We start from the raw sequence: 57,671 nt of genomic DNA on the forward strand, positions 1-57,671 counted from the left end.
ATGACCATCTTTTGCAAGAGCTTCCCCTAAGTAACTATAAGCCTCTACTTCTACTTTAGCTCCTTGATAAAAAATAATCCCTACCTTAGCATCCTTCTGTCCAAATACTATATTATCTTCATCTTTTTTATCATCTACTAACGACAAAGCCTCTTTCGTTGGTTTGTAAGTAAATTGGGACCAAGTAAAAAAAGTAATGCTCCCCATAAGTAAAATACCTAATAAAGAGTACAAAATAATTTTCATCCATTTCTTCATATGTATGACCTCCCTAAGGTGTGTATATTTTATACTTTAAATGATTATTTATATAATTGTCGAATAATCTGTTAGTTTTATTGAAAAATGAAGGTTAGGACAAATAATAAAATCTCTACATGCATAAGCAACCTTTTCATTCTCCTTTAATATCTCTACAAAATAAAGTTAAGTTCATAAACAAGTAAAAAGAAAAGCAAGTGACCCTAATTATCAGATCACTTGCTTTTTCTTTCAATATAGACTTTCTAAACAACTCTATGAACTATTCTAATTATGCGCTTCACTTTCAAGTTTTTGAGTTTCCACTTTTTTAGGCATGAAACATGCAAAGATTAATGCTACGAAAGATAAGAATAACATAAATAGGTACGCATCACTTGAGCCGAAAATAGAAGATAATTTCGCTAGTTGCATAGCTGTAATGTTTCCTTTTTCCGAAGATAACTCAGAAGCATGTAAAGTTGCTTGAGTCGTATATACAGTAATAACAACTGCTGTTCCAATAGCACCTGCTAATTGACGAATCGTATTATTTACCGCTGAACCATGTGAACCTAATTCTTTAGGTAAAGCATTTAGTCCTGCTGTATTTAAAGGCATCGAAATGAAACTTAACCCAATTCGTAAAATAATAGTGCGCATCATTACATACATATACGTTGTGGATTCAGTTAAATCAATTACACCCCACATCGAAATAATGATAAATACTAAGCCAGTGATAAAGAGTGGTTTTGCTCCGTATTTATCATACATTCTACCTGTAATTGGTGATAAGAATGCATTAATGACAGCACCAGGTAATAGAAGTAAACCTGATTCAAATGCGGTAAAGCCTCTTCCGTTTTGTAAGTAAATCGGTAAAAGAATTAAATCAGCATACATAATCATCGTGATGAGTACGTTAATCACTGATGTAAGAGTAAAAATTTTATACTTGAATACGGATAAATTTAATAGTGGATCGTTACACTTTATTTGACGTAAGCAAAATAGCGTTGTGACAAGTATCCCGGTAATAATTATCGTAATAACAATCGGATGATCCCATCCCTTACTTCCTGCACTACTGAACCCAAATAAAACACAACCAAAACCAATCGTTGATAAAATGACACTTACAATATCCAATCTTGCTTTTGTCGTATCTGCAACGTTCATTAAATATTTCAGTGCAAGAATAGTGACGATGAATACAAATGGAGCTAATCCAATAAATAGCCATCTCCATGATACATATTCAATGATAAAACCAGATAACGTTGGAGCGATGGCTGGCGCAAAAATCACAGCGAATCCGATAGTTCCCATAACACTCCCGCGCTTTTCGCTAGGGTATAAATATAAAATAACTGTCATCATGAGCGGCATAATAATTCCTGCCCCAATTGCTTGAATCATTCTTCCTGTTAATAACATGCTAAAATTTATGGCACCGGCACATAGTAATGTTCCGATGAATAAAAAGAACATTGAGCTAGTAAATAATTGTCTCGTTGTAAAACGTTTCATTAAAAACGCCGTGATTGGCACTAATACACCGTTTACGAGCATAAAACCTGTTGATAACCATTGTACAGTTGCAGCTGTAACATCAAATACCTCCATTAAGTTACTCATCGCTACATTTAGTAGCGTCTGGTTTAATGTCGATAAAAAACAGCCAGCAATTAGTACAAGTAATAAAACTTTTTTATTTCTTTCTGTTATTCCCTTCTCCATTTGTAAACTCCCTTTTTCTATAGTTGCATTATCGACACAGTGTCGATAAAATTCATAGTAACAAAGATACATATTCCTGACCATGAACAATTTTGTTGAAAATGTTCATTAATCGACATTGAAAATATGCTATGTCGAGAAAGTCAAAGAAAAATCTATAAAGGAGTTTCAAAATGTCTACATCTAAAAAAGAGGATCCTCGTACACTTCGTTCAAGAGAAATGTTTAAAAATGCCGTCTATTCCCTTTTACAAGAGGAATCCACCATTTCAAATTTAACAGTCCAAAAAATCGCAAACAAAGCTGGGTTAAATCGGACAACATTTTACTTACACTATCAAGACATTCAGGATTTACTCATGCAACTCACTGATGAAATTTTAAACGAACTTTCTAATAAAATTACTGCTTTAATACACGTAAGCGATTTATCAGAAAAACAACAGCTAACACAATTGCTCGATTATTTATATATTCATCGAAATTATTTATCCATTTTATTTAATATGAATCATTTTGAAGAACAATTATTTCTATTAATAAAGCGATTAGTAGAAACGCGAAGGAATAATAGTGAGACAGAGCTACCGGCAGATTATGTCGCTATTGAAATTAAAACTGCCTCATTGGTAGGAATCATCATGTGGTGGATAAGAAATGGACTTCATTTTAGTTCAGATTATATTACAAACCAAATTTATTTCATGTACAGAGGACAATAAGGTTAGAGCATATAAATCCTATTTCGCTATGTAGAAAAATGCGAATTTCATACGATAAGAGAATTTGAATATAAAAAATACCCCGATTGTTAGAATGTGCTTAACAATCGGGGTACACTTCATGGAAATCGACTTTGTCTTAGTTATTGTTTTAGTAATAAAAACACTTTTTTAAGATAACTATGTTTATACTATAAACGTTGATCTTTCTGGAAGTTTAGACGAAAATGATCTTCATCATTATATACTCCAAATTCATACCCTTGCTCTTTATAAAATTTAATAATTTCAGGAAGAGCTTGTAATGTTTGCGCCTTTTCATGCATTAAAACAACTTCTACTTCTTCTGTTGTCTGTTTTTTTACATTTTCGATAATCTGAGCTGGATTATCTTTTAGTTTCCAATCATTTGAGTCTATTGTCCAATCCCAAACTTTTATTGCTGCTTCTACAATTTGATTCCGAATTTCCTCACTCTTTAATCCTGGTGCAGATCCATATGGTGGACGGACTAGTTTAGGAGTTGTACCCGTAATATTATGGATAAGAGCTAACGTTTCTTTCATCTCCGGTACAAATTGTCCCTTTTTGTATAACTTATCACTATTATGTGTCATACTATGTGCACCAATATAATGTCCTTCTTTTACCGCTCGTTTTACGTTTTCCTGAAAACCTGTATTTTGTAAATTGCTACCTTGCATAAAAAATGTCGAGGCAACATTTTGTTCTTTTAGTACATCTAAAAATTTCCCAGTTAATTCGCTAGGACCGTCATCGAATGTTAAATACACAACCTTTCCTACCGGTTTTCCATCAGGTCTTTTTTGTTTTGGCAGTGGTGTTTCCTGTTTCTTTTTTTGTTGTTGCGTATTAACTTGTTTACTACTTTCATTAGCTACTCCTTTCGCTGGGATAGAGTTCCACTTTCCAATTAAAAAGAATGTGAAAAAGGTCGTTGCTAAAACAACTCCTAGAGATATTATCACCTTAGTTAATCGACTTGTTTTTTTCTTACTTTGCGATTCTTTCATTATTTTTTGATCCTTTCCCTATTAATTTTCATATTCATTATTTATAAGGCTGAGCCTTTATTCGACTGAATCATTCGTTTCAACCGGTGTTTACAATAAATAGATTAATAGAGATGGATAAAGATAAAATGCAGATAATGTCGAAATTAGTTAAAGAATAGCGTATTGCATCCACTCTTCAGAAAAATATTTGTTTCTAATTTGAAAACTAGATATACACCCAAAATAAAAAATACTACTCTTCCTAATTAAAATTTAGAAAGAATGGTATTTTTCTATTTGCTTATTTTTAATGAATGTTTATAAAGATAAAATACAGAGATAGCCTTACTATTGAAATTCCATTATAATTTTGTAATTGGAATTCACATAAAGAACCAGAAGAAATAATATGATTTGGAGGTATCACGATGAGCCTTTTAATTAGAAAGTTAGAAACAAATGATTTAGACACTCACCCTGAGATTGATGACAGTTTTATAGTGAATGCGCGGTTAATTCTTTCACTTTCAAAAGCCAATAGACGCATAGAATATACAGTAGAAGACGTTCCGAGTTATGAAAAAAGTTATTTACAAAATGATAATGAAGAACTGGCGTACAATGAATATATAAATAAGCCCAATCAAGTAATCTACATAGCACTGTTACATAACCAAATCATCGGATTAATAGTATTAAAAAAGAATTGGAATCACTATGCTTACATAGAAGATATAACGGTGGATAAAAAACATCGTACACTCGGGGTTGGTAAAAGATTAGTTGATCAAGCAAAGCAATGGGCAAAAGAAGGCAACATGCCCGGGATCATGTTTGAAACGCAAAATAATAATGTCGCAGCATGTAAATTTTATGAAAAATGTGGATTTGTAATAGGTGGATTTGATTTTCTTATTTATAAAGGTATGGATATGACAAGTGATGAAGTTGCAATTTATTGGTATTTTCACTTCGAATGAAAATGTTCTTAACGTTAAACAAACTCAAAATAAACCCCAATCTCTCTACATTAAAATTGAGAAATTGGGGTTAAGTTATTTAACAATAGTTTTCATTTAAAACAAGTAGCTAATTAATAATCCTGCTGATAATAAGAAGCCGAAAATCGTATTTGTCATCGCTGTTGATTTCATTGCGATGCGCATATACCCGGGATTTTTTGCTCCTTTTTGGAAACTTTGAATAGCAGAGATTGGCTTTCTCAAACCTAGGAACATAACTAATGCCCAAGGGCTTATATAACCCATCAATACAATTACGGCGATCCATAAATAAGCAATGAAAAAGGCTACAGCTAGTGTTACTATTGCTTTTTCTCTCCCGAGGAGGATTACTAATGTCTTTCTTCCACCTTTAATATCTTCTTCGATATCTCGGATGTTATTAGACATGTTAATTGCACCGACTAAAATTCCAATTGGAATGGAAATCAATACACTTTCAATCGTTATCGTATTCGTTTGAATAAAGAAAGCAATGAGTACAAAACATGTCCCCATTAACAATCCCGAAACTAATTCTCCAAACGGAGTGTACGCAATTGGTAATGGACCACCTGTATATAAATAGCCAACCGCCATTCCAATTAAACCAATGACGACTAACCACCAGCTGCTATTCATACAAATATAAACTCCAATAATTGCTGCTACTACATACAATAAAAGCGCAACTGTTAACACATTTTTCGGTTTCAATCCGTGACGGACAATTCCACCACCGATACCAACAGAATCAGCGGTATCTAATCCACGTTTGAAATCATAGTACTCATTAAATAAGTTCGTTGCTATTTGCAACGCTAAACATGCAGCCATCATCGCAATAAATAAAAGCCAATGAATTTTTGCAACATAAAGTGATGCTACTGTTCCTAAAATCACAGGAGAAAACGTCGCCGTTAATGTATGCGGGCGCGTCATCTTCCATATTAATTTAGCGGAACTAATTTCTTTTTCATTCCCCATAACTCTGTTCAATCTCCCTACATTTTAAATATAAATGACTAGCAGTATCTTTCTATCTATTTTCTGCCACGCATCTATTATATCAAAAAAAGAATTGGCGATAGAACTTTAATGCTCTTGCTTACACTATAATTTTGCATCAAAATATCGTTTTTTCTAATATGGGGTGGTACCCCACATCCATCAACTTAAGAAAACAGATTCACCCCAAAACGAAAAAATGAGCTTAATTCTCAAATATAACTGTCGAGAGGTAAAATTTTTGTTTTGGTGGTGCTTCAAAATATTAGCTTGATAGCGATGGGACTGACCCACTAATACTATATTTTAATAATGACTCTTTTCATGAAACAAAACTCAGTTATTAGTCTAAACTATTTTTTAGATTTAACAATAACAAGTGTGCTTCTTTACCTTTCAGATAGTCTCTATTATTCTAATTTCTTCATTTCTTTCAGCCGTTCTATATCCTTTTCTGAAGCGTTTTCTATTTTATACAGTTCATAGCTACCCTTTATCTCATCTATCACTACAAATTCAACTTCATTCCGAACATAGCTTTTGGTTTTCCACTTTTTATAACCAATAACATTATCTAATATAGTTTTTCCACTATCTTTTTTATATAAATTATAGCTAACAGGTGGACGTCCAATTACATACTTATTATCAGAAAATCCGACTATATCATCCCTTCCTAATCCTGTCGAAACACTCCAGACAAAAATAATCCGAAATATAGAAAAAACAACAATACCACATATGAAAAAAAATAGGATTGATTTAAAAAATAGCTTTAAAGATATCCTGTTCAAAAACATCCCCTCCCATTTCACCTCGGGATAGCAAGAACAAAACGTGAATTTTGTACGCTAAGAAACCGAATTTTTTAGATTTTTGAAATCAGTCCCCCGTCAGTGGCATAAGAAAAAGAGTTACCGCAGTAACCCTATTGCTTATAATACACGTCACTAGGAAAAGCTATGGATGAATAAAGTCAATCTATGAAATTTCCCACAATCTTTTAACCTCCACCAATTCCTGTCCATTAAATTCCATTCTATATATATCTGGCTTTGATGTCTGTAGTAAAAAATTCAAATCATACTTACTGTCATAATACCCCATCATCAACGTCATAATAGCTCCATGAGTGCCTACTACTACTTTCTGTCCTCGATAGGTGTTTAATAATTCTTTTAAGACTTTTATAGCACGTTTCTGACAGTCGACATTAGACTCTCCTCCCGTTAAAGCAAAGTCGGGGTCTAAAAATGACTTTTCTATCAAAGGAAATAATTCTTTATCCGACATTCGTTCCTCTTCAGCAATAAAAATTCTCTCTTTTAAGTCTTCAAATACTAAAACTTCTTGTCCTATTTGCTTCGCTAACTGCTGAACAGTTAGAATTGAACGATTGTATGGACTCGAGATAACAACGTCGATCCCCTCACCTTGTAATATATCTGTTATTCGTTGAACATCTAATTTTCCTTTTTCGGTTAATCCTCTTGTTGCTTCTTTTCCAAACTTTGGTGAATCTCCGTGCCTAACCATATATATGAAAGTTTTCATAATTACCTCCAATTTTTTTATGTTTCTTTATTCCGTATATAGCTTATATTAATTAAAAAGGACTTTCCCAATGAGCATAACTAATAATTACTATAAATCCTTCTGCATGCGATATCTTAAACACATTTCTTTACAATTCCACAAACGTAAATGTATAAAAACAAAAGAACACGTAAAATGGAGAGCTAAAAAAGACGAGTTCTGTTCTAGCTCTTATTTCATTTTCTAATTAATAATTCGTTTGCATATTCACGAGCCCAACGATCGGCGTCTAATACTGTTTCCAAATCTGGATTTGCAGTGCTATGATGAGCTTCAAGAGTAGAATAAATTGTTTTTTCCATATCAAAAAACGAAATTTTATTTTGTAAATATAGCGCATTTGCAATTTCATTTGCTGCATTTAAGACAGCTGGTGTTGTACCACCAATTTTCCCTGATTCATACGCATAATGTAAGCAAGGGAATTTTTTGAAATTTGGTTTTTCAAAGTGTAGGCTAGCTATCTCTAGTAGGTTTAATTTTTTATAGTTTGATTGTAATCTAGTTGGATAATGGAATGCATATTGAATTGGCATTCTCATGTCAGGAGCACCGAGCTGTGCCATGATGGATCCGTCTATAAATTCAACTAAAGAATGAATAACACTTTCTTTATGAATTAAAACATCAATTTTCTCATACGGGATATCAAATAACCAACGTGCTTCCATAACTTCAAAGCCTTTGTTCATTAATGTAGCTGAATCAATGGTTAGTTTTGCTCCCATTAACCAGTTGGGATGCTTTAAGGCATCTTTAGCTTGTAAGATTTCCATTTCCTCACGTGTTTTATCTCGAAATGCACCTCCTGAAGCAGTAACAATAAGCCTCTCAATTTCTTGAGTATTTTCCCCATTTAAACATTGAAAAATGGCAGAGTGCTCACTATCTACTGGAATTAAGCGGCAGCCGTTTCGTTTCGCTAAATCTGTCACAATATGCCCTGCTGCAACTAATGTTTCTTTGTTCGCAATTGCTATATCTTTTTTCGCTTTTAATGCTTCAATTGTTGGAAGGAGACCAGAGACACCGACAACTGAAGATAATACAAGATTAGAATCAGGGTAAGTTGCAACTTCAATTAATCCATCTGTTCCATATGTGACTTTTGTGTCCGTAGAAATTCGCTTCCGAAGTGCATCTGCTAAATCTTTTGTGCTTACGCTTACAATTCGAGGGTGAAATGTATGTATTTGTTGTTCGAGAAGGTCAATATTGTGATTTGCTGTTAAACCAATAATTTTAAAATGTTCCGGATGAGAAGTGACTACATCTAATGCAGACGTACCAATTGAGCCAGTTGAACCAAGAATCGAAATATATTTTACCATGATAATTCCTCCAAATTTGTATACTCCCTCTTTACACACCTATCCTACGATTCTATAGAAAGAATAGTGTATATTTCATTTTAGGTACTATATTATATTGAAATTTTATTCAATCTTTCCTGTGATTGACTACTAGTTCTAACAAACAGACCGTCATATAGGAAGAATGCCCCTATTATTACAATCATACCAATATAAACAGACATCATCGTAGGAATTAAGAATGCACCGACGATAATAGTCATTCTTGCAATTAGGTCCGCCCCAATATCTGATAGACCCGCAAAGGCTGAATATGATCCTCTCTTGTCAGCTGGAATCATATTAGCTTGTTCTGCATTTCTGATTGGTGAGTAAACAAGTTCACCAACAGTAGCAATAAAGTTAAAAATAATTAGTACGTACCAAGTGTTTGAAGATGTTACTGCCACATAGCCTATCCCATAGAGCACAAGACCTAAAAGTAACGCCTTTTTCCCACTTATATGATCTGTAAATTTATTTATAATAAATGTTAAACATACTACTAAAAGCATATTTTGTATATTAAGAATACTTAGCATCCTCACTCCTACTATTTCAAAGTCCCCCATGCTTATTGGATTGAATGTTTCTGAAAGTCGTACACCAATATAACTGTTTAAAGAAAACTCTGCCGCAAATATGCAAGTAGACCCTATTACAACTCTTAAAAATGCTCTATCTTGAATAGCAATTTTATAATTTTGAATTAGATCAAGTACTATATTTTCCTGCCTTTTTTCTAAGCACTCTTTAACTTCTGTAACTAGCCAAATTTTATAAGCAATCGGTACTGTAGCAGAAACACAAGTCAGTAGTATAAACAACTCTTGTTGATGATTAATGTATAAAAAACCACCTAATGCTGCACCAATTGCCATAGAAAGATTCATAAGCCAATAGTCAATTGTATAGACAGCCTTTCGATTTTTCGGTGTAGTTGAGTCTATGATGATAGCTTGCATGGATGGACGCCCAAGACTGCTAGTTATTATAAAACCTACATAAGCGATTGCAAATAACCAAATCATCTTATCTGTCGGATATAAGCTTAAAGTCATGAATAAAAACATCAAAGTACTAGAAAAAGAAGTTAACAATAAGATTTTCTTTCGTTGAAATCGATCTGAAATGTAACCTCCAATTAAATTTGAAAAAAAACTTAACATAACCGTTAAGATTAAAAATAAACCAGCCCATACTTTATTTATTTCTTGAGCAAAAAACAATGCCATAAAAGGCATTACTGCTGATGTAACAGCACGATTAAAAAATGATGTAATTAAGCGTACTTTTATATTTTGTTCAAATTCTTTCCAATTCATCGTATCTCCTCCCCTTGTCTAATGTTATATTAAACTAGACTTATCAAATTAAAAATGGACACCTTCAGAAAAACATGTCCACTTATAAAAGGAGATAGGAAAATGGATAAAACTTTACTGAATCTATGGCAATCATTTTCTTCTGGAAATATAAAAATACAAGACCTAGCAGATTTTTTAAATTTAAGTACAAAGCAAACCGTACGTTACTTACATAAATGGATGGATGAAGGTTGGCTAACTTTCATTCCTGGAAAAGGTAGAGGAAACCCCTCATCTCTCCAATGGTTGAAAAATGTAGAACAAATCTATGAGTCACAAGTAATGGAAATTATGGACCAACAGCCTGTTGAAAAAAGTAGTAAATATTTACTATATAATTGGTCTCCAAACAGTAAACTACGCTTAATGACTAAGTTTCATTCAAAATTTGGCTATATACATAATTCAGATGACAAATTAATTATTCCTAGAAGGAAGCCCCTTTTAACAACACATCCGCTCGAGGCTGCCGATGTACATAGTGCACATATTGTTGCGAATGTTTTTAATCGACTTGTTTATATGGATGAAAAGGGGAACATATTCCCTGAAATAGCTCACAGTTGGGATTTAACTCCATCTACGCTTAGACTATATTTAAAAAAGTCTATAAAATTTCATGATGGCTCCATCTTAACAGCGTCTGATGTGAAATTATGTCTCTCAAAATTACGCAGTCATACATACTATAAAGACTTATGGGCACCCATAGAAAAAATAGAAGTTGTATCACCACTAATTCTTGATATACATTACCCAAAGGGGTGTAGTTATTGTTTACAAATGTTATGTATGATAAATACAAGTATTTATAAAGAAAATAACGGTCAAATCATAGGAAGCGGTGGTTTTTATATAGGAGAGAATAGCCTGGAGAAAACATCATTGATAGCATTTCATGATTATTTTCAAGAAAGACCTTTGCTAGATACAGTAGAATTCATTCAAGTCCCTCTGGAATTTGATACTATTTATCAATCTTCCAAACACCATAAATGTAATTCTACTTTTCAAGTAGAAAGGAATTCCGGTTTTGGCGTTATAATTATGAATGCTTGGCGCGATTCTTCCATTCAGCACATAGATGTTCGTAATTACTTACATTCTATTATCGCTAACAATATAAATCATATTCATGAATATGATTCTCAAAAAATCCCAAATATTAAAAGCTGTTTAAAAGACATAGATCATCAAATCAATATCCCAAAAAGAAAACGTCCTGAATTTAAAGAACCACTTATTATAAAAGCTACTCAGTATACAGAAGCAACCACAAAATGGTTAATGAATATCTTAGAAAAAGAAAATATACCTTTTCAAGTTAAATGGGTTCCATTTGAAAACTATCTTAGGGATGAAAAACTTAATGAACAAGTCGACCTTTTTATTCATGGTGAAGTATTCGAGATGAATCAAGAGATATCATTTTATTATTTTTTAACAGCTAGATATTCACCATTGGCTAAAGTTTTAAAAACAAATAAATCACTAAGAAACCAACTATCTAAATACAAACATACACATTTTGAAGAGTGGCCTTTATTAAATAAGAATCTTGAAAAAGAACTGATAGAATCCTCTATTATGATTCCCTTATACTATGAAACACGTCAAATTCCTTTTTCATCAGACTTAACGAATATTAAGATGAAATATTTTGGGTATGTGGATTTTTCTCAACTTTGGATAAGACCTTTAATATAAAATTCGCAAGAAACCTAATCCACTTATAATAATTATCACCCTATTTAATTTCCCTGATGCCAAAGGTGAATTTTTTAGGAGTACGGATACATCGCTATCAGGTCAATTAAACTGGTATCTTAGAGTCATCAACTTAAACAACAAATAACACCATCTCCATTTTTTCAATATTTTGAAGGACTCACAAAACAAAATTATTATCTCTCCACAGTTAACTATGAGAAGTTAGCTCGTTTTTTCGTTTTGGGGAACCATCGGTTTCAAAGCTTGATTACGATGTAGCGAGACTTCTTAATATAACATCAATTTATCAGTAGTCGTATCTAGAAACCTAAAAAAAGTCCATTTAGAAGATCTAAAGGGACTTTTCACTCATATAATCCTATCTATGGTTAAACAAATAAAATTGAATAAATTTAATTTTTCTTGTTTTATCTAATAAATTGTTTAGGCATTTCTTTAACGTGCTTATCATCATCACGCCAATCATAGGTTTCTTTCTGTGAAATATCTAAAGTTTGATCTCCAATTCTAACAATATTCTTATTTACCCATTGGATATATGGATCCGTATCTGGATAGTTCCAATATATATTTTTCTCTGAATCTGTATCAAGGTTAACTAATTCACCCCTAACAGCATCCGCACTTAATGATCCTGCATTATGAAAATAAGTCTTAATGAGATATTTTCCATCTGGAGATTTCACTGTTCGAATTAATTCACCTTTTGGAACACCTTGCAAACTAAAAAATTTCCAATATCCAAATCCAATTATAATTACTAACATAGTAAGTATAGTTATTAATACTTTTCTTTTTGTTTTTTTAATTTTACCTTTTGTATTTATAATACTCACTCATTCAACCCCAGTCCATAGAATATAAACCATATTATACCTTTAAAAAAATGGTTTATATATCCAAAAATGAAAATCCTAACTTAATAGTTTTTATAAAAGGGCATATTTCACATAATTCTCGATATCGGAAGTCAATCTCTATCCTAAGATATGATCTCTCTCTTTCCTAACTAAAATAAGATAATGACCATTATATTTATTTACGTTTGTAAAACCTAATTTTTCATAAAATGAGGTTTTATCTTCTGTTCCTAAAGCAATGGTACGAACCCTTTCTACTTTTGGGTGATTAATTAATTTTAGTATTAATTGTTTGCCAATGCCCTTACCTTGATACGAATCATCTACTACTACATCATAAATTTCTCCCCAGCGTACACAGTCTGTAAGCATACGGGCGAAACCAACAATTTTATCATTATCAAATGCTGCTACTAATAACGGAGTATTTCCTAGCATTTCTTCCCATTCCTTTATATCTGTTGGCATTTTCCAAGTAGCTACTCTGCGGAAAATTTCTTTAAGTTCTTTTAGTTCAATGTCATCCTTATTATGGCTATACGTGATATTCATGGATGTTCCCCCTTCAGCTAAATATATAAAGTATTAAATTCTAGGTAAGAAGAATCAATTCCTTTATGCATAGCTTATACATGATCGATTAACATAACGTATCATTATCGGTAGCAAGGAAAAAGGAGGAACCCTAATCTCACAAGGGAACCTCCTTTTTTTGTTCTATGGATCTATGCATTTTTTATACATTCCTATCCTAGCGCGGTTTTAGGGTTCTTGTTTGTTACTGGATTATCCGAAAATTCGTATAAAATCTTGCATACTCTTAGCGTGGTTTTTTTCCGAAATGCTGGCGGTCCCCCTTTTGCATCTTCAAAAAACTTCATAACACTCGCTAATATTTCTTGCTTATCTACTACTAACGATAACGACAATATCCCCTTTATATTCCAGCATAGTAAACTCTTGAAATATGGATTTTACGAATTTTTAAACGGTCGACTATTGGTTCGATATTTTCATTATTCAATCCCATAATTCTTACCAAGAATCCCAAGCTGTATCTCCCCCTACAAATATTTTGTGAACATACGATTTAAAAGTACCACCTGAAGTAGTGTTTCCTTCAAACGATAGATAACCATATGCACTACTACCGCTATCTTCTTTACCTTTCACTATTGTAGGTAATCCAATATTTTTACTAACTAAACCAGTAACACTCGGTCCATATACTTTACTAAGACTATCATAACCACCTTTTACAAGTGAATAATCAGCTTTAAAAGTAGAGCGTACCGATCCGCTTAAACGAGAAACTGACCGACCATAATAATTAACATAACCTGAACCAGTAGTAGAAGTACCACCTGAAATGACTTCTTGTTTATCTGTGGCTTTAACTTTTTCAACAGTACCACCTGTAATAGTTTCTAACGTAACAGACCCATCTAAATATGTTGTTTTCTTTTCTGTACAAAATACACCATTTTCATCTAAATATTCTTTAGATTGTGTAAGTCCAGTTCCTACTTTTTCAGGATTCTCAGCGTCTAATATTTCTCCTCTTTTAATCTTTTCAATCAACCTTATTTGAGTTTCTTCTGAAATCCCACCTATAGTGAAATTGTCTTTTATTTCTTTAATTAATTCTTCGCTAAGCATTTCTTTTTGTGGTGCTACAACAGGGTTTGCTTGCACTTCTGCACTACTAATAGTTGGCGATCCAGCTATTGTTAATCCTAATACTAAAGCCAGTCCTAATTGTTTTTTCATAAACAATCTCTCCTTGTAATGTTTTTGAATGTCTGGAAAAATAATACATTCAACACTATAAAGATAACACAACTTATTACAAATGATTTCAGAATCCAGTTTTTTCAATTAAAGTCATAATATTCTGAATATTTTTTCTCAAGTTTTAACGATTCCACTAAGTAATGTAAAAGTTGTATAATACTGGTAGTATTTGTTTTTTAAAAATTATGGGATAGGGAGGAAAAAATATGAAACTAGGGAGTAAGATTGCAGCAGGGATATTTACGTTGTCATTAGCTATTGGTTCATTTGCACCTTCATCTTTTGCAAGTACAACAGAGGTTAAAAAAGAAGAACAAATCAAATCTATTAAAGAAAGTTATGGCGATACCAAGGTTCAAAAATCTTTAATAGAAAAAGTAAACAATGGGGAAACTTTAGATAATGTTAATCCTGAAAAGAAATCGCTTGGAAAAAAAGAAAGAATAAGTGAAACAGCTACCTTAACAACTTTTCCAGATGGTTCAAAAGAAGAGACGGGAATTGATTATAGTGAAGCGAAGTTTTTTGATGAAAAAGGAAATGAAGTGCAACCTAGTAAAGTTCAACCGATAAAAGGCATAAAGGGACCTCAAGGTAGTATTACTGGCGGGACTTGGACAAGCGGTTCAGGTTATTCTTGTGTAAAAGGTGCAAAGGTATGGCGTCAATCATACGGAAACTTTAATGTTCAATATTATGTGGATTATTGTAATCACAATGGTGCATATGATAAATTAGATCGAGTTTGGGGACGTACTCTAAGTAATGTTCATGGTTCGTACTCTATAGAAAAAGAAGGTGTTTTTAGAACTTGGGAACAAAGTGGTGGTTATGCAGCCTATGGAGGCGTAAAATTTGCCTATACAGACGAAAACGGTAGATCAAGTACTCAATATTTATATGTTCATGTTGGAAATGATCGTGCTTGGGAAGATGCGAATTTTTAAATATATTTAATATGAATAACAGATAAAGGAACAGGGATATATTCCTGTTCCTTTATCTGTTATTCATATGTTTTTGAAAAATTATTTTTCTTTATGATTAATTGTATTTTTAATTTCATTAAGGAGCTTAATAACTTGTTTTTGATAGTCTGTTTGATTTTTTAAATATGTTATTAAGTTAAGAGTTAAAAATATCCCTAAAAAATATAAAGAAAATTTTATTAACGTGTCTATAATAACCAGGAATATCGAAGTATTTGGAAGAAACCAATAAAATGGCGCAACAATTAATAAACTTAAAATTAACGCAATCCATAAGTTGTTTTTATTCAAATTTATCACTTACCCTTCCTTTAAAATTAAAGTATTATTCTATAATCTTAACATATTCAATACATATATATGTTGAGAAAAGTATAAGTTAGAATCAAGAAATTTAGAGAAGATTTTAGGATACAATTCTGCAGATCTTAATCAAAGTATTATGTCGCAAATAGCGAATATCCCTATTATTACAAATCTAAGGACTCATTTTAATCCAGAGTCCTTAGATTTTTTTCAACACTTAATGGGGTACAGCCCATCGCCATCAAGTTAAGAAATACATTCTTCCCCAAAACGAAAAAATGAGTTGTTTTTGTTACGTTACCAGTTCTAACAAAGATTTGCTACGTTATTCCATTTTCCAATGTGTTTTTGATTTTTCAACTATATCTTCTTCAAATGATGAATGAAACAAATGTCAAGTAACCCTAAAATATAATACACTTACGATGTACTATATTTTAGGGCTACTTGACGTTTACTTTATATAATGGAATCTTCGACTATATACATTCTAAGTGATTCGTATCGTTGATAAAATGAATTACTTTTTCTTTATCCGTAAGTTCAATCATACTAATCCCTTACGGACAATTAATAAGTATCCTTCTTTGTTCCTCCACCATGTTTCAAATGCGCCAACTACTCCTCATCAAGAAGAAACGAGAATTAAGCGAATATAAAGCAACTTATATCATAAAAGATTATTTCTTACTTATTTATCAATCTTTGCAAAAAGACACCCAAGAATTAACAAAGATATTGTTTCGGCTGTTCAATCTTTTGCAGAAAAACGGACAAAAATCCCATAGGTATGAGAAGAAAACAGTCTTTGATATCTTAGACGTCGTCTACAACTTTTCCATGTCTCATAATCATGTAGCGTAATTCAAAAAATCGAAACCTAATAGGGTTTATTTGATATGCAATTCTATAAAAAACTTACACGGGATCTTTAGAAAAAAGAAGAAATCTCGCGTGAAATTAAACTAATATAAGCTTAGCTTGATGGGCATGGGGTGGTACCCCTAATACCCCATATTAGAAAAAGAAGAGTTTGAATCCTTTAACGTACAGGGCGTTCCATATATCATTGTAAAGGATCATGAAAATAACATTCAAAAATTAATTCTTAGATTCAGCACTCAATCATTAGAAAAGGCTATTTTATAATAATCATCAAAAAAAGAAACGAACAAAAATGTTCGTTTCTTTTTTTGGCGTTTAATGCTCAAGAAAACTTATAACCGCATAAGTATATAGAACGACTAGAGCAAAGGCACATATTCCCATAATTATAATCGCTAGTGCGCTTTTCTCTTGTCTAAACCCTATAATCCCAAGAATAAATGCACTCAACATTGTTACCTTAAGCATTGTAGAAAGGTTGGGAATAGAATATCCACTCAACCAGGTAGAGAAACTTACAATTACAGAAAAAGAGAACAACGTTAGAACAATAGATAATATATTAATGTGCTTTCCATACTTCAGTTGCATTTCGCTAGCCTCTTTTCATTAGTGAATAATAGGTAGGTGACTATTTTTATTCTATTCTAAATTTTCTTGAAAATCTACAACAAAAAGAAGAGGTTGTCCCAAAAAGTCGCTGAATAGTTACTTTTTTGCAACCTCTTTTCTTTATTTTTTACTTTCCTCTAGTTTAGAGATACTTGTTTCTTGTACAGGTAACGTATCAAGAAAATCCGTTGCTAAAATTCGAACAACGGACCTCCTTTATATGAACCAATGTAAAACATCCTCAGCAATCTCTTCTGGTCTATCCCAATGCATTAAATGCCCTGTATCTGTATAAAGCTTAGTTGTAATATCAATATGCTTCCTAAATTCCGCAATTTGCAATTCTCTTATTTCTAAATAATTATGTGGAAGATCACAATACAATAATAAAATATCATTTTTAATTTTATGAGATTTCAACGTTTTATACACCGAATATTGAAACTTAATTACACTTCTAGCAGTATCGCCAGTAGCATGCCATTTCACTTTATTATCTTCTTCTCGCATTAAATCATAAACCGCACGCTCTATTAATGGCGACCATCTAGTGTAAACCATTTTTTCTGATTGGATGAACGCTTCTTTACTGTCAAAAATATATTCATCAAAATCTTTCTCATAATGGGTAATTTCTTCTTCTAATGACCGCGGTGGACACTCTCCTTCTTTCGCATCTTTATATAGATTCGCAAAATAATCCGCGTTCATTTTACCATGATGATAACCACCATCTAACAATACCATTTTATTCACTTTTTCTGGACGTTCTGCTGCATAGTGAAGCGCAACGCTTGCTCCCCATGAATGTGCTACTATATGAAAGGTTTCTTTTCCTATTTGCTCAAGTAATGCTACTACCCAATTTGTTAAATGAGATGCATCGTAATCTTCATCCTTCCCAAAACTCGGTGTTTTCCCATGTCCAGGTAGATCAAACGATACAATATGATAGTTATCTTTTAAAAGCTGCGCTATTTCGATAAAACTTAATTTTGTACTTCCTAAACCATGAAAACAAATGATTTGAGGATTACTTTTATCTCCCCATTCACAAACACTTGCTTCATATTCGCCAAATTCTACAAAAAAGTGATTCATTTTAATCTCCTCTAATTATCAGATATAAATTAGTTTGAATGCGAAATTGTTTTTTCAGAATAAATGAATTCGACAAAATTATCCAAATCTCTTTTTCGTAAATGATTTTATAGAATACGAGAGTTAACTCTCGTTGAAAGCACGAAACGCTTTTCATTTCAGTTAATGGTTAGACTACATCTTCACGCCTATGAAATTAATATAGTTTAATAGTTGTAATATGCGTTTATCATATGTGTGATTTTTTAAAGTTCTATCCAGTCCATTTTTTGCAATTTGTTTTCTTTCTTGTACATGTTCCAAATAATACTCTGCTTTTTGTATAAAATCTGGTGCACTGTAAAAGGTTTCTATTTCAACACCTGGTATGTAATGCTTTGCTACATCTGGGCGTATATCAGTTAATTGAAAAGAACCTACAGCATTAATTTCAAACGTCCTATTGTTTACTGAATATGCTTGGATGTTTGCAGCATTACAATTCAATTCCTGATCATTTGGTGAACGGTGTAAATTTATATTGATTTTAGTTGATACGTAAAATTGTAATGCATCTTCATACTTTGCAAGTGGCAAGATTTGTATTTTATTCTTTAACCTTTCATAATTCTTTAACTTCTCCCAACCGAATCCCACAATTTTTATGTTTTTTTCTACTAAATACTCTGAAATAGAATCAACAAAGTTAATTCTATTTTCAAATGCTGTACCTATAAAACTAAGATCATACTTATATGTATCTTCTTTCTGAGAAGGCTTAAACACATCTTGATTTGCTGCTAACGGGAGATGAAACACATTATTACATCCTAACCCCCTATAAAACTTGATACAATTTAAATCTTGCGTAAATATGTAATCATAATACGGAACAAGATTTTGTGTTACATCCGTATAATACGGATCATCTGTCAACCAAAGTCCAGTAGTAAAACCTGCACTCTTTAGGACTGGCATGACACTAATACATCCCTCGTTTAAACCACTAAGTACCAAAATAAAATCCGGTTTCATTTTTAATGCAGTTTCTACCGCTCGTTCTGGGTTCACCATAATTGTATTACTGTTTACCTTTTGTAAACTATTCAAAATTGCTTCTTCGATCATTGGGTAATAAAAAGGAATTCCTGATTGGATAAATAAAATTTTTTTAGGCGTATTATCTTTCATGTCATCCCCCCTATTTCTACATAATCAAAGTGCGCAAAAATTAGCAGTCTTTATTCATTTTATGACATCTTACTTTACATGTATAAGCAACGTTTATGTCCATTATGTTGAACTCCTCTCATTTTGGAAGCTGGCACGAAGGGAATAAAACTAGGTCATATTCAGTCCAATTATTAATAAAACATGGTACATAAAAAAAGAGCCAATTCACATGAGTTGGCTCTTTCTTATCGTATAAAACTTCAATAGTTACACTAGCTAAGTTTTACTTTTGTAACCCTTTAATAATGGTATCTGTATTCCATTTCATCATTTTCAAGTAAGTATCTCCATCCTCACCTGATTTACCTAGTGAATCTGTAAAAATTGTACCTGCAATTGGTACGTTTGTTTCTTTTGAAACAGTTTCCATGCTACGTCGATCTACACTTGTTTCAACAAATAAAGCTGGCACTTTGTTTGTTTGAATTACACTTACAACATCTCTAATTTGATCTGGTGTACCTTGATTTTCTGAGTTGATTTCCCAAATGTATCCCGTCTTAATGCCATATGCTTTTCCAAAATATTTAAATGCACCTTCACTAGAAATTAAGAAACGTTTTTCTTCAGGGATTTGATGAATTCTGTTGACTGTCTCATCATGTAATTTTTGAAGTTCCGCTACATACTTGTCGGCATTTTTAGTATAGAACTCTTTATTTTTAGGATCTTCTTTAATTAATGCCTTCTTCACATTTTCAGCGTATACAATACCATTTTTAATATTCATCCAAGCATGTGGATCTGGTTCTTTTTCTAATCCTTTTGTTTCTAAATAAATAGCTTCTACACCTTCACTTACTTTATAAACAGGTGCATCTTTCTCTGATTTATTTGCCGTTTTTAATAGTTTTTTAAACCATGCTCCGCCCTCTTCTAGGTTTAACCCATTGTAAAACACCATATCTGCATCTGTCATTTTCATAACATCTTTTGGTAGTGGATCATATTCATGTGGGTTAGCTCCAATTGGAACAAGACTATGAATCTCAACTTTATCTCCACCAATTTGCTTCACCATATCATATATAATGGAGTATGTAGTTACAACTTTTAATTTCCCACTTTTCTCTTCTTTCCCATTTGTGTTACTAGAACACGCTGTTAATGCAAATACGAAAATACAAAGTATTGATAATAAAACATTTTTGAATTTCATCTTTATCCTCCAATCAATTATGACAACTCTGCTCTATTTTTTCTAATTTTGATAACTCTCCAAAACAAACCTTGTGACGGTGAGAAAAAGAATGCCAATGCGAATAAGAATGTTGCAACAAGAACAATCGTTGCACCTGAAGCAAGATTATAAGAGAAACTAAAATATAGCCCTACTACAGATGAAAGTGCACCAATACCTGCCGCTAAATAAATCATGACCCATAAACGGTTTGTTAATAAATACGCTGTAGCCGCCGGTGTAATAAGCATAGCGACAACTAGAATAATTCCTACAGTTTGAAGTGAAGCAACTGTAACCATTGTAAGAAGAATCATTAAGCCGTAATGAATCCACTTATTTGGCAACCCATAACTTTGCGCCATCGTTGGATCAAAAGTAGATACGAGTAGTTCTTTATAAAACAAAATCACAAGACCAATAATGACAACTCCAATAATAAGTGTCATCCACATATCAGAAGAACGAACTGATAGAACATTCCCAAATAAAATATGATACAAATCCGAACTACTCTTCATAAAGGTAATTAAAATAATCCCTACAGCGAAAACAGATGTAAACATAATCCCTATCGCCATATCATGTTTAATTCGACTATTTTGACTTACAAACCCAATTCCGACTGCAGTAATAACTCCTGTTAAAACGGCTCCTATAAAATAGTTCATACCAATCATATAAGAAAGTGCTACCCCTGGAAGAACAGCATGTGAAATGGCATCCCCCATTAAAGCCATACCTCGTAAAATAATAAAACAGCCAATTACGCCGCAAATCACTCCTACCATCACGGAAGTTAATAACGCCTTCTGCAGAAAACCGTACTGCATTAATGCATCTATAAATTCTATAATCTTCATGATGAATGTACCTCCGCTGCATTATTAAACAATATGCCGTGATTTACATACGCTTTTGACATAACAGTTGGTTCTAGTACTTGCCTTACTTCTCCGTAATGAATTAAGCTCTTATTCAATAATAGCAATTTATCAAAATACGATTCTGCTTTACTTAAATCGTGATGTACTACGACAATTGTTTTCCCTTCTTTGCGTAATTCTCTAAGGATTTTAATAATTGTCTCTTCACTTGTTACATCAATTCCTACAAATGGTTCATCTAGGAAAAATATTTCTGCCTTTTGTGCTAATGCTCTCGCTAAAAAGACCCGTTGTTGTTGTCCACCTGAAAGCTCACCAATTTGACGATTTTTAAATTCCTCCATACCGACTTTTTTTAGACATTCAAAAGCCCAATCTCGATGCTCTTGCTTCGGTCTTTTCATCATCCCTAAAGATGGATACGTTCCGATTAGTACCACATCTAAAACTGTAATCGGGAAATCCCAATCTATATCACTTCTTTGTGGTACATAAGCAACATGCTTTCTAGCACTTCGAATATCCTCTCCAAGGACTTGAACATATCCCTTATCACTTGGAATTAGATCTAAAACAGCTTTCATTAAAGTAGATTTCCCCGCACCGTTTGGACCAATAATTCCAACGAGCTTCCCTTTTTCAATATCGAAGGAAACATTTTGAACTACTTGATTCCCTTGATAAGATACAAACAAATCTTTGACAATTATAGCCTCATCCATTTTTTGTGCATTCCCCTTTCTTTTTTTCATCTATATAATTATTTTGCACTAAGGCAACTTTCAAACAAAAAAATATAATGCGAATGTAAATTCACACCAAAGTTTCCTTAAGGAAAGTTTTTTATATGAGTCAAATTATATAATCTAGATGCAAATTTGTAAACTTCTTTTTATTACTTTATGAATATATTGTGAAAACTTGCCTCTAAAAAACAAAAATATCAAACTTTTCTCAATTCATTTTGACACACATATTAGTCAATGCTAATATGAATAAAGAATAACATATTAGTAATTACTAATACGAATGGAGAGGATACAATTGTGCAACACAAATGATTCAGATGTAAAAGCCAAGTTCATCCGTGGCTTTGCTGATAAAACAAGATTACAAATTCTTCAATGTATGATGGATGGTGAAAAAACAGTATCTGAAATTGTGGAAATCACGCAAGGAAATCAGTCAAATATATCTCAGCACTTAAACTGTTTAAAAGGATGCGGAATCATCCTAGGTAGACAGGAAGGAAAATACGTCCACTATTCCTTACGCAATAAGCAAATTGAACAGTTACTCACTATGTTTGATGTCGTTTTTCATGAAGTACAAAATGAAGTAGCATCATGTGATAAAAACGATGCTTGTTTATCTCAAAAAGGAGAAAACTGTCATGACAAATAAGAACGAGAAGGAAAAACAAACTTCGTCATGTTGTTCTTCAAAAAAAGAGATTCCAGTTGTTTCTATTGCTAAGAAAACTTCTTGTTGTAGTACTGAAAACAAAACTATAAAAGAAGAGATTCCAAAAGAACCTTCATCATGTTGCTCCTCTAATAAAGAGATTCCAGTTGTTCCTATCACGAAGGAAACCTCTTGTTGCAGTAGTAACAATGATTCTATAAAAACAGAAAATAGTTCTTCCTGCTGTTCATCTGAATTAGCTCTAGAAAAAGAACAAACGACATCAAAGTCTTCTTGCTGTAGTGACAACTCATGCGAAGATGCATCTCCTCCTCGTGCTACTCAGAAAATAGTAGGAGACAGTGTACAAACATACGTAGTGGACGGAATGGATTGCGGGGCATGTGCCTTAACAATCGAAAAACATCTACAAAATGTTTCAGGCGTAGAAGAAGTTCGAGTAAACTTTGCTACTGGAAAAATGCATATTCGTCATGACCGCGATGTGGATGACATTATAAAAGAAGTGTCTAATGCAGGGTTTGGGGCTTCCTTAGCAGGAGCCCGCAGAGGGTCCGCTCCTGTTCAAAAAGCTAAAAATACAACTTTAATTCTTTCAGGATTATTTTTAGCTTTAGGGTTTGGAGGAAGTTTTACAAACATATCACCTCTTCTTATTACACTTCTCTATGCGGCGAGTATCGGTATCGGTGGTTATAAACCTGCTAAAAGCGCCTTTTATGCAATTAGAAGTAAATCACTTGATATGAATGTTCTTATGATATCAGCTGCAATTGGTGCTGCATTAATTGGTCAATGGCTAGAAGGTGCAACCGTTGTTTGGCTATTTGCATTAGGTGCAACTTTGCAAAATAAATCAATTGAACGTACACGAGAATCTATTCGCGGATTAATTGATTTAGCACCGTCAGAAGCTTGGATAAAAGTTGGAACTGAACTTATAAAAAAATCTGTAGATGATATTGCAGTGCATACAACAATTGTTGTAAAACCTGGTGAAAAGATCCCATTAGACGGCACAGTTACAGGCGGCACTTCTACTGTAAACCAAGCTCCGATAACTGGTGAATCTATCCCAATTGATAAACAAATTGGTGATTCCGTATATGCGGGGACGATTAATGAGGAAGGTTCACTTGAGATTACAGTAACTAAACTCGTTGAGGATACTACGTTATCTCGAATTATCCACCTTGTAGAGGAAGCCCAGGAAAAGAAAGCACCGACAGAAGCATTTGTGGATCGTTTCGCAAAAATCTATACACCTATCGTTTTTGTATTAGCAATCGGTGTCATGATCATCCCTCCCCTTCTTGGTATGGGTGAATGGATTTATAAAGGGTTAGAACTTCTTGTTGTTGCGTGTCCTTGTGCTTTAGTTATCTCAACTCCTGTTGCAATCGTATCTGCAATAGGAAATGCCGCAAGAAACGGTGTACTCATTAAAGGTGGTACTGCACTAGAAATTGCAGGTGCATTAAATGCTATTGCATTTGATAAAACAGGTACATTGACTGAAGGAAAACCAAAAGTAATGCATGTGCGAAGCTTAGATTGTACGGAAGATGAATTACTATCCATTGCCGCAACAATTGAAGAATATTCTAATCATCCCATTGCAAAAGCCATTACAACATATGTGAAAGAACATCAAACTTCTCTTCAAAGCGGAACAGATTTCCGCGCCATTGTAGGAAAAGGTGCACAGGTCACGATAGATGGCAAGACCTATTACGCTGGAAATAAAGCATTATATGAAGATTTTGGTGTTTCACTTCAAATGTGGAACGAACCAATCGAAGAAATGCAAAGAATTGGTCAAACCGTAATACTTGTTGGAACGAACAAAGTGATTTTAGGAATGATTTCAGTAGCAGATTCCATTCGCTCTACGACTTATGAAACGATTCAAGAATTAAAACGAGCAGGTATTCAGGAAACTGTTATGTTAACAGGAGACAATGAAGGAACAGCTGAACATATTGCACAGAAAGCAAAAGTAGATCGTTATTTTGCTAACTTACTTCCAGAAGATAAAGTGCATGCTGTAAAACAACTTCAATCTGAAGGAAAAACAGTAGCTATGATTGGAGATGGTATTAATGATGCCCCCGCCCTCGCTACTGCAAATCTAGGAATTGCTATGGGCGGTGCTGGAACTGATACAGCAATGGAAACCGCAGATATTGTATTAATGGCAGATAATCTTGAAAAACTTCCGTTTACGATGAAACTTAGCCGGAAAGCATTGTACATTATTAAACAAAATATATGGTTCTCATTGATTATTAAATTTATTGCCCTTGCCTTTATCTTCCCAGGCTGGCTTACTCTTTGGACGGCTGTCCTAAGTGATACAGGTGCTGCGCTTATTGTAATCCTAAACAGTATGCGTTTATTACGAAACAAATAATAAGATGCGGGGCTACCTAGTAGCTCCGTACCTTAAATAAATTTTGAAAGGATGTACATATGAAAAAAATGCGTGTCATTACATTACTCATACTTATTTCTATCATTACGATTTTAGGAGCATGTAGTGATAGTAAATTAAGAGATTCACTCAATTGGGATGTAGAAAAGTTTACTTTTACAGATCAAAATGGAAAAAAGTTTGGTTCATCTGAATTGAAGGATAAAGTTTGGGTAGCCGATTTTATTTTTACAAGTTGTGAAACCGTTTGCCCTCCTATGACAGCTAATATGGAAAAACTTCAAAACATGTTGCAAAAAGAAGGTATTAAAGATGTAGAGTTTGTATCGTTTAGTGTAGATCCTGAAGTGGACACACCTGAAAAAATAACAGAGTTTATGAAAGTATATGAAATGGATGCGAAGCGAACTCATTTTTTAACAGGGTATACACGACCAGAAATTGAAAAGTTTGCAAAAAATAACTTCCAAACACTTGTAACGAAACCAGAAAACAATACACAAGTTATACATGGTACAAGCTTTTATCTTGTAGATAAAGACGGGAAAGTTGTGAAGAAGTATTCAGGTATTCAAAACACGCCATATGAAGATATGATCCGTGATATTAAAAAAATACGTTAACTAAAAACTACTTATTATGTTTCTATTAACTAAAAAATCCGAGGTGTTTATATGAAAAAAAAGCAAAACTCTCACATCAAATTATTATTCATTGCCACATTAATCATTTTCGTTGCTGTTACAGCTTTCGTCGTTTTAAATAAAGAAGATAAAGTTGCGACAAATAAAGTAATAAAAGATTTACCCCCTATCGGCAAACAACCTACTTTAGGAAAAGAAGATGCACCAGTCTCTATTATTGAGTTTGGCGACTTTAAGTGTCCTGCTTGTAAAGCATGGGGTGAGCGTATCTTCCCTCAGCTTCAAAAAGACTATATCGATACAGGAAAAGTTAAATTTTCATATGTAAATGTTTTATTCCACGGAACAGAATCTAAATTGTCTGCTTTAGCTGCTGAATCTGTTTATAAACAAGACCCACAAGCATATTGGAGCTTCCATAAAGAATTATTTAACGCACAGCCAGCAAATCACGATGATCCATGGATTACTCCTGAAAAACTATTAGAAATTGCGAAAACATATACACCAAGTATTAATACTGTTCAACTTGAAGAAGATTTGAAAAAACAAACAGCGCAAGAAGAAGTAAATAAAGATGAAAAACTAACGCAAGATTACGGTGTAGAACAAACACCGAGCATTGTCATAAATGGAACGATGTTGTCTGACCCTTATGATTATGAACAAATCAAAAATTTAATTGAAAAAGCATTAAAGGACAAGAAATGATGAGTACAACAAATACGCATTTTGAATGGCGTAATTACACTTTATATTTTGCATGGATTGTATCAATGATAGCGACACTAGGTAGTCTATTTTTCAGTGAGATTCTTGGGTTCATACCGTGTGAATTGTGTTGGTACCAACGAATTATGATGTATCCGCTCTGTATTATTTTAGGCATTGCAACGTTCTGTAATGAAAAAAACATAAAAAAATATGTATTAACAATTTCTATTATCGGCGGGAGTATTTCACTTTATCACTATGCAATACAAAAAATCCCTGGCGTTTCAGAGATTAACCCGTGCGTGCAAGGTGTCCCTTGTAATGTCGATTATATTAATTGGTTAGGTTTTATAACGATCCCCTTCTTAGCGTTAATTGCTTTTTCTTTCATTACTTTGTTTATGTTGTTAACGAGATCGAATTAATATGGTAATGGTAGAAAAAGAAATCGAGCTTTTAAATCGCATTCCTTGTTACTGTGAGTATAATGAAAACCCCGACTGTAAGAACAATAGTTTTATAGACGAAAAAAGCAGGAAATCACTCGTGATCTCCTGCTTTTTTTATATTTTAGGTCCTTGATAAGTGAATCCACATATGGCTACCATTTACTCATACACGATAACTGGATTAGGACTTGCCATTTCCATAAATATTTTAGATTTACATGACGTATTATTTTTATTATGACTCCCTACTAACAACCCCTCGCCTCTCGTATTCCATTCTATATTCAACAGCAGCCGCAATTTTAGGACTTGCAAATCTCTCCGTGATCCAAAGTCCTAAATCAAGCCCTGAAGTAACTCCTCTTGCGGTAATACTATCGCCTTGATCCACAATTCTGTAAGGAAGAAATTCTGCCCCATATGTAGGAATTTCACTCTGCGCCAAATGATGCATTGTTGCCTTTTTATCATTCAATATACCGGATGCAGCTAGTAACATACCTCCAGTACAAACTCCAGCAACAATCGTTCCTTCATTGTGCATCTCTCTAATTATTTTAGTCAAAGTACCAAGCTCAGCTTGCTTTCGCGCCCCGTGTTTAGCTTTATGATTCCAGCCACCACCAGGTACAATTAACAAATCTGGACGATTATCCATTCGTAAAAAATCATGTAGTTTAATCGTAACTCCAAACGAAGTAGTAATTTCTTGTTTTCGTTCACTTGATACGAGTTCAACCGTAAATGGAGCCCCTTCTTCTATCGCTCTTTTCAGTACTTCAAAAGGTGCAAAGGAGACAAGTTCTCCGAAACCGTCAAACAATACAATTTGTATTTTCATTTTTCGAACACCTCATCGTTAAAAATCACTTTATCGGTTATTTACGAGCTATAGGCAGAAAATATAACTTTATATAATATTTTAGATAAGAAGTTTTAAATTCCTATAACAAATAAGTAAAATGCATCAAATATAAAAGTAGACATACAAAAACGCTATTCTACAGAAAGAATAGCGTTTTTTTTTAGATTTGTTAGCCTATCTTTATTTATAACTCAACCAAGCATCTCCCCAGTCCGCATGATCATTTCCATTACCGTTACCTGCATCGTCAACTACTAGTTTTAATTCTTTCTTACCTGTAAGATCAACATCAACAAATTTGGCCGGGGTATTATAATACATTGTGCCGCTATTAAATACTTCCACTCCATCAAGTAGTACTTTAAATACGACCGAACCGCCTTTACCGCCAGGTTCTTGATCAATTCCTACATAGGAATTAAATTGTTTGTACGTTGCATTTGATATATCATAGGTAACTTCTGATTTTGCATGCGTTCCGATCCCTTTTTTATACGTAACCGGGCCTGTCGTTCCGAGTAATGAAATTGGGTTTCCGTCAGTACTTTTATCTTTTTGAACTGTTGCCCATCCAGCAGTTGCTTTTACCCATGGAATATCACTAAGATAAATACCACCAGAAGCAACTTGCACTTTCGTTGAAGTCACGACCGAATTCCCCAATTTTACGGAGACACCAATTTCTTTCACTCCTTTAAACTGAGTTGGTGGAGTGATAACAAACGAATATGTTTCCTCTCCTCCTGCCGGTAATTGAAAGTCCGTTGTTGATGGCTGTGCATTCCAGCCGTCTGGTAATTGCAACTCAATTTTTCCAGGCGTCACTTTTTCCTTTATTTCATTTTGAACCTTTACTTTTAATGTAGTAGAACCACCTTCAGCGCTAATTGGATTTGGTTCTACTTTTGCCGAAATGAGCTTTACTGCTGGAGTTACTTCTATTTGATTCGATTTACTAACCGTCCCACTATCTGTGTTTACTTCCGCTTCAATGGCGTAATTGTTAGCGACTATATCGATAGGAACAGGTAAATCCGCCTCAATTGTTTTAGATCCTCCTGGTTCAATACCTTCAAAAGCTACTTGAATCGGTTTCACATTCCAGCTCTCAGGAGCCTTTACAACCACTTCTCCAGAAGAAGATTTCAATGTACCAAAGTTTGATAAATGAGCTTTTACCTTCACTGTATTTCCTGCAGTTACACTGTTCGTAGATTCTAAATCGAAACTAAGCATAGACTCAATTTTATAAGATTTACCTTGTTCCGTTTTAAAGGAAATCGTATCGCCATCCTTCGTAAATGGCACTGATGTATTCGTGCCAACTCTTGTTAAAGTAAATGGTGTATTGAACATTGGACTTTTTAAATTTACATCGTTTCCATGATCAGAAGTCACCTGAATAACTGTAGGAACACCATTTTTCCAGTCCGCATTAATTGTAAATGCACCGCGTGCTCTTAGTCCTTTATAAGAACCGTCCTTCCAAGCTTTCGGAAGTGCAGGCAATAGTTGAATGGAGTCGGTATGGCTTTGAATTAACATTTCAGCAATTCCCGATGTCGCACCAAAGTTTCCATCAATTTGAAACGGTGGATGCGTATCAAATAAGTTGCTGAGCGTACTGCCTGTAAGCTGCCCTTGCAAAATTTTATAAGCATGGTCACCATCTAACAAACGTGCCCATAAGTTAATTTTATTCGCTTTACTCCAGCCTGTTCCCTCATCACCACGATGGTTTAGAGTAACTATTTTCGGTATTCCTTTTAGCATTTCTATCCCCCTTCCGATTTTTATCTGAACGAAAATCATTATTTCTAATCGTTTTAAATACTTACACTTTGTGCATCTATTAGTAATTTCGGTGTAAATATTTCATTAAAAGGACCTTCTTCATTGTTTAAACGCTTTAGTAAAATATCACCTACTCTTTCTCCCATTTCATATGGTTTGTGAGCTACTGATATAATCCCAGGTGCTCGTAATAATTGTGCTGCTTCCACATCACCAAATGAAGCGATCACTATGTCCTCTGGTACTGAGTATCCTCTCCTCGTTAATTCAAGAAGAACACCGAATGCCATTTCATTGTTCAAGGTTAGAATAGCTGACGGTTTCTCAGTAAAATTAAGAAAATAATCAACTGCTTTCATTCCACCCTCTCTAGTGAAAGTGCTATTAAACGTATAGTTTTCATCTTCCTGAATACCAAACTCCTCCAAAGCTTTTTGAAATCCTTCATAACGCTCTTTACCTGTACTTACGTTCAACAATCCATTCACAAGACCAATTGATTTATGCCCCTGTTTTAAAAGATAGCTCGTTAATGTATAAGCACTTTCAAAATTACTTTCTATAACCGAATCTAATTTTGAATCTCCAATCTCAACAGTCCGATCAACTAAAACAATTGGTACACCGGCTTGATGAATACTTCTTACTCTTTCTTCACAACCTCCAGCAGTCGCCAACACAATCGCATCTACCTGTTGCTCCACTAGTAGTTGCAACAATTTATCCTCTTTTTTAGGATTTTCATGACTACTACAAAAAATAAGGTTATACCCCTTTTGCTGTACAATATCTTCAATCGCCTTTGAAATCGTCATGTAATATTGGTTTGTGATATCAGGAATCACAACACCAATCGTGTATGTTTTATCTTGCTTTAAACTTCTAGCAATCGCATTCGGTTGATAATTAAGTTTTTTCACAGCTAAATAAACACGATCTTTAATGTCGTCACTTACAAATCCACTTGCATTTAACACCCGAGATACTGTAGCTGTAGACACATTCGCTTCCATTGCAACATCTTTAATTGTAGACTTAGCCATTTCATCACTCTTTCTAAGTTTTCAAGAAATCGTTTACTTCAGTTTCGTTTAAAGCTTTATTCCATCCATGTAAACGATTACTTAGTAGTTTACATGGATGGAATAATTTAATTTTCGAAATATTTCAACACTTTTTAAAAACATTTTTTATAAAAAAATACAACTATACATCAGATAACCCGTAAAGTGTGAATGGGTCATTTTTTTATGATTACATGGGCGTTTTTTAGGCTTATATTTTATGGGAGGAATGCCGCAGCATCGTACTATTACGAAGATTCGTAGTACATAAAAAGAAAGAGCCTACTCGTGTGAGTTGGCTCTTTCTCTACTTACTAATACAGATAGATTTTCTCCTCTTATTTTATAAACTCTCAAATGTTCTACTAATTCACTCTCGTCACCTAAATGGCAATAACATCACTATTTGTTAGAATTATGCATGTTTGTATTTGAAATCATTCGAAATACTTTTACATAGAAAACCGCACTAACAAGGGCACAAAGTAATATAATGCCAAACACAACAATTGGAGATAACCATGTAGAAAATACAATCATAATGGGTGCAATAAAGCGCCCAATGGTAAATTGTAAATTGGATGCTGCCATATATTGTCCTCTAGCATTTTCAGGTGCATATTTACTGACAAAACTATGTACAACTGGTGAACGGATCAATTCACCAATTGTTAATATTGCCATAAACCCGAACAATAATCATATATTCGTTGTGAGTCCTATTAAAAACATACCCGTTCCAAATAAAACATTAGAGATAATTAAAACGTTTCGGTCGCTCCAACTCTCAAAGTATTTTGCAACAGGTAGAGAACATAAAACAAATAGAATCCCATTCAACCCCATCATCCATCCGAAAATTTCAGTATTACTTAGAGAGAACGAACCAGTACTCCATGAGAAAAGAGATTGTGTTGGTACAAATTCTTTTACATATAACGCAAGGTAAAGATCGAGTTGCATGAAAGCTATCATAATGAATATTCCAGCAACTATATAAAGAGCGAAAATTTTATCACTAAAGATTTTCGTATAATTATTCCATTGTTCTTTAAAGATTTTCGATATTTTGTTTTTGTCCCCATTATTTTTAGAAGCTTCTGGAAACGTTTCTCTAATTATGAAATAGATTGCTATAAAATAAATAAATGTAACAATTGTACAAGTCCATAACAATTCACTTCGATAATGAAAGAAGAAAAATGAACCTAACACCGGTCCAAATACAGCACCGATATTATTGGCTGTAACAAAAGTGGCAAAGACGACCCTTCTATCCTTTTCTGGTACTATATCAGCTATCATTGCAGAACTTGCTGGACTGTAGATTGCCCCACTAATCCCAATACCAATATAGGCTAAATAATTAATCCAATGTGAATGAGATAAAGCAAAAACTCCAAACATTGCTACCTGTATGATTGTGCCTAATAGCATGACAGGGCGGCGTCCTAATCGATCAGCTAAATATCCACCTAATAAATTACCTATTATACCTACAAGAGGTATAATTGCCATTAAAATCCCGCCAATAGTTTTACCAAAAGCATCGCTATAGTATATTGCCATAAACGGAAAATACATCCAAAACAATGTATTGAACATAGTCTCGCCAATCAATCTAGTTTTTAAATTTCGGTCCCATAATAACCATTTCAATATAATACATCCCCTATTTTAACTTATAAAATATTTACTATACATTTTATAAACTTTTAATCCAAGGAAAACATAATAACATAAAGGGAATTTATTTTACAAATTAATATAGGAATCTAAACTTTGCGCGCGAGAAAACCTGTTTCATGTCCCGCTATATTGTGCTGCAGTTGGAAATTAGCACTCCTACCAATAAACTCAACGTTCTTAATGCGTAAAACTCTTGGTTATCAAACCCGGATAGATAAAAACAGGCATATGATAATGGGCCAATGGAGTCTTTTAAGGAACTATTAAGTGCGAGAAATATTACTTACATAAATACGATACGTTTGAGGAACTAAATCAAGCAATAGACGAGTACATTCAGTTTTATAATTACGACATTCCAAAAACAACTAAACGGCCTCATCCCCATGGAATATAGAACTAAAGCCGCTTAGGGGGTTTTATTAGTTCCCTTGTCTACTTGACAGGGGGCTGTTCAGAATTGACTCTTCCTCTACTTACTAATACAGATAGATTTTCTCCCCTTATTTTATAAACTCTCAAATGTTCTACTAATTCACTCTCGTCATCTAATAGACTCATCGTCTTTTTAACAAAGTTCCAATTTAAACTGCCGGATAACCATAGCAATGAAGAAAGTCTTTTATAATCATTTGAAGTTAAAATGTTATTAGCTCCATACCCTTCTAAAAATGCTCTAGCAACTTCCGAACATACTTTATGCGACTGTATTCCTTCTATCCGGGAGTACCATTTTATTAAAAAGGCTAATCCTTCCATACGATCAACATATCCAATCGATTCAAAATCTACAATTCCTTTTACACATTGATTTGCATCCCATATGACATTTAAAGGATTTAAATCTGTTTGTACTATATACTCTAAATCATTCGTATATGCGCTTCCTATATGATACTTAGCGAGATCTATATACCCTCTTAATTCCTTACATGTACCACTCTTATTTTCTAACAACTTTATAAACTCACCATATCCATCTAAATGAGATTTCTTTTGAAAAGTCGAGCTTTGAAACGTACTAGAAATATCATGTATCTTTCTTGCTTCCTTTCCAAAGACTTCTGCCATCGTTTCTGTACAATGAGTAACATGTTCTCCTTCAATCCAAGTAGACAATACAAACCGGTACTGTTCATCATTCCAAGTGACAAACGTAAAGGAATCTCCTGCCCTATTCTCCTTAATCTGCATAAATGGAATCCCATGCTCTCGTAAATAATATGTAAACCGTACTTGCTCTTTCAATTCTTCATTTGATAACGTCCCAAAAGCTGGATTGATTGTTCGGTCGCTATTTATAAACCGTGCGGAATACCGATTCCCATTCACCATGATTTTATAGTGTAGATCTGTATGCCAACTATTCTTATGTAATTCTTCTTCCACTATTAGTGAATGAATTTCTTTAAAATAATTTATTAATATGTCTTTTATTATTTGTTTCATCCTTTTTTCCTTTCATATGAAAAAATTATTATTACATACTATTTTTTATGATTACTATCTCAATTACTCTAAAAACCAAAATTCTATTCATCATTAATTATCAATAGTATTATATGTGTAAATTTAATAGAGTCGGACTACTATTCTAACTATATCATTCTTACATAACATTCTACATTCGTTGAGATAGTTGTTGTAAACCAATGCAGTAGTGACCATGTATAGAAAAAGAACCAATCCCCTATACGATAGAAGATTGGCTCTTTCCTTTATTTACTCCCCTGTTTCAGAAAATCTCTTTATACGTTTTCCAATTTCATCGCGAACACGTTGAAATTCAGACCACTCTTTTCCTGCCGGGTCATCAAATCCCCAGTGAACACGATTTACGTGCGGAGGTGTCGAAGGACAAACCGAATCCGCATGACTACAAAGGGTAACAACTAAATCAGCACTATTTAAAATGTTTGTATCAATTATATCCGATGTTTGATTCGTTATGTCGATATTTACTTCTTTCATCGCTTTAATAGCATTTGGATTTACTCCGTGTGCTTCGATTCCTGCAGAATATACATTCCACTTATCTCCTACATATTGTTTGCCCCATGCTTCTGCTATTTGGCTTCGGCATGAATTTCCTGTGCATAAAAAATAAATTGTCTTTTTGTTTTCCATGTTGTTTTCCGCCTTTGTTTTTAAATTATACTGGTTGATCATTAAAATATTTACGCTTAAACCAAAAAGCGACATTTACAAGTGCAATCATTACAGGTACTTCCACTAACGGCCCGATAACAGCTGCAAATGCTGCGCCTGAATGAATACCAAACACACCAACTGCTACAGCAATTGCTAACTCAAAGTTATTACTACCTGCTGTAAATGCTAACGTTGTAGTCACCGGATAGTTTGCACCAATTTTTCTTCCCATAAAGAAAGAAACAAAAAACATCACAATAAAATAGATTAATAATGGAATCGCTATTCTTACTACATCTAGTGGTACGCTAACAATCATCTCCCCTTTTAAAGAGAACATAACGATGATTGTAAATAGTAATGCAAGTAATGTAAGTGGACTAATCTTCGGTATAAACACCTTTTCATACCACTGTCTTCCTTTTAACTTAACGAGTACAAAACGTGTCAACATACCTGCTATAACAGGAATTCCTAAATAGATAAATACTGATTTCGCTACTTCTACCATTGTAATATCGACAATAGCCCCTTCAATCCCTAACCATTCTGGAATGACTGTTACAAACACGTATGCATAAACGGAGAAAAATAACATTTGGAATACGGAGTTAAAAGCCACTAAACCTGCTGCATACTCTTTATCCCCATCTGCAAGGTCGTTCCAAACAATCACCATTGCAATGCAGCGTGCTAAACCAATCATAATGAGTCCGACCATGTATTCTGGCTTATCAGGAAGAAAAATAATTGCTAAAACAAACATAAGTACAGGCCCAATAATCCAGTTTTGTACTAAAGATAAAACCAATACTTTTACGTCTTTAAATACTCGGCCCATTTCCTCGTAACGAACTTTCGCTAATGGTGGATACATCATGACAATTAAACCGACAGCGAGCGGGATAGACGTTGTTCCAACTTGTAATGTATTTAGCCCGTCTACCACACTAGGAAACACAAATCCTAAACCAATCCCTACAGCCATAGCTAGAAAAATCCATAGTGTTAAATATCGATCTAGAAAAGATAACCGTTTCATTTTATTTTCCATCTCCTATTAACAACAAGAATTTTTTTCTACTACGTTAGAAGTCGTGCAACAAGATGAATCTTCAATTTTATGAACATCACTATGTGCTTTTGTATAAAAGAATTCCCACTCGTTCCCATCAGGATCTGTTACCCAAAACTTATCTTGAACTGCATAGCAACAAGTCGTATACATCTCATCACGCGCAAAGAAACCTTCTTTTTCTAATCTTTCTTTATGTAATGTAATTTCTTCAGCAGTATCCACTTGGAAACCGAAATGATTTACCTGATTTCCCTTCACTTCATCTCTTACGTTCAGCGTGAAGTTAAGTCCTGGCGTCTCTAATAAAAATTTTGCATAATCTACTTTCACCTTAACTGGTGACACACCAAATACCTTTTCGTAAAATTCGATAGACTTCTCTAAATTCGTAACATTTATACCAACGTGAACATATCTCATAGCTTATTCCTCCTCTTTATATGTTATTAATCAATTTTTTTTGATTAATAACATATAATTTTAACAACAGCTACCTTTGCCTGTTTTTCTAAATATACAGCACAATTCTTCTGATAATAAATTATTTACTTCCGCATCATTTAAATCATAATAACTCCACGTACCTTTTGTTTCTTTTACAATTAAACCTGCATCTAATAAAATCTTTAAATGATATGACAACTTAGATTGCGTCATTTCAAAAATCTCTGTTAGATCACACACACAAGTCTGGCCTCGCTGACAAAGTTCATACATAATCTCTAACCGCTTCTGATCAGCCAACGCTTTAAATTTTTTCTCATAGAGCTGAAAATCTTGTGCCACTGTAGTTCACTTCCCTTCATCAACTTTTTTTGATATTTATAGTATATACGCTGATTAATTTATTATGCAACTAATTCATCAAGTTTTTTTGATTTATAAAAAAACTTCCTCGCATCATATCTTTGTTACAATTAAAAAAGACCATAGCTTTTTCAAAAATGAAAAACTATGGTTCTTTTTACAACTTAATAGTTACAATGTTTCCGAGGAATGGAGTCTCTATAACTGTTTTAAATTTTAATTTAATCATTATAGAGTAGTGCCCCATCACCATCAAGCTAAGAAAAACAAATACCCCCAAATGAAAAAAATCGATATAACTCTTCGGCAAATAAAGATAACTCTTGTTTTTGGTGCATATTCATAAAAAGCACGTCACCCTTTCTCATTAACATAAGAGAATAGTAATGTGCTTTTAATTTCAAAAATAGTCTAAATCCTTAAGTTGATGGTTGTGGAGCGGGACCCCAATAAGAACGGTATCTAAGGTTGTATGAGAGGTGTTAGTTCCATTCCAAAGGCCTCAGCCGACGATTAACTCAAGTATCGATTTCGGATGACCCCCATGTGATGAAGTTCGTGTCCTGCTATGCCGTACGCGAGGGCGCGCGCCGTAATGCTTAGGTTGTTGGCTGTACCCTTACGGGTCCACGCCTTCGCCGGTAGCCCGCGCAGCAATGTGATCGTTGATTGCCGTACGGCCCGGTAGTCTTCGGCCAATTGCGCGGTTGTCCAGCATCCGAAAGGAGGTATGAACAATTCCTGATCGAAACCGGTCAGAGGCGTCTGGTCCCCTCTTGCGAACCGGAGCAGGCGGTAGGTCATGACGCGTTCCGCGTCTGCAATGTGGCCCACGACTTCTTTCAGCGTCCATTTTCCTTCCGCATACCGATATGCGGCCTGGCTTTCGGTCAACGATGCCAGGAGCTCAGTCATTTGCTTTTCCTGGGCGAACAGAATATCGATGATGTTACCGTCCGGCACCAAACGGATATATTCGCCGGAGTTCCCGGCGTATTCTTCTTCTGACGGTCTTTGATTCATGCATAGTCACCTCTTTATGTACATATAGAAAATTATAGCACTCGTCTATGTCTAATAAATTCTCGAAATGATAGAACTTTCCTTCTAATAATTGAGGATAAGCAACTATTTAGTTTGTCGGTCGCCACACTATCCTGATTCGTTAGCACAATAAGCAATGCTAATCAATAATGCATAAAGTGAAACTTTAATCAGTGGGGGTTTTCTTCATCCCCCACTGATTATTAGTTGAACCAATCGGACTTTTATGGGCAGTTGATCCCCCACCTAACTTCTTTGCTTTCGCTGAATTTTGAGGTGGGGGTCTTACTGCCCATTAAAGCGGGATAAAAATTATCTGTCATACAATATTTCGAAGTTATTAATATATATAGGTAACCCCTTCTTTTTTTAATTTAAAGATGAATTTCCAATTATATTTTGAAATGAAACGGAGTAAAACACACTAGTCTAACTACTTTTTTATACAAGATTTTATGCAAAAAAGAATAGCGAAGATCCCTAGAATCTCCGCTATATCAATGATGTATAAAATCTTGTATAAGTGATAGATAGACATAGAGACAAAAAATTTAGTAAAAACAAAGATTCTATGAAAAACTTGCTACCGATAACGAGAATTATGTAAATAAGCTGTCCATGTGGACAGCTTATTGTTTTTTTGCTTAGCGTACAAAATTCGCGTCTTGTTGGCGGTACCCCATTGCCATCAACCTAAGCTTTTGAGATACCCCCATACCGAAATTTTCACTTTTTTACAGTTATTTATGAGAATTCAGCTCATTTTATCGTTTTGGGGAACAATCAATTTCTTAAGTTGATGGGTATGTGATAATGCTTCCATTTGAACAAATTTTCCTTTTCCATACCGATCACACACCTTTTGTAAAGTAATAGTATCAGCATATCCCAGTTTAAGAGGTTACTTACAAAATATTTAGAATTTTTTCGCGAGAATCCTCCGAAATGTAATACGGACTTTAAATATTTTCATTTATAATTCTCTATTTGTCTATACTTTTCATACCGCTGTTGTATAAGCTCTTCCGAGGATAATAGTATCAATTTTTTTAGAGATGATTCGATTACAGATTCAATCATTTTTGCCTGTGATTTTATATCATTTTGTGCTCCACCTTTAATTTCAGGAATGATTTCATCAATAATTCCTAAATGTTTTAAATCTTTTGCTGAAATTTTCATATGTTCAGCAGCTTCTGGAGCATACTTAGCGTCCTTCCATAGGATAGATGCTGCTCCTTCTGGCGAAATTACCGAGTACCATGAATACTCTAACATATGGATATGGTTACCGACACTAATGCCAAGAGCTCCACCACTTGATGCCTCTCCAATTACAATACAAACAATTGGCACTTTAAGTGTAGCCATTTCAAATAGATTTCGAGCTATCGCTTCAGAAATTCCACGTTCTTCAGACCCTATCCCTGGATAGGCGCCTATTGTATCAATAAATGTAATAATAGGGCGATTAAATTTATCAGCTTGTTTCATAAGTCTTAGCGCTTTTCTATAACCTTCTGGATGTGCCATTCCAAAATTTCTTTCTATACTTTCCTTTGTATTTCTACCTCTTTGATGACCAATAACCGTAACGGGCATTCCTTTAAATTTTGCAATACCACCTATCATTGCTTTATCATCACCATATAATCGATCACCATGAAGTTCGAGAAAGTTTGTAAACAATAAAGGTATATAGTCCAATGTCGTGGGTCGGTTACGTAGCCTTGCAATTTGAACTCGTTGAAAAGGTGTAATATTAGAATAAATTTTATCTTGCATTTTATTTAAACGTTTTTCTAATTCATGAATTTCTGACGATAAATCTACATTATTTTCTTTCATAATTTTCTTTAATTCATCAAATTTCTCTTTTAATTCAATAATAGGACGTTCAAAATGCAAACTCATTTTATCCTCCAAATATTATGACTTACCTCACTCTAATCAAAAGGCTTAGAAATAGAATCAATAAATAATTCAAAACCATCCACAACTATTTTTTGTTCTGATTCTGATAAATTATTGAGAATACTTTGATAAAATGTAATGGATTGCTCTCTTAAGCAATTAACAGTTATGTGACCTTTTTCTGTGAGGTGCAGAAAAAGTTCTCTTCTATTTTTTTCATTTACTTCACGATAAATAAGCCCCTTTTTTACTAACTTATCTACCAATCTACTTACAGTTGAAGTCTCTAATCTAAGTTTATTGGATAGTTGCCAAACAGTTAGTTTTTCCACCTCTAGTTCCTCTAACGCCATCATTTGAGAAGTTGGTAAAGGTTTTTCAAATGGTCCATTGGGCAAATTTTGAGATTCAAAAACCCCAGTTATTATAATCATTTTCTTAATATCTGTTCTTAGTTTTAAGGCATCTTCTCTTTTCAAAAAGGTCACCCTCCTACAACTAATGTATCATACATCAATTGTATTATACATGAATATGATTTTTTCACAAGCTTAACGTAAGCCAATATTACAACATGGACGAGATATTTCTTCTTGTTAAAATGGTATAAGTGGATTGTTTTCTACAAATGGCAAAACATCAATTATGTATCAGGGGCCTTTATGGGGTACCGCTCATCGCAATCAATCTAAGAAAATAAAACTACCCCAAAAACGAAATTTTGTGATAACTTGTAACAAAAAACTCATAATTTTGGAGGGGGGGGAATTCTAAATTCTTAAGTTGATGCGCATGTGGCGGTACCCCATACCCATCAACTTAAGAAAAAGAAATGCCCCCAAAACGAAAAAATGAGCGGCTTCTCAGAATAGCTATCTGTAGAGAAAGAAAATTTTAATTTAGGGGGATATGAAAATATTAGCTTGATGTGTATGAAGTAGTGCCCCTATAAACAAAATCCTCCAGAAACATCTAAAATTTGCCCTGTTACCCAGCGACTATCAGAAGAAGCAAGGAATGCGACTGCACCTGCGATATCTTCAACTTGCCCTATTCGTCCGAACACAGATGAATTCGTAGCAAAATTTCGTATTTCCGGATTATCTAGCAATTTCGCATTTATATCTGTCTTCGTATATCCAGGCATAATTGTATTCACTGTTATCCCTCTTTCTCCAAGATGTTTAGCTAGAGGAAGTGTCATCGTATTTAGTGCACCTTTACTTAAACCGTATGCAATGGACCCTGCAAAACCAAGTCTTACTTCAGCTGATGAAATGTTAATAACTCGCCCCTCCGCTCGTAATAACGGTAATGTTTGCTGAATTAAGAAGAACGGTGCTTTAATATTTACAGACATAATTTCATCAAAAACTTCTTCTGTCGTATTTTCAATTGTTCCTTGTGTACCTATCCCTGCATTGTTTACTAAAATATCAATCTCTGATGTACCAACTCTTATTTGTAATTCATTCTTCAATTGTTCTACTATCTTTTTAACACCATCAATTGAATTGAAATCTGCTTCAATTAAGAATGCCTTTCCTCCATTAGATTCAATCTCACTAATTGTTTCATCTGCAGCTGTTTTATTTCGGCCGTAGTGAACTGCAACTAATGCACCGTCGTTTGCCAATCTCATCGCAATCGCACGACCAATACCGCGACTCGCCCCTGTTACTAACGCTACTTTCCCATCAAGATTCTTCATTTTTTCCACCCTTCCTACATTTTCGTTTACTAAATCCTATACTTATATTTTTAAGCAAATACTAATAATTTTAAATATAGATTTATAGGTAATTTAGTTCCTTCACTTATGATATTATAGTAATAATTTACGATTCACTTTATAAAATAAAGAAAGGAGGCTACACAATGCAAAACACAGTAAAACTAGATGAAATCGATCATAAAATTATGAACTTGTTGCATGAAAATGCGAGAATTTCTGTTTCAGAAATAGGACGTATTATATCCATGACGCAGCCTGCTGTAAAAGAACGCATTAACAAACTTGAAGATCAAGGCGTTATAGCTGCATACCGAACGAAATTTGAGCCTTCTAAAATTAATAAGAACATTCAAGCATTCATCATGTTTAAAACGAGTCAATGCTCTGATTTCATCCAATTTTGTAATGCCGCTCCCGAAGTAACTGATTTATATCGAATTAGCGGGGAGTTTAATTATATGATGAAGGTCATGAGCGATTCGATGGATTCTCTCGCTACATTTTTAGACTCCTTAATGCAATTTGGATTATCGTCTCCTTTAATTGTTTTAAAGAGTGAGTTTGAGGAGAAATTGTCGTTCTGATAAGAGGGTACTAAGATAAAGATACCGAGTGTATGTGGAAAAATTCTTATATAATATAAAAAGAACCACCCATAGGCTGGTTCTTTTTTCATTCAATTTCCTACTAGAAAATCCAGAGATACGTCTCCTTCTCACCTATCCCTGATTTCTCTGCGCCTCTCTAAACTCCTCCTTCACCTTCTCTAACAACCCTTCTTCTGTAATTAATCGATACGCTGTATTTGCTAGTGCTTTTGCGGATGTAATTAATGCTTTATCTCCTAATTCTGAACGTGCTGCTTCTCTAAATTCATTCGTATGCGCAATTAAATCGTCTGGACCGATTTTAATGTACGGATGAATGGTCGGTACGACTTGGCTTACGTTTCCTGCGTCTGTTGAGCCGATGCCAAATCTTTCTTTCCGATTTACGTCTTCACCTTGTAATTCTAATTCTTCGGCTACGACGTCATTAAATGTTTTTGTTACGAGTAGTTCATCGATTTCATTTTGGAATTGATGAATTTTCACTTTCGTACCTGTTGCTAATGCTGCTCCTTGTGCGATATTTTTTACTTTTTCTGTTACTTCTGCACATCTTTTTCGCGTTGCTGCGCGGATGAAGAACCTTGCTGCGGCGTAGTCAGGAATAATGTTAGGTGCTTTTCCGCCTTCAGTAATAACACCATGAATTTTCACATCTGACGGAAGTTGTTGGCGAAGTGCGTTGATGCTGTTATACAGCTGGATAATTGCATCTAATGCGTTAATACCTTCTTCCGGTGAAGCTGCGGCATGCGCTGTTTTTCCGTAAAAATGAAAATCAAGTGGATCGACTGCTAGTGAAGGGCTCGTTGGCGCTGTCTTTCCGCTCGGATGAATCATAAGTGCCGCATCAATATCTTTAAATAACCCCGCTTTTACATAACTCGCTTTCGCACTACCGTTTGGCCCTCCTTCTTCAGCCGGAGTACCAAACACGACAACTTCTCCGCCGATTTCCTCAAGCGTTTCTGATAACGCGATCGCTGCTGCAACGCTAATTGTGCCAATTAAATTGTGACCACATGCATGACCGAGTCCTGGTAAAGCGTCATACTCAGCTAAAAATGCGATGACTGGTCCTTGTTTCCCTGAACTTTTTCGCGCGATAAATCCTGTTTCATGCCCAGCTATATTGTGCTGCAACTGAAATCCTGCGCTTCCTAACAACAAACTTAACGTTCTTGATGCGTAAAATTCTTGGTTACCAATCTCCGGATTCGCATGAATATTATGACTTGTTTCTATGTACTTTTCCTTATTTCTTTCTATACTCTCTTCAATTGTTTTTCTTTGTGACGTTACTCCTGTCGCTCCCATTTTTCTTCCTCCTTTTATTTTCACGTAAAAAAGCCTCTTTCTAAAAGATAGAAAGAGGCTTCTGTATATACAGTCAAAATGAGCTTCTTTCTTATCTTTCAAGTTACCTTGCTGGAATTGGCACAGTATTCATAAAGAATCCGCTGCCGAGGTGTCATAGGGCCAGTCCCTCAACCTCTCGTGATAAGAATTTTCATAAAATTGTATTAAATTATTTTCATTCTAAGTTCATTCCAGGCAAAAGTCAAGGAATTCCTATCCGAATTTACCGAATATCTAAAAACCCTTTTAACACACCAATTGTTTCTGGTGCTTGCAGTCTTGCACATACGTACGGAAATTCCGTACTACCTTCAAACATCATTTGAGATGTGAGCGGTGCCCCTGCCCAAAAGATTTCATCATCGATTACGATAAACGGGAATGCTTTGTTTTGCCTTTGTAACTTTACATTTTTCAATGGAACTGGTCCATCACTATACACCGTTATTTGCGCATTTGTACGCATTAACGCTTGCCATACTCGCTTATCCACTTGTTTTGTGCTTGGAAGTGAAATAATAATTTTTCGTTTTGCAGCTAAAATATCTTTCAATAGCCCTTTTGGTTCTTCAAGATTCATTTCCATAAACCAGCGTAAACGTTTCGAAATTTTTCGTTCCCACAATTGTCTTGATGTCGTACGATCATACACATCTCCGTGACGTTCTATATGAGCCGTTAATTGTGATAACGCTTGTTTTCTCGAAAGGTTTTTACGCATATAATGGCAATCTGATAATTGAATGAACTTCCCTCTCGCTCTCGTTACGGCTACATTGACGAGGCGATGGTTTTTATGGTCAAAGAATAACACACCAGGTCGTTCTTGCGGATAACTATCCACCGTATCAAATATCATCATATCTCTTTCAGAACCTTGAAACTTATGAACCGTTGCTGCTAAAACTGGTATGTTTTGATATTTCGTTCTCTGCAACATTTCTCTAATACACGTTGATAAAAAGCGGGATTGTGCCCTGTAAGGTGTAACAACACCGATCGATTGAACACCATCTAACAGTCCAATTAACATCATTTGCATCGCTACTAAACCAGACATAATGTTAAAACGAGAACCTGAAGCAGCGTCTTTTAACGAAAAGGCTCCCATTAAGCTCGTATCAAATAAAACACTTGCCTCATTTGCGAACGGTTGTAGCTGTGCAAGTTCTTTACGCTCTGAAACAGACGGATGATCATATACTCTATTTTTATAAATAAATGAATTTGTAAACTTCGATATATCCGCATGCATACGTCTTTGTTCCTGCAGCATAAAGAGGTTCGGATGTGCTTCTGATTTATTGACAGACTCAACAATCCCGGCATGGTAAAACATATCTTCCCCGAGCCATTTTCGAACGAGTTCATGGTTCGCCATCGCGATTGGAGGTAACTGTAAAAAGTCACCACAAACGACAATACGTTTTCCAAGTGAAGCAGCTAATGCAATTTGCGGAACATATGCCATACTCACTTCATCTACGACAACTAAATCAAATGTACGCTCATAAATAAGTGAATCAATGGCACATTTCGATAAAGTTGCGCCGATTACTTTCGCGTTTTCAATGTATTCTTTTTCTACTTCTTTAATTTTCGCTTTTTGCTTTCGAAGATCATTTTCAATCTCTTGTATACGCTTCTTATCAGCAGAAGTCGCTTTATATGATAAAATCCTTTCACGAAGATCTTGTCGTGTCTCTTCTAAATAGAGTCTTTCTTCTCCCCAAGATCCGTTCGTCGTTTCAACTAGCTTCGACGTAAGTAATGTTTCATGATTTCGTATATGTTCATGTTGACTATAACCGTATCGAACAATTTCGCCAGGTGTCCATTTCTTTTTTTTCTCAATTTGCTTCGTTACTTCGCTCATTAATACGTCTACTGCCGCATTACTATGAGCTAATACAAGTACCGATTTTCCTTTTTGATAATGAGCCGAAATAATACGTGATAAATTGTAAGACTTCCCTGTTCCAGGCGGTCCCCACACGTACGTTGTCGGATTGTAAAACGAACGATACGCCAATTCATTTTTCGGATTTTTCATCTTCTCAATATGTTTCGGACTGCTCGTCCCATCAACAAGACGCTTTATACGATTACGTTTTAACTTATCTTTATGTGCCTCTTTCAATCGCTCTTGTAGTTGCTCTAACAATTGCCACGGTTCACTGTATAAAACAGCTTCTCGTATTTCACCTTGTATATAATCATTTAATTTCAGTTCTATTTCTAATCCATGTACAGATAATACTTCTCCTGTCGCTTCCTCACCATCAAACTCAATTCGAATTGGTGAACCTTCAGGTAAGCTTACTTCCGAAATAAGCTGAAATACGTATACTGTACTTTCATAATCTGTATATAAAAAACGACCGTTCATAATAGAAATTTTACTACCACCTATCGTTTTCCAATGTTTAATTTCATACGCTAATGCATAATGCCACTCTTTCATCGTTGCCGATAATGAAGGAGTTTGAGTAGGTGTATTCATCGTATAATCTCCTTCCTTCTCCCCAAACATACTTTCTCACTATACCATATAACAAGCTAAAATTTGTAAGGTTTTTATCTTGCTTATTTTCTTAATTTTCAATAACATATTGTATATAATTTTCAGAAAGAAGGGATCTACATGCCAGTTAGAAGAATTGAACACGTCGGTCTTATGGTCGCAAACTTAGAAACATCTATTTCATTTTATGAAGAAGTAGTTGGCTTACAACTCATTAAACGTATGGGTCACCCGAATCCAGACTTAAAACTCGCTTTTTTAGGTGTGGAAGAATCGAAGGAAACGATACTCGAACTTATTGAAGGTTATAACTCTTCTCTTCCGGCAGAAGGAAAAGTACATCATATTTGTTTTAAAGTAGATTCATTAGAAGATGAAATTGAAAGAATACAGAAACACGGTGTAACCTTTCTATTAGGAGAAGAAATTGAAACATTACCAGATGGAACACGTTACATATTCTTCGCTGGTCCTGATGGAGAATGGATTGAGTTTTTTGAAACGGAGAGATAAAGTGAGACTTTAGTCAGCCTACAATTAGCGGGATAATAAATTTATTATCAACATAAGGAGTAGAAACTGATGAATACAGTTTTTATTATCGTTTTTTGGATACTTATGCTCTTTCCAATCCTTTACGTAATCAAGATAAAGCATTGGAATTTAAAAGTAGCTGCCTTATTTGTTGGAAGAATTCTATTAAGTATTATCTTTTTCATAAATGGAATTGTGTTAGGACTGCAACGAAATTGGGCAGAGCCTCCCTATGGAACAGAATGGGATGTCTTTATAAATTCTTTATTACACGGTAAAACTGATGCACTTATACACTTATTACTTCTAATTATTATTGTCACATTCGACTTAATAATCTTATTTTATTATAGAAATAAAAAAATTAGGGTGTTTCCCTATTTCTTTCATCTTGGCTCATATTAATGCGTGGGAAACAACATAATTGATTATATGCCAAAACAAAGACAAAAACGGACCTGTTATCAGGTCTTTTCTTGCTTTTTCTGTTACACTCCTTTAAAAACAACATAAGTCAAACAAAATTCGCTATACATGTTACAAAATTATATTTTCTTTCATATTTTGCAACATGTATAGACAGATATAATAGAACTTTATCAATTTTATTGGATAAACATGGGCAGATAAATAAGCCACACTATTAAATTCGAATACGAATAATTATATTAAGTTTCAAAAAAGGAGATGAATTATTTTGAGGTCATATTTCCCAAAATCATTTTCAACCTCAAAGCAGAAAAGAGACTGCCGTAGAATTTCCCCTGCTTTTCCAGCTTAATTCCCTCCTGTTCTCCATATAATATATCTACCTTGATTCAATTTATGTTTTAAATTGTTATTTTTCATATAATCTTTCTCCACCTCGATCAAGCTAACAAAAGTACATTTCATCTTACTTTCTCATTATATAGACTATACCAATTTCTCTTCTCACTTAATGGTTTCGTTTATGTTAAAAAAATAGAGCCTCAGGGACGAAATCCTGAGACTCTATTTTTATTTTAAAAAGGACAGCATAATTTTCTCTGTTTCTTCTTTACTTAAATCACCTGCAAGAATTAAGACTTGATAAGCGCTATTCTTTCCTTTTGCAGGAACAATCATTTGCATTACTTTATAGGTTTCCTCTGTATCAAGACTTTCAACTAAGGTTATTTTTGTACCTTCTAATTCATAATTTGTTACCTTTTCATTATACTCCGCTCTTTTATTCGAGAATTCTTTTCCCTCATCAGTAACTGCAGATTGGTGCACAATATATACATTATCTTTACTTTGATTTTGATATTCATAAATAAAATCGGGATTCATTTTTCCAGTAGTCTTCGGTGTTGTAACACCTTCTCCAGTTAATTTAAACCCTTTTACCACATAACTTGGGGCATTAATTGGAAAATCAACATATTTCTGTGCTTCCTTTTTAGTTAATCTAAATTCCGAAGTAATTTTCTGTCTAAATGGTCCAATTTCTTCACTGTTTTTCTGATATTTTTTTTGTTCTTCTGAATCTAACTTTTCAGGACTTCCTACTAACTTTACTTTTTTACCCAAAGTATATGCTTCTGTTTCTAAATCAATAAATCGTTCAAATTCTTCTTTTGTAAACAGATTTCGTGCCAAACCAACTTCTTTAAGTAAAGTATTATACTCTCCCTCTGAAACAAAAAATTCTGCATCTGCCCGTTCTTTTGTACCAATCATTTTTTCTACAATTTTCTGTATAGGAATATCGGTTTGCGTTTTTAATTCTTTCATATTATTTTTCACTTCTATTTGTTGTTTCTCAGGGTTAGTCGGCTTATCAGCACGGGCGTTTAATAAGGATACAGATGAAACTGCAATAACTGCCACAGCCCCTATCGCAGACCAACGATATGATTTTTTTTGGAATTTTTTAATCATTAGAATTCTCCTTTTTAACGCTCTCTTGTTTTTACTAAAATTTGCTATACTTGGTACTTGATAATAACTTGAGTAGTGTTCCAATAGACTAATAATAGTATGTCCATACGCAATTCGCTCCTCTGCATCTATACATGTAAGAGCTAATGCATCGCATGCTAGTTCTTGATCTTCCCGCATACATGAGTAGGCATACCATAGAATGGGATTAAACCAATTTAAAATTAGTAAGCCATGCATAAGCCAGTTCACACCAACATCTCTTCGCTTGATGTGAGCTAATTCATGATGAAAAATATATCGTAACTGTTGCTCATCTAATATTTTCATATGTACAGTTGACAATAGCAACTTGGGACGAATAAATCCAAACACTGTTGGACTGGAAACCTTTCCAGATACAAATAGAGGGATATTCCGTTGAATAGATATAGATTGCTTACACTTTTCAAAAAGCTGGACAATCTTCTCGTCTGTAATAACAGGTTGTTTTTTTATGTAAAGTAATAAACGCCTGTTCATTATAAAAGTAGCAACACTTAAAAGGATAACACCAGTAAGCCAAATGTATATACAAATTGTATAGAACGGAATTGGCTCACCATCCTGCTTTTCATTCATGCCTGTTTGTGTCTTATTTGTCTGAACAGTTTTTGTTGAACTTGAGGTATAAGTATCTTCTTTTGTGAAAACCTTTGTATCGTCTATACCTTTTAATTCTTGCGTACTCTCTTTTGTAAGAAACTTAGCTACAGGATTTCCCCTAGAAATGAATGCATCATCATTCTTGTAAGTAAGAACAGAATAGATACTATAGGAACTATCTGGCGACCAAGGTAATACAAGTCTTATAATTAATATGATCCATAGCATATATTGCCAACGTGGCGTTAACTTATTGCTAAACAAGACCTTGATACACAAGATTAGGCCCACTAATATACTAGCCATAATGGAAGTCTCAATCATCCAATCAAAAAAAGCAGGTAGATAGATATTTACAAATTTTTCTATCACTATAATCTATCCTTCCTCTGATTTTCCTCAGTTTTCTCATCCAGAATACGTTTAAGTTCGTTAATATCTTCTGAAGACAGCTTTTCTTCTTTTAAGAAATTTACAAGTAAAGGTTTAAATGCTGCACCATAGAAACGTTTAAGCAAAGATTTTGTTTCTACTTGTAAATAACTATCTTGCGATACCAAAGGATAATAAGCGTACATACGCCCTTTATCTTGATGGTAAGCAACTGCTTCTTTGTGAACTAATCGATTAATTAGTGTTCGAATCGTTTTGGGTCTCCAATCCATTTTCTTCTCTAACTCTTCAATCACTTCATTTGCGGTTTGTGGAGATTTTGACCACAGTACTTTCATTACTTCTAACTCAGCTTCTGAAATTTTAGGTAATTCTTTCATTAGTTTAAATTACACCTCCATTGGATTACATTTGTAATCCGTAACTGAATATTACACTTGTAATCTTGCATTGTCAATCTTATTTTATATTTTGAAATCCTTTCCTATGCCCATCAACATAAGGACGAAAAAAATTAACATAAGTATAGAACTTCATGTCCTCCTAATGAGACAAAAAAGTAGATGCTTCATAAATATTTTTTGTTACTAATATAAAATTGAATTTTAATTTCACACTTAATTAGTATATTCCGTTTTTAAAAAAAGTTCCCATTTTCTTGTCCATATATCGAGACAAGAAAATGGGTACTAAATGCAATGTATCTGTAGATAATTCAGCATTTTACACTATAAAATAAGTTCCTACTTTCATGTCTTTTTACTCCCCTTTTTTGTTGTACAAGGACATGAAACTCCAAACTATTTAGACTAGAAATTCTAAAATAAAATCAGCGTTTTTAAATATAAAAGACCCAAAACAATAACAATTAGTTTTAGGTCTTTTTAAGTATTTCTGATCCAATTCTTAAATTATTAAGTCGAAAATATTGAACGATCTATAGTTAAAAATTATATACTTATTACTTCTCTTTCGGAAGTACAATTCTTTTATATAATTGAACTGTAATCAAGTAGTAAATCGAGTAAATCACTACAAAAATAACAAGTGGTAACCAAATGCGAGAGTACGGATCGATTAAAAGAGGGCTAAACATGTTCATACCAACTAATATATGAGTAATCCCCACAATTGCTGGGAATAAGAATATGAAGAATAACTCTTTATAAATTGATTTTGTTAATAATTCTCGGCGGACACCAATTTTATGAAGCATTTGATAACGTGTTACATCTTTTGATGCTCCCGACAGAACTTTAAACATTAAACAACTTGCCATCATTGCTAAGAATGCAATTCCAACGAAGAAACCCATAAACATTATTCCGCTGGCAAAACCATGACTCATATTATATGTTTGATACTTACTATGCAATTCTTCTGCGTTCACATTTTTATATTTCGCTATCTGTAATTCATCAAGTTTTTTCCATTCTTTTATGTATGCTCCAAAATCATCTGTTTTCCCAATGAACACAGTACTTTCTTTACCCTTCATACCATCGTATATTTTTTGGTCTACAATTTTTATTTCATAATCAGGATTCACATATTCTGGCTGAATCGTTCTGAAAGCCTGGATCCATTGTTTTGTGTCCGTCTCTCCTTTAACCCATTTTATTGAAAAGGCACCAATTGGTAATCCCTCTGAAACTTTCTCTTTTTTCAAACCTTGTATAAAAGGGCGGTTTTTCTCTAAATCTTCTTTTAGATAATAAACATACTTATCATCCACTTTGTAATGATATTCAAGTTTTTCTTGAAATAAGATACCACCCAAAATTGTCTTTTCTTCCGCTGTTGGATTATGAATGACTGAATCGTAAATTCTTATTTGATCTGTCATTTTTAGGATGTTGTTTTTAAATGCCATACCACAAGCAATTCCACCAGCACCAAGAGCCACTAAGATTGCTACTGTTGCAAGCACATTTGTTAGACCATTAATGCGGAAATTTAATTGTGCAAAAGTAAAAGCATTGAGGCCTTTTTCACTACGTTTTTTATTACTCTTTAGCTTGTTAATCATAACTGGGAGAAGTGATCCAAATATTAGGTAAGTACCAACGGTTGCTGAGATTAATCCAACGGCCATTAATCCCAAAACAATTAGCGAATTTGCATATGACATATAAATCAGTGATGCATAACCAATACCTAATAAAAGAATACCAAGGAATGCAATTACAACGGTCATTTTTCCTTTTATGGCAACACGTTCTGTTTGTTCATCTGCATGTACAAGTTGCAGTACAGAAATACGAGATAATTTAATACTATTCATAATTGCCGATAATACAAATAGTGCAAAGAAGAAGACGCAAGTAATAGCTATAGATGGCAGATAAAGTGCTTTATAACCTTCGCCAGCAAACTCGAGTTGTTTCATTAATAGCTGACCGATACCTTCTGCAAGTCCAACACCAATTGTAATTCCAATCAAAAGAGATGTGGCACCTAATATAATTGTTTCGATAAACATAAGTAAGGTAACTTTATGCTTTTTTGCTCCTAACATCATATACATACCAAATTCTTTTTGACGAAGAGCTGATAAGAAAGAGTTTGCATATAAAATATAGAAAAATGTGATAACCGCTAACAAAAAGGAACCAATTTTAAATACAGACACAATATCCCTAATAGAAGAGTTAGATTCAAGGAACGTTTTATTGGATGCTAGCGTTTGAAACATATAAAAAGTTGAAATAGAGACAATAAGACCAACAAGTAAAACAATGTAATCTTGCAACTTACTTTTTAGGCCTGACATAGAAAGCTTAAATAACATGATTGAACTTCCTTCCTTACGCTTTTTGTGTGCCCAAGTTTGCAAGCACGTCTAAAATTTCTTTATAGAATTCTTCACGGGTACCACCGCGATGAAGTTCTTTATATAACTCACCATCTTGAATGAATAAAATACGCTGGCAGTAACTTGCGCTGTAAGGATCATGCGTAACCATCATTATGGATACACCTTGCTCTTTATTTAGGCTTGTCATGGCATCAAGTAAACTCGTTGCATTTTTGGAATCTAGAGCTCCAGTTGGCTCGTCCCCTAAAATAATAGCAGGTTCATGCACTAATGCACGTGCTGCTGCAGAACGCTGCTTTTGTCCACCAGATACTTCAGAAGGATACTTTTGAAGTATTGCTGTAATGCCTAACATATCAGCTACTTTTTCTACTTTCTTTCCAATTTTACGAGAAGAAACACCTTGAAGGGAAAGTGGTAGTGCGATATTTTCATATATAGATAAATTCTCTAATAAGTTAAAGTCCTGGAAAATGAATCCTAATTTTTGCGAACGGAAATCAGAAAGCTCACCTTGCTTCATTTTCGTAATATCCGTACCTGCAATTTCAACAATACCGCCCGTTGCTGTATCTAACGTTGAAATTACATTTAATAATGTTGTTTTACCAGAACCAGAAGGCCCCATAATACCAACAAACTCTCCCTCTTGAATCGAGAATGATACACCTTTTAACGCGTGTGATTGATTCTCACCTTTTTTACCGTACAATTTTTGAATGTTTTTTACATCTACAACTGGTTTTATCATATATATCCTCCTACGTTTGTTTTTTCTATTTCATTACAATAAGCTACTATTTTTATTTGCTACTAACAAAATAGTCATGTTGTATCCACCCTTATGCTACTATGAAAACTTTCATCTTATCTTCTTCACTCACCCCATCACTTTGAATACACCCATGATAAACTATGAAAATTAGGAAACACCCCATAAAATCCTTAAGATTTCTTAAGTTTTTATAAAAAAAGCTTATGGAATCTATAATTCCATAAGCCATTCTATTTTATTGGATGTTCAACAATAAAGGACATCCAGCCGTCTTTAAATTCTGCATGTATATTACCATGATGAAGTTCAACAATTCTTTTTGAGATAGCAAGCCCCAGACCATTTCCCTGGTCATCTTTTCTTGCCTTGTCCCCCCTGAAAAACCTTTCAAACAATTTATTTGGATCACTAACTGGCGGTTTCTCGACTTTATTTGACACTTTCAAAATTGCTTTGTTATCCATTAATTCAAGACATACGGATAATTCGGATGGTTTCATGCTGTACTTTATCGCATTCATAAACAGATTTTCATATACACGTACCATTTTTTCTACATCTATGAAGATAGGTATTGTTTCTTGTGTAATTGATTTTTGAACGATTAAGCTTTCCTTTTCAAATATAGGAATGTATTCTCCAACTATTTGCTCCAACAAACCTGATAAATCAACTTCATTAAGATTTAACTTAGCATCTCCGCCTGATAAACGAGTATATTCAAACAGCTCATCAATTAAATATTTCAGTCTCTGTGACTTTGAATAAGTGGTTTCAAGGTATTCCTGTAATTGTGTTTTACTGTTGTATTGCCCTCTTTTTAATAAATCTATATAGCCAATAATAGATGTTAACGGTGTGCGTAAGTCATGAGATACATTGGTGATAAGTTCATTTTTTGTACGTTCCAATCGTCTTTCTTGTTCAAATGTATTTTCCAATTCCTTGGACATATAGTTGATATTTTGAGCAAGTTGGGTCAATTCGTCCTTCCCCTTAATCCCAATTGTCAAACCCAGTTTTCCATTTGCAATATCATTTACATTATCCGAAATGAGCTTCAAATATGCTATTTTCTTTCGAACCAATATCAAAAAAATTATTATAAAGTTAAAGATTGCGAACGCGAATAAGAACAACAATACCAAATTGAATTCAAACATACCAAATTCTTCGTGTTTTATAAATAATGGATCTATAACGTATGCCAAAATGAGGATTGTTAAACCAAATGAAATAAAAAAACTAACTGCAACAGCACCAAGAAGTTTTATAATGATCTTATTTCTAAAACTAACATTCTTCATATTTTATATCCAACTCCCCAAACAGTTTTAATATAAATAGGATGTTTAGAGTCCTCTTCAATTTTGTCTCTTATTTTTGTAATATGCACCATGACGGTATTATCTGATTTATAAAAAACCTCTTTCCAAACTGCTTCATATATTTTTGCAACACTCAGGACAATCCCTTTGTTGCGGGCAAGTAATTCGAGAATAGCAAACTCTTTTGGAGTTAACCTTGTTTCTTTTCCTCTTACCCATACTTGACATGTATCTGTATTTACGGTTAAGTCACCAATTTCTAGAATGCTTTTATTATGCTCTATTGGCGTATTGTATTTTTTAAATCTTCTTAATTGGGATTTCACTCTAGCGATTAATTCTAATGGGTTAAACGGCTTTGATAAATAATCGTCTGCGCCAGAGGCTAGACCTTGAATTTTGTCTATATCCTCAGATTTTGCAGATAGCATAATGATAGGCATATTACGATCTTCCCTAATTTTCATACATGCTTCAATGCCATCCATATTCGGCATCATAATATCTAAAATAATCAAATCAAATTCCTTTTCTTCTAACAGTTGTAAAGCTTGTATAGCATCTTCTGCCTTTTGAGTTTTTAGGCCTTCATTTTCCAGGTATACAGAGATAAGATTTCTAATTTCTTTATCATCATCAACAATAAGAATTTTTGACTCCATTTTATTCCTCCACATTAAATGCAATAAGTATCCAATAAAGCATATATTTGTTGTTAATTAATTAATAAACTTAATAGAGATTGTTTCTATCTTTTTTCTTTACTTAAGACGATTCTTTGTAAAATACACAAAAAGACCGTCACAGTATTGTGACGGAAAAACAGGAAAATTTCAATAACTAATTACTATTATTATTTATTTTTAGCTTTTAAGGCATCTAACGCTATTTTGGTTGCTTCTGCAATAAGCTTATCATCGTATTTAGCATCCTCTTTATCATGATTAGAAAGTATCGCAAGAACAATTGGCTTTTTATTTGGTGGCCAAATAATTGCGATATCATTTCTGGTTCCATAAGATCCCGAGCCAGTCTTATCAGCTACTTCCCATCCTCCTGGAACTCCAGCACGAATTAAGTTGTCTCCCGTAGTATTCCTTTTCATCCAATCTATTAATAAATCCCGTTTCTCAGTTGAAAGTACATCTCCTAGCGTAAAAGCCTGAAGACTAGTAGCTAATGCCTTTGGGGTACTAGTATCATGGGCGTCTCCTGGATACACTTCGTTTAACTCTGGTTCAAAACGTTCAGGATTTGTAACGGTATCCCCTATTTCTCTCAGTGATTTTTTGAATTCACTAGGTCCACCTAATTGTTTAAGAATAAGATTTTGTGCAGTATTATCACTATATCGAAGGGAAGCATCTGCAAGCTCTTTCAGAGTCATACCTGTATCAACATACTTTTCTGTAATTGGATTGTAATTAACAAGATCTTCACGAGTATACAAAACTCTTTGATTTAGATCTTCTATTGATTTCTTTTGTAAAAGTACTCCCACAGCTAAAGCTTTGTGGGTAGATGCGTATGCAAACCGTTCATCTGATTGATAAGTAACGGTTTGATTCGTATCAGTGTCCAATGCATAAATACCGAGTTTAGCATCAAATTCTTTTTCAAGTTTAGCAAAAGAATCATTACCAGTAGTTTCTTGTTTGATTTGATTTGTTTGTTTCGTTTGTTTAGGTGATTCAGATGGAGTATTACTATCAGAACAGCCTATAAGCGTTGCACATGAAAGAAATACTACAGGTACTATCTTTTTGTAATGTAACATGTTAAAAAACTTGTTTAAGACTATCATACATTTTCAACCTCTTTCAAGAATATATGGTTTTTCTAGGTGTTTACATACCGATACAATTAAAGCGTGTATCGGATATCACTCTTCTTGCGTCTCACTTTTCATAAAATGAGCGAACTATCATGAACACCTGTTTTATACGTATACTTAATAGACAACCTAAGTAACAATTTTGTTCCATAAATAAGAATCTTGAAAAAGAACTGATAGAATCCTCTATTACGATTCCCTTATACTATGATACACGTCAAATTCCTTTTTCATCAGATTTAACGAATATTAAGATGAAATATTTTGGGTATGTGGATTTTTCTCAACTTTGGATAAGACCTTTAATTTAAAATTCACAAGAAACCTAATCCACTTGTAATAATTATCACCCTATTTAATTTCATAGAAGGTATACCTAATTTGATACATTCCTCCAGCGATTTGACACTATGCTAAAAACTGTTCAGCCAGTGTGCAAAAGTTTATTTTAAATTTCAAATTTCGTCAAGAAATTGGTTAACACCTTGCCCATCAAGCTAAGATTATATAGCTTTGATTTCATATGAGATTTTTTCTTTTTCTACGGTAGCAGTCCCGCTTATTAAAAATAAGAAAATCCCGTATTCAATAAAAATACGGGATTTTTTTATTTTTAATTAACACTTATTCGAAAGAAGTTCATTCGTTACATATTACTTATCTAATTAAGAAAAATTCATATACCAGCCCAAACATCTTTTCCATATCGCCCTTCTTCTTGCACACGATCCAACCAATTCCTTGCTTCTTGTTCACTGACTTCATGAATTTCTTGATATGCTTGACAAAGGGTGTCTTCTACGTCAGGAGCCATTTTACTTCCATCACCACATATATAAAGATGAGCCCCATTATCTAATAACGAAATTAAATTGATTCTATCTTGTTTTATTAAATGCTGTACATATGTTTTAGGATATCCTTCTAAGCGAGAAAAAGCTGTGTGTAAAGAGATTAATCCATCTCTTTCATCATTTTCTAGTTCTGTACGATAGAGATAATCCTTTTCAGGATGACGACAACCAAAATATAGATGTGCTTGTCCTAAGTTAATACCTTTTTGCTTTTGAACACGACGCGCTTGCAAGAATCCACGGAATGGTGCAATTCCAGTACCTGGTCCAACCATGATAATTGGTGTTTCTGGATTTTCAGGTAATTGAAAGTTTGATTGTGGCGTTCGAATGAAACAGATAATCTCGTCTTTATTATGACGCTGAGCTAAATAATTAGAAGCGACTCCTTCATATGTCCCTACCCCACTCCATGCAGGTGCATTAACAACACCAACCGTAATGCTCAGACGATCCTGTGCAACGAGTGGAGAGCTTGAAATAGAATAGTAACGCGGTTTGAGCGCAGGAAGAAGTTCTAAAAAGCGTTCAAATCGGATTTCACAAGCCTCATACTTTTCAAGAAGATCCAACATTGACATACGTTTCTTTAATATTTGTTCATGATAAACTCCCTCTTCCAATAATGATTCCAATTCCTTTTTATGAGGAGGGCATGCTGTAAATGTCACCATTTCTCGTATTT

At 34.0% G+C, this 57,671-nt stretch carries 52 protein-coding genes, 6 pseudogenes and 1 riboswitch (2 of these 59 cut by a window edge); of the genes and pseudogenes, 14 read left to right on the top strand and 44 right to left on the bottom strand.

Annotated features, from left to right (window positions below; genetic code table 11):
- Both ILS93_RS03345 and ILS93_RS03350 read right to left on the bottom strand, forming a co-directional pair.
- A protein-coding gene (locus ILS93_RS03345) for an alpha/beta hydrolase (RefSeq protein WP_064475743.1) crosses the window boundary here: on the bottom strand, nucleotides 1-258 show its 5' portion. Its footprint begins 453 nt before the window's first position; 258 of the gene's 711 nt are visible here — the first part of the coding sequence; it begins with the start codon at nucleotides 256-258; its stop codon lies off the left edge, out of view.
- A gap of 270 nt (nucleotides 259-528) precedes the next feature.
- On the bottom strand, nucleotides 529-1,983 hold the full coding sequence (locus ILS93_RS03350; protein WP_222659940.1) for a DHA2 family efflux MFS transporter permease subunit: 1,455 nt from the start codon (nucleotides 1,981-1,983) through the stop codon (nucleotides 529-531).
- Nucleotides 1,984-2,156: 173 nt separating this feature from the next.
- Here ILS93_RS03350 and ILS93_RS03355 point away from each other — a divergent pair, with 173 nt between their 5' ends.
- A complete protein-coding gene (locus ILS93_RS03355; RefSeq protein ID WP_222659942.1) occupies nucleotides 2,157-2,705 on the top strand; it encodes a TetR/AcrR family transcriptional regulator in 549 nt (182 codons plus the stop codon).
- Nucleotides 2,706-2,896: 191 nt separating this feature from the next.
- Here ILS93_RS03355 and ILS93_RS03360 read toward each other — a convergent pair whose 3' ends face one another.
- Nucleotides 2,897-3,739 (bottom strand): polysaccharide deacetylase family protein, encoded by an 843-nt coding sequence (locus ILS93_RS03360; RefSeq protein ID WP_222659944.1) that lies wholly within the window; start codon nucleotides 3,737-3,739, stop codon nucleotides 2,897-2,899.
- Between the two features lie 410 nt (nucleotides 3,740-4,149).
- On the opposite strand from ILS93_RS03360, the gene satA reads away from it, so the two are divergent.
- Nucleotides 4,150-4,701 carry a streptothricin N-acetyltransferase SatA gene (satA, locus tag ILS93_RS03365; protein ID WP_222659946.1) on the top strand — a complete coding sequence of 184 codons (552 nt, stop codon included), beginning with the start codon at nucleotides 4,150-4,152 and terminating at the stop codon, nucleotides 4,699-4,701.
- Between the two features lie 96 nt (nucleotides 4,702-4,797).
- Here satA and menA read toward each other — a convergent pair whose 3' ends face one another.
- From menA to ILS93_RS03390, 5 genes are all read right to left on the bottom strand, one after another.
- Entirely contained in the window at nucleotides 4,798-5,709 is a 912-nt protein-coding gene (menA, locus tag ILS93_RS03370; RefSeq protein WP_222659949.1) for a 1,4-dihydroxy-2-naphthoate polyprenyltransferase, read from the bottom strand.
- A gap of 431 nt (nucleotides 5,710-6,140) precedes the next feature.
- On the bottom strand, nucleotides 6,141-6,524 hold the full coding sequence (locus ILS93_RS03375) for a hypothetical protein (RefSeq protein WP_078214456.1): 384 nt from the start codon (nucleotides 6,522-6,524) through the stop codon (nucleotides 6,141-6,143).
- Nucleotides 6,525-6,711: 187 nt separating this feature from the next.
- Complete coding sequence (locus ILS93_RS03380; protein WP_078214455.1) at nucleotides 6,712-7,284, bottom strand: histidine phosphatase family protein; 573 nt, start codon at nucleotides 7,282-7,284, stop codon at nucleotides 6,712-6,714.
- Nucleotides 7,285-7,502: 218 nt separating this feature from the next.
- Nucleotides 7,503-8,657 carry a 1-deoxy-D-xylulose-5-phosphate reductoisomerase gene (locus tag ILS93_RS03385; RefSeq protein WP_222659951.1) on the bottom strand — a complete coding sequence of 385 codons (1,155 nt, stop codon included), beginning with the start codon at nucleotides 8,655-8,657 and terminating at the stop codon, nucleotides 7,503-7,505.
- Nucleotides 8,658-8,749: 92 nt separating this feature from the next.
- The gene (locus ILS93_RS03390) at nucleotides 8,750-10,003 is read right to left on the bottom strand and encodes an MDR family MFS transporter (protein WP_222659953.1); all 1,254 of its coding nucleotides are present in this window, start codon (nucleotides 10,001-10,003) and stop codon (nucleotides 8,750-8,752) included.
- A 102-nt stretch (nucleotides 10,004-10,105) separates the two neighbouring features.
- Between ILS93_RS03390 and ILS93_RS03395 the strand changes: the two genes are divergently transcribed.
- Nucleotides 10,106-11,752, top strand: a complete 1,647-nt coding sequence (locus ILS93_RS03395) for an ABC transporter substrate-binding protein (RefSeq protein WP_000361822.1) — start codon at nucleotides 10,106-10,108, stop codon at nucleotides 11,750-11,752.
- Between the two features lie 431 nt (nucleotides 11,753-12,183).
- On the opposite strand, the gene ILS93_RS03400 is transcribed toward ILS93_RS03395, so the two are convergent.
- From ILS93_RS03400 to ILS93_RS03415, 4 genes are all read right to left on the bottom strand, one after another.
- Complete coding sequence (locus ILS93_RS03400; protein ID WP_000022547.1) at nucleotides 12,184-12,612, bottom strand: DUF5412 domain-containing protein; 429 nt, start codon at nucleotides 12,610-12,612, stop codon at nucleotides 12,184-12,186.
- A 141-nt stretch (nucleotides 12,613-12,753) separates the two neighbouring features.
- Nucleotides 12,754-13,188: a GNAT family N-acetyltransferase gene (locus tag ILS93_RS03405; RefSeq protein WP_222659955.1), complete on the bottom strand. Its 435-nt coding sequence runs from the start codon at nucleotides 13,186-13,188 to the stop codon at nucleotides 12,754-12,756.
- A gap of 194 nt (nucleotides 13,189-13,382) precedes the next feature.
- A complete protein-coding gene (locus ILS93_RS03410) occupies nucleotides 13,383-13,565 on the bottom strand; it encodes a hypothetical protein (protein WP_222659957.1) in 183 nt (60 codons plus the stop codon).
- 106 nt (nucleotides 13,566-13,671) lie between these two features.
- On the bottom strand, nucleotides 13,672-14,406 hold the full coding sequence (locus tag ILS93_RS03415; protein ID WP_222659959.1) for a hypothetical protein: 735 nt from the start codon (nucleotides 14,404-14,406) through the stop codon (nucleotides 13,672-13,674).
- Between the two features lie 230 nt (nucleotides 14,407-14,636).
- Between ILS93_RS03415 and ILS93_RS03420 the strand changes: the two genes are divergently transcribed.
- The gene (locus tag ILS93_RS03420; RefSeq protein WP_222659961.1) at nucleotides 14,637-15,377 is read left to right on the top strand and encodes a hypothetical protein; all 741 of its coding nucleotides are present in this window, start codon (nucleotides 14,637-14,639) and stop codon (nucleotides 15,375-15,377) included.
- A gap of 827 nt (nucleotides 15,378-16,204) precedes the next feature.
- On the opposite strand, the pseudogene ILS93_RS28915 reads toward ILS93_RS03420, so the two are convergent.
- Nucleotides 16,205-16,285, bottom strand: a pseudogene (locus ILS93_RS28915) (histidine phosphatase family protein); the annotation flags it as partial.
- Nucleotide 16,286: 1 nt separating this feature from the next.
- Here ILS93_RS28915 and ILS93_RS03425 point away from each other — a divergent pair.
- Nucleotides 16,287-16,589, top strand: a pseudogene (locus ILS93_RS03425) (IS4 family transposase); the annotation flags it as partial.
- Between the two features lie 336 nt (nucleotides 16,590-16,925).
- Here the strand turns inward: ILS93_RS03425 and ILS93_RS03430 are convergent.
- From ILS93_RS03430 to ILS93_RS03455, 6 genes are all read right to left on the bottom strand, one after another.
- Nucleotides 16,926-17,201, bottom strand: a complete 276-nt coding sequence (locus tag ILS93_RS03430) for a hypothetical protein (RefSeq protein ID WP_001176332.1) — start codon at nucleotides 17,199-17,201, stop codon at nucleotides 16,926-16,928.
- Between the two features lie 237 nt (nucleotides 17,202-17,438).
- Nucleotides 17,439-18,323, bottom strand: coding sequence for an alpha/beta fold hydrolase (locus ILS93_RS03435; protein WP_222659963.1), 885 nt, complete (start codon nucleotides 18,321-18,323; stop codon nucleotides 17,439-17,441).
- A 174-nt stretch (nucleotides 18,324-18,497) separates the two neighbouring features.
- Nucleotides 18,498-19,493 (bottom strand): CgeB family protein, encoded by a 996-nt coding sequence (locus tag ILS93_RS03440; RefSeq protein ID WP_064475756.1) that lies wholly within the window; start codon nucleotides 19,491-19,493, stop codon nucleotides 18,498-18,500.
- 265 nt (nucleotides 19,494-19,758) lie between these two features.
- On the bottom strand, nucleotides 19,759-20,694 hold the full coding sequence (mntA, locus tag ILS93_RS03445; protein ID WP_064475757.1) for a manganese ABC transporter substrate-binding protein/adhesin MntA: 936 nt from the start codon (nucleotides 20,692-20,694) through the stop codon (nucleotides 19,759-19,761).
- A 17-nt stretch (nucleotides 20,695-20,711) separates the two neighbouring features.
- Nucleotides 20,712-21,578 (bottom strand): metal ABC transporter permease, encoded by an 867-nt coding sequence (locus tag ILS93_RS03450; RefSeq protein ID WP_088046750.1) that lies wholly within the window; start codon nucleotides 21,576-21,578, stop codon nucleotides 20,712-20,714.
- A complete protein-coding gene (locus ILS93_RS03455) occupies nucleotides 21,575-22,324 on the bottom strand; it encodes a metal ABC transporter ATP-binding protein (protein WP_064475759.1) in 750 nt (249 codons plus the stop codon). The genes ILS93_RS03450 and ILS93_RS03455 overlap by 4 nt, the downstream gene beginning before the upstream one ends.
- 322 nt (nucleotides 22,325-22,646) lie before the next feature.
- Between ILS93_RS03455 and ILS93_RS03460 the strand changes: the two genes are divergently transcribed.
- The 5 genes from ILS93_RS03460 to ILS93_RS03480 are packed head-to-tail and all read left to right on the top strand — an operon-like array spanning nucleotide 22,647 to nucleotide 27,244.
- Nucleotides 22,647-23,006, top strand: coding sequence for an ArsR/SmtB family transcription factor (locus ILS93_RS03460; protein WP_098112166.1), 360 nt, complete (start codon nucleotides 22,647-22,649; stop codon nucleotides 23,004-23,006).
- Nucleotides 22,996-25,440 carry a heavy metal translocating P-type ATPase gene (locus ILS93_RS03465; RefSeq protein ID WP_222659965.1) on the top strand — a complete coding sequence of 815 codons (2,445 nt, stop codon included), beginning with the start codon at nucleotides 22,996-22,998 and terminating at the stop codon, nucleotides 25,438-25,440. Before ILS93_RS03460 ends, ILS93_RS03465 begins: the two co-directional genes overlap by 11 nt.
- Nucleotides 25,441-25,499: 59 nt before the next feature.
- On the top strand, nucleotides 25,500-26,084 hold the full coding sequence (locus tag ILS93_RS03470) for an SCO family protein (RefSeq protein ID WP_088046748.1): 585 nt from the start codon (nucleotides 25,500-25,502) through the stop codon (nucleotides 26,082-26,084).
- Between the two features lie 51 nt (nucleotides 26,085-26,135).
- Nucleotides 26,136-26,816, top strand: coding sequence for a DsbA family protein (locus tag ILS93_RS03475; protein WP_098112168.1), 681 nt, complete (start codon nucleotides 26,136-26,138; stop codon nucleotides 26,814-26,816).
- Entirely contained in the window at nucleotides 26,813-27,244 is a 432-nt protein-coding gene (locus tag ILS93_RS03480; RefSeq protein WP_088046746.1) for a disulfide oxidoreductase, read from the top strand. Before ILS93_RS03475 ends, ILS93_RS03480 begins: the two co-directional genes overlap by 4 nt.
- A gap of 259 nt (nucleotides 27,245-27,503) precedes the next feature.
- Here ILS93_RS03480 and ILS93_RS03485 read toward each other — a convergent pair whose 3' ends face one another.
- The 6 genes and pseudogenes from ILS93_RS03485 to ILS93_RS29055 all read right to left on the bottom strand — a co-directional run.
- Complete coding sequence (locus tag ILS93_RS03485; protein WP_088046745.1) at nucleotides 27,504-28,109, bottom strand: DJ-1/PfpI family protein; 606 nt, start codon at nucleotides 28,107-28,109, stop codon at nucleotides 27,504-27,506.
- Nucleotides 28,110-28,313: 204 nt separating this feature from the next.
- Nucleotides 28,314-29,882 (bottom strand): annotated as a pseudogene (locus ILS93_RS03490) (NPCBM/NEW2 domain-containing protein); the annotation flags it as partial.
- Between the two features lie 77 nt (nucleotides 29,883-29,959).
- Nucleotides 29,960-30,970 (bottom strand): LacI family DNA-binding transcriptional regulator, encoded by a 1,011-nt coding sequence (locus ILS93_RS03495; protein ID WP_088046744.1) that lies wholly within the window; start codon nucleotides 30,968-30,970, stop codon nucleotides 29,960-29,962.
- 303 nt (nucleotides 30,971-31,273) lie between these two features.
- Nucleotides 31,274-31,378 (bottom strand): annotated as a pseudogene (locus ILS93_RS28630) (aminoglycoside phosphotransferase family protein); the annotation flags it as partial.
- A gap of 15 nt (nucleotides 31,379-31,393) precedes the next feature.
- Nucleotides 31,394-32,650 (bottom strand): annotated as a pseudogene (locus ILS93_RS03500) (MDR family MFS transporter).
- Nucleotides 32,651-32,772: 122 nt separating this feature from the next.
- Nucleotides 32,773-32,879, bottom strand: a pseudogene (locus ILS93_RS29055) (amidohydrolase); the annotation flags it as partial.
- A 63-nt stretch (nucleotides 32,880-32,942) separates the two neighbouring features.
- Between ILS93_RS29055 and ILS93_RS03505 the strand changes: the two are divergent.
- Nucleotides 32,943-33,077: an IS3 family transposase gene (locus tag ILS93_RS03505; protein ID WP_081257319.1), complete on the top strand. Its 135-nt coding sequence runs from the start codon at nucleotides 32,943-32,945 to the stop codon at nucleotides 33,075-33,077.
- 38 nt (nucleotides 33,078-33,115) lie between these two features.
- Here the strand turns inward: ILS93_RS03505 and ILS93_RS03510 are convergent, their stop codons facing one another.
- From ILS93_RS03510 to ILS93_RS03550, 9 genes are all read right to left on the bottom strand, one after another.
- Nucleotides 33,116-34,129, bottom strand: a complete 1,014-nt coding sequence (locus ILS93_RS03510; protein ID WP_222659967.1) for a phosphotransferase enzyme family protein — start codon at nucleotides 34,127-34,129, stop codon at nucleotides 33,116-33,118.
- Between the two features lie 273 nt (nucleotides 34,130-34,402).
- Nucleotides 34,403-34,807, bottom strand: a complete 405-nt coding sequence (gene arsC / locus ILS93_RS03515) for an arsenate reductase (thioredoxin) (RefSeq protein ID WP_098111989.1) — start codon at nucleotides 34,805-34,807, stop codon at nucleotides 34,403-34,405.
- A 25-nt stretch (nucleotides 34,808-34,832) separates the two neighbouring features.
- On the bottom strand, nucleotides 34,833-35,873 hold the full coding sequence (gene arsB, locus ILS93_RS03520; protein WP_222659969.1) for an ACR3 family arsenite efflux transporter: 1,041 nt from the start codon (nucleotides 35,871-35,873) through the stop codon (nucleotides 34,833-34,835).
- 18 nt (nucleotides 35,874-35,891) lie between these two features.
- Nucleotides 35,892-36,329: an ArsI/CadI family heavy metal resistance metalloenzyme gene (locus ILS93_RS03525; protein WP_222659971.1), complete on the bottom strand. Its 438-nt coding sequence runs from the start codon at nucleotides 36,327-36,329 to the stop codon at nucleotides 35,892-35,894.
- A 60-nt stretch (nucleotides 36,330-36,389) separates the two neighbouring features.
- On the bottom strand, nucleotides 36,390-36,695 hold the full coding sequence (gene arsR / locus ILS93_RS03530) for an arsenical resistance operon transcriptional regulator ArsR (RefSeq protein ID WP_000046014.1): 306 nt from the start codon (nucleotides 36,693-36,695) through the stop codon (nucleotides 36,390-36,392).
- A gap of 534 nt (nucleotides 36,696-37,229) precedes the next feature.
- Entirely contained in the window at nucleotides 37,230-37,739 is a 510-nt protein-coding gene (locus tag ILS93_RS03535) for a DinB family protein (RefSeq protein WP_222659973.1), read from the bottom strand.
- Between the two features lie 990 nt (nucleotides 37,740-38,729).
- Nucleotides 38,730-39,674 carry an acetyl-CoA carboxylase carboxyltransferase subunit alpha gene (locus tag ILS93_RS03540; RefSeq protein WP_156576481.1) on the bottom strand — a complete coding sequence of 315 codons (945 nt, stop codon included), beginning with the start codon at nucleotides 39,672-39,674 and terminating at the stop codon, nucleotides 38,730-38,732.
- Between the two features lie 32 nt (nucleotides 39,675-39,706).
- Nucleotides 39,707-40,153: a MarR family winged helix-turn-helix transcriptional regulator gene (locus ILS93_RS03545; protein ID WP_000817662.1), complete on the bottom strand. Its 447-nt coding sequence runs from the start codon at nucleotides 40,151-40,153 to the stop codon at nucleotides 39,707-39,709.
- Nucleotides 40,154-40,620: 467 nt separating this feature from the next.
- The gene (locus tag ILS93_RS03550; protein WP_064475773.1) at nucleotides 40,621-41,385 is read right to left on the bottom strand and encodes an SDR family oxidoreductase; all 765 of its coding nucleotides are present in this window, start codon (nucleotides 41,383-41,385) and stop codon (nucleotides 40,621-40,623) included.
- Between the two features lie 167 nt (nucleotides 41,386-41,552).
- On the opposite strand from ILS93_RS03550, the gene ILS93_RS03555 reads away from it, so the two are divergent.
- The gene (locus ILS93_RS03555; protein ID WP_222659975.1) at nucleotides 41,553-41,993 is read left to right on the top strand and encodes an Lrp/AsnC family transcriptional regulator; all 441 of its coding nucleotides are present in this window, start codon (nucleotides 41,553-41,555) and stop codon (nucleotides 41,991-41,993) included.
- Between the two features lie 135 nt (nucleotides 41,994-42,128).
- Here the strand turns inward: ILS93_RS03555 and ILS93_RS03560 are convergent, their stop codons facing one another.
- The gene (locus tag ILS93_RS03560; protein ID WP_222659977.1) at nucleotides 42,129-43,334 is read right to left on the bottom strand and encodes a M20 family metallopeptidase; all 1,206 of its coding nucleotides are present in this window, start codon (nucleotides 43,332-43,334) and stop codon (nucleotides 42,129-42,131) included.
- 88 nt (nucleotides 43,335-43,422) lie between these two features.
- A riboswitch (SAM riboswitch) is annotated at nucleotides 43,423-43,524 on the bottom strand.
- A gap of 75 nt (nucleotides 43,525-43,599) precedes the next feature.
- Nucleotides 43,600-45,909: an AAA domain-containing protein gene (locus ILS93_RS03565; protein ID WP_222659979.1), complete on the bottom strand. Its 2,310-nt coding sequence runs from the start codon at nucleotides 45,907-45,909 to the stop codon at nucleotides 43,600-43,602.
- 111 nt (nucleotides 45,910-46,020) lie between these two features.
- Between ILS93_RS03565 and ILS93_RS03570 the strand changes: the two genes are divergently transcribed.
- Both ILS93_RS03570 and ILS93_RS03575 read left to right on the top strand, forming a co-directional pair.
- Nucleotides 46,021-46,413 (top strand): VOC family protein, encoded by a 393-nt coding sequence (locus ILS93_RS03570; protein ID WP_001145279.1) that lies wholly within the window; start codon nucleotides 46,021-46,023, stop codon nucleotides 46,411-46,413.
- A gap of 69 nt (nucleotides 46,414-46,482) precedes the next feature.
- Nucleotides 46,483-46,839 (top strand): hypothetical protein, encoded by a 357-nt coding sequence (locus ILS93_RS03575; protein WP_081257286.1) that lies wholly within the window; start codon nucleotides 46,483-46,485, stop codon nucleotides 46,837-46,839.
- A 594-nt stretch (nucleotides 46,840-47,433) separates the two neighbouring features.
- Here the strand turns inward: ILS93_RS03575 and ILS93_RS03580 are convergent.
- The 8 genes from ILS93_RS03580 to cypD all read right to left on the bottom strand — a co-directional run.
- Nucleotides 47,434-49,356: a M56 family metallopeptidase gene (locus ILS93_RS03580; protein ID WP_222659981.1), complete on the bottom strand. Its 1,923-nt coding sequence runs from the start codon at nucleotides 49,354-49,356 to the stop codon at nucleotides 47,434-47,436.
- The gene (locus ILS93_RS03585; protein ID WP_222659983.1) at nucleotides 49,356-49,757 is read right to left on the bottom strand and encodes a BlaI/MecI/CopY family transcriptional regulator; all 402 of its coding nucleotides are present in this window, start codon (nucleotides 49,755-49,757) and stop codon (nucleotides 49,356-49,358) included. Before ILS93_RS03585 ends, ILS93_RS03580 begins: the two co-directional genes overlap by 1 nt.
- Before the next feature lie 581 nt (nucleotides 49,758-50,338).
- Nucleotides 50,339-52,168 carry an FtsX-like permease family protein gene (locus ILS93_RS03590; protein ID WP_000897827.1) on the bottom strand — a complete coding sequence of 610 codons (1,830 nt, stop codon included), beginning with the start codon at nucleotides 52,166-52,168 and terminating at the stop codon, nucleotides 50,339-50,341.
- 16 nt (nucleotides 52,169-52,184) lie between these two features.
- Nucleotides 52,185-52,946, bottom strand: a complete 762-nt coding sequence (locus ILS93_RS03595) for an ABC transporter ATP-binding protein (protein ID WP_222659985.1) — start codon at nucleotides 52,944-52,946, stop codon at nucleotides 52,185-52,187.
- A gap of 254 nt (nucleotides 52,947-53,200) precedes the next feature.
- Nucleotides 53,201-54,277: a HAMP domain-containing sensor histidine kinase gene (locus tag ILS93_RS03600; RefSeq protein ID WP_222659986.1), complete on the bottom strand. Its 1,077-nt coding sequence runs from the start codon at nucleotides 54,275-54,277 to the stop codon at nucleotides 53,201-53,203.
- The gene (locus ILS93_RS03605; protein WP_222659988.1) at nucleotides 54,274-54,960 is read right to left on the bottom strand and encodes a response regulator transcription factor; all 687 of its coding nucleotides are present in this window, start codon (nucleotides 54,958-54,960) and stop codon (nucleotides 54,274-54,276) included. The genes ILS93_RS03600 and ILS93_RS03605 overlap by 4 nt, the downstream gene beginning before the upstream one ends.
- A gap of 191 nt (nucleotides 54,961-55,151) precedes the next feature.
- Nucleotides 55,152-56,102, bottom strand: a complete 951-nt coding sequence (bla, locus tag ILS93_RS03610) for a class A beta-lactamase (RefSeq protein WP_064475781.1) — start codon at nucleotides 56,100-56,102, stop codon at nucleotides 55,152-55,154.
- Between the two features lie 706 nt (nucleotides 56,103-56,808).
- Nucleotides 56,809-57,671, bottom strand: partial view of a bifunctional P-450/NADPH--P450 reductase gene (gene cypD, locus ILS93_RS03615; RefSeq protein WP_222659989.1) — the 3' end only. Its footprint extends 2,335 nt past the window's final position; 863 of the gene's 3,198 nt are visible here — the last part of the coding sequence; the start codon falls outside the window, past its right edge; it ends in the stop codon at nucleotides 56,809-56,811.

The organism is Bacillus sp. 16GRE42 (assembly GCF_019837435.1).
Lineage (GTDB): Bacteria > Bacillota > Bacilli > Bacillales > Bacillaceae_G > Bacillus_A > Bacillus_A wiedmannii.

What these genes read in the sequence shown, in the direction of transcription:
- ILS93_RS03395 (WP_000361822.1), top strand. Translation starts at nt 10,106, where the DNA reads ATGGATAAAACTTTACTGAATCTATGGCAATCATTTTCTTCTGGAAAT.
- satA (WP_222659946.1), top strand. Translation starts at nt 4,150, where the DNA reads ATGAGCCTTTTAATTAGAAAGTTAGAAACAAATGATTTAGACACTCAC.
- ILS93_RS03450 (WP_088046750.1), bottom strand. Translation starts at nt 21,578, where the DNA reads ATGAAGATTATAGAATTTATAGATGCATTAATGCAGTACGGTTTTCTG.
- ILS93_RS03565 (WP_222659979.1), bottom strand. Translation starts at nt 45,909, where the DNA reads ATGTTTGGGGAGAAGGAAGGAGATTATACGATGAATACACCTACTCAA.
- ILS93_RS03455 (WP_064475759.1), bottom strand. Translation starts at nt 22,324, where the DNA reads ATGGATGAGGCTATAATTGTCAAAGATTTGTTTGTATCTTATCAAGGG.
- ILS93_RS03470 (WP_088046748.1), top strand. Translation starts at nt 25,500, where the DNA reads ATGAAAAAAATGCGTGTCATTACATTACTCATACTTATTTCTATCATT.
- ILS93_RS03420 (WP_222659961.1), top strand. Translation starts at nt 14,637, where the DNA reads ATGAAACTAGGGAGTAAGATTGCAGCAGGGATATTTACGTTGTCATTA.
- bla (WP_064475781.1), bottom strand. Translation starts at nt 56,102, where the DNA reads ATGATAGTCTTAAACAAGTTTTTTAACATGTTACATTACAAAAAGATA.
- ILS93_RS03480 (WP_088046746.1), top strand. Translation starts at nt 26,813, where the DNA reads ATGATGAGTACAACAAATACGCATTTTGAATGGCGTAATTACACTTTA.
- ILS93_RS03510 (WP_222659967.1), bottom strand. Translation starts at nt 34,129, where the DNA reads ATGAAACAAATAATAAAAGACATATTAATAAATTATTTTAAAGAAATT.
- ILS93_RS03540 (WP_156576481.1), bottom strand. Translation starts at nt 39,674, where the DNA reads ATGAGTTTGCATTTTGAACGTCCTATTATTGAATTAAAAGAGAAATTT.
- ILS93_RS03475 (WP_098112168.1), top strand. Translation starts at nt 26,136, where the DNA reads ATGAAAAAAAAGCAAAACTCTCACATCAAATTATTATTCATTGCCACA.
- ILS93_RS03485 (WP_088046745.1), bottom strand. Translation starts at nt 28,109, where the DNA reads ATGAAAATACAAATTGTATTGTTTGACGGTTTCGGAGAACTTGTCTCC.
- ILS93_RS03495 (WP_088046744.1), bottom strand. Translation starts at nt 30,970, where the DNA reads ATGGCTAAGTCTACAATTAAAGATGTTGCAATGGAAGCGAATGTGTCT.
- ILS93_RS03595 (WP_222659985.1), bottom strand. Translation starts at nt 52,946, where the DNA reads ATGATAAAACCAGTTGTAGATGTAAAAAACATTCAAAAATTGTACGGT.
- ILS93_RS03555 (WP_222659975.1), top strand. Translation starts at nt 41,553, where the DNA reads ATGCAAAACACAGTAAAACTAGATGAAATCGATCATAAAATTATGAAC.
- mntA (WP_064475757.1), bottom strand. Translation starts at nt 20,694, where the DNA reads ATGAAATTCAAAAATGTTTTATTATCAATACTTTGTATTTTCGTATTT.
- ILS93_RS03465 (WP_222659965.1), top strand. Translation starts at nt 22,996, where the DNA reads ATGACAAATAAGAACGAGAAGGAAAAACAAACTTCGTCATGTTGTTCT.
- ILS93_RS03360 (WP_222659944.1), bottom strand. Translation starts at nt 3,739, where the DNA reads ATGAAAGAATCGCAAAGTAAGAAAAAAACAAGTCGATTAACTAAGGTG.
- ILS93_RS03405 (WP_222659955.1), bottom strand. Translation starts at nt 13,188, where the DNA reads ATGAATATCACGTATAGCCATAATAAGGATGACATTGAACTAAAAGAA.
- ILS93_RS03385 (WP_222659951.1), bottom strand. Translation starts at nt 8,657, where the DNA reads ATGGTAAAATATATTTCGATTCTTGGTTCAACTGGCTCAATTGGTACG.
- ILS93_RS03380 (WP_078214455.1), bottom strand. Translation starts at nt 7,284, where the DNA reads ATGAAAACTTTCATATATATGGTTAGGCACGGAGATTCACCAAAGTTT.
- ILS93_RS03415 (WP_222659959.1), bottom strand. Translation starts at nt 14,406, where the DNA reads ATGAAAAAACAATTAGGACTGGCTTTAGTATTAGGATTAACAATAGCT.
- menA (WP_222659949.1), bottom strand. Translation starts at nt 5,709, where the DNA reads ATGGGGAATGAAAAAGAAATTAGTTCCGCTAAATTAATATGGAAGATG.
- ILS93_RS03390 (WP_222659953.1), bottom strand. Translation starts at nt 10,003, where the DNA reads ATGAATTGGAAAGAATTTGAACAAAATATAAAAGTACGCTTAATTACA.
- arsB (WP_222659969.1), bottom strand. Translation starts at nt 35,873, where the DNA reads ATGAAACGGTTATCTTTTCTAGATCGATATTTAACACTATGGATTTTT.
- ILS93_RS03550 (WP_064475773.1), bottom strand. Translation starts at nt 41,385, where the DNA reads ATGAAGAATCTTGATGGGAAAGTAGCGTTAGTAACAGGGGCGAGTCGC.
- ILS93_RS03600 (WP_222659986.1), bottom strand. Translation starts at nt 54,277, where the DNA reads ATGAAGAATGTTAGTTTTAGAAATAAGATCATTATAAAACTTCTTGGT.
- ILS93_RS03355 (WP_222659942.1), top strand. Translation starts at nt 2,157, where the DNA reads ATGTCTACATCTAAAAAAGAGGATCCTCGTACACTTCGTTCAAGAGAA.
- ILS93_RS03560 (WP_222659977.1), bottom strand. Translation starts at nt 43,334, where the DNA reads ATGGGAGCGACAGGAGTAACGTCACAAAGAAAAACAATTGAAGAGAGT.
- ILS93_RS03535 (WP_222659973.1), bottom strand. Translation starts at nt 37,739, where the DNA reads ATGAATCAAAGACCGTCAGAAGAAGAATACGCCGGGAACTCCGGCGAA.
- ILS93_RS03575 (WP_081257286.1), top strand. Translation starts at nt 46,483, where the DNA reads ATGAATACAGTTTTTATTATCGTTTTTTGGATACTTATGCTCTTTCCA.
- arsC (WP_098111989.1), bottom strand. Translation starts at nt 34,807, where the DNA reads ATGGAAAACAAAAAGACAATTTATTTTTTATGCACAGGAAATTCATGC.
- ILS93_RS03440 (WP_064475756.1), bottom strand. Translation starts at nt 19,493, where the DNA reads ATGAAAGATAATACGCCTAAAAAAATTTTATTTATCCAATCAGGAATT.
- ILS93_RS03350 (WP_222659940.1), bottom strand. Translation starts at nt 1,983, where the DNA reads ATGGAGAAGGGAATAACAGAAAGAAATAAAAAAGTTTTATTACTTGTA.
- ILS93_RS03590 (WP_000897827.1), bottom strand. Translation starts at nt 52,168, where the DNA reads ATGTTATTTAAGCTTTCTATGTCAGGCCTAAAAAGTAAGTTGCAAGAT.
- ILS93_RS03525 (WP_222659971.1), bottom strand. Translation starts at nt 36,329, where the DNA reads ATGAGATATGTTCACGTTGGTATAAATGTTACGAATTTAGAGAAGTCT.
- ILS93_RS03585 (WP_222659983.1), bottom strand. Translation starts at nt 49,757, where the DNA reads ATGAAAGAATTACCTAAAATTTCAGAAGCTGAGTTAGAAGTAATGAAA.
- ILS93_RS03605 (WP_222659988.1), bottom strand. Translation starts at nt 54,960, where the DNA reads ATGGAGTCAAAAATTCTTATTGTTGATGATGATAAAGAAATTAGAAAT.
- ILS93_RS03435 (WP_222659963.1), bottom strand. Translation starts at nt 18,323, where the DNA reads ATGAATCACTTTTTTGTAGAATTTGGCGAATATGAAGCAAGTGTTTGT.
- ILS93_RS03430 (WP_001176332.1), bottom strand. Translation starts at nt 17,201, where the DNA reads ATGCAACTGAAGTATGGAAAGCACATTAATATATTATCTATTGTTCTA.
- ILS93_RS03570 (WP_001145279.1), top strand. Translation starts at nt 46,021, where the DNA reads ATGCCAGTTAGAAGAATTGAACACGTCGGTCTTATGGTCGCAAACTTA.